Genomic DNA, 57364 nt, shown 5'->3' with positions numbered 1-57364 from the left:
CGACGACCGCAAGCTGAACCGCTCGGTGCGCGGAGCCGGGCCCGAGGGACTCCCGGTGACCTGAGCGACTGCCGTATGCTGCACCGCCGAGGCGTACCGGTCGGCCGGACGGCTCCGGACGACGGGGGAGGTCGGTCGGGATGCGGCGATGGTGGACGGCGGTCACCGTGGGCGCGGTGATGGCGCTGGCGCTCGGCGGCTGCGCCGCGCCGGCCGGGGTCGACAGGGACCTGACCGACGACTGGCCCGCGTTCGCCGCGCCCGTCGGTTTCGTGCCGCAGTCCGGCGCCTGCCATCCCACCGTCGCCGACGTCGGATACCTCAGCGGCTACCAGCCGGTCGACTGCGCCGCCCCGCACCGCACTGAGACGCTGCACGTGGGCACGATGACCGGGGCGGAGGCGGAGCGTTCCGCGCCGCCGCGCACCGGATCGGCCGGGATGCGCGCCGCGCACGCCGACTGCGGCCGGCAGGTCACCCGCGCCGTCGGCGCGGACTGGCGCTCCGGGCGGCTGCGGCTGGCGGTGGTCTTCCCGTCGACGCTGGCGTGGTCCGGCGGGGCCCGCTGGTACCGCTGCGACGTCGCCGAGGTGACCGATCTGGACGAGGGCGCCGTGGCCCAGCGCACCGGAAGCCTGCGCGGGGCGCTCAAGCCCGGCTCGAAGCTCGCGCTCGGCTGCTTCAACCCGAAGCTGCGCAAGGACGAGGTGGAGTCGATGCGGCCGGTGGCCTGCACCAGCAAGCACCACGCCGAGTTCGTCGGTGTCTACCAGGCGCCGGACATCAGCTACGCGGAGTTCGACCGCACGCCGCTGCGCACGCACAAGGCCTGCCGGGGCCTGATCGCCAAGTACGCCGGGCTGCCGAACGACGGCAACATGCAGTACCGGGCCGGGACCATCATCTACCACCCGTACGAGGAGCAGTGGCGCGACGGGGACCGGGGCGTGCAGTGCTTCCTGTGGGTCTCCGGGCGGACGCTGACCAAGTCGGTCAAGGGCGCGGGCGCCAAGGCGCTGCCGATCAACTGAGACCCGGGCGGGGCGGGCCGGCACCCACCCCGCCCGGGGCCGCTCAGCCGACCTGCAGCGTCACGTCGTCCACGACGAAGCTGGTCTGCAACGAGGAGTCCTCGACCCCGGTCCACTTCAGCGTGACCGTCTGACCGGCGTACGCGGCCAGGTTGAAGGTGCGCTGGGTGTAGCCGGTGGCCTTGTTCAGGTTCGAGTACGTGGCCAGCGTGGTCGAGCCGACCTGCACGGTGAGCTTGTCGTACGCGACCGAGCTGGTCGTCTCGGCCGTGTCGATGTGCAGCCAGAACGAGAACGTGTAGCTGCTGCACCCGGCCGGCAGCGTGACCGACTGGGACAGCGTGTCGGTCCGCGAGGAGCCGTACCCGTTCATCCACGCCTTGTACGACCCGGTGCGGGCCGCCTGGCTGGAGCTGTTGGTGATCACGCCGGAGCTGGCGGTCCACGGCGTGGTGCCGGACTCGAAGCTGCTGTTGCCGATGAGCTGCCCGCCGGTGCAGCCGCCGCTGCCGCCGGTCACGGTGATCGTGTAGCTGGCGGTGCGGGTGGCCGAACCGGTGCCGGTCACGGTGAGCGTGAACGTGCCGGTGGTGGCCGACGACGAGGCGCTGACCGTCATGGTGGACGAGCCGCCCGAGGTGACCGACGACGGGCTGAAGCTCACCGAGACCCCGCTCGGGGCGCCGCTGGCGGACAACGAGACGGTCTGCGCGCTGCCGGCGGTGGTGGCGGTGCTGACCGTGGCGGTGGTGGAGCCACCCCGGGCGACGCTGCCGGAGGTGGGGCTCACCGAGACGGAGAAGTCGTTGGTGGGCGTGCCGCCGCCGACCGCGAGCGCCCAGATCGCGTACGCCACGCCGTCCGCGGCCCGGTTCAGGATGGTCGTGTTGATGTTGCTGGTGTTGTCGCAGGAGCGGTGGTAGCAGCCGTCGTACGCCGCGCCCGCGGTGCCGCCCCACTTGCTGGCCTGCGCCGAGGACTTGGTGTAGCTGGCGCCCGCCGCGTAGCCGGAGGTCTGGATGCCGGCGTTGGCGAACGAGTAGTCGTCGGAGCGGCCCTGCCCCTCGGTGTTCTCCTCCGGCGAGATGCCGAACGAGTCCCAGTACGCCTTCAGCGGCGCGGCGGTGGCCGAGGTGATCCGGTTGATGAAGTAGCCGCCGTTGGGCGAACCCACCATGTCGAAGTTGTAGTAGCCCTTGATGTAGCCGCGCTGGGTGGAGCTGAGCTGGTTGACGTAGTGCTTGGAGCCCTGCAGCCCCTGCTCCTCGCCGTTCCACCAGGCGAACCGGACCCGCTTGGTCATGGTCGGGTTCTGCGCGGCCAGCACCAGCGCGTTCTCCAGCAGCACCGACGAACCGGAGGCGTTGTCGTTGATGCCGGGGCCGGCGGCGACGCCGTCCAGGTGCGCGCCGAACATGACGACCTGGTCCGAGGGGCCCTGCGGCCACTCGGCGATCAGGTTGTTGCCCGGGTAGGTGCAGGTGGAGCAGTTCTGCTCGGTGACCGTGTAGCCGGCGGCCTGGAGCTTGCCCTTGACGTAGTTGACCGACGCCGTGTAGCCGGCCGAGCCGGAGCGCCGGTTGCCACCGTTGCTGGTGGCGATGGAGTTGAACTGGCTGAGGTGGGCCTGGATGTTGCTGAGGGAGACGTCCGGCGCGGCGAGCGCGGCGACGGCCGGGGCGGGGGCGGAGGCCGGAGCGGGCGCGGCGGAGGCGGTGCCGGCCAGGCTCGCCGTCGTCAGGGTGGCGACGAGGGCGAGCGCGAGGCTCGTGGTCGGCGTTCTGCGTCTCATGGAGACTCCTCGTGGGGGTTCGGCGGGCGGGGTGCCGGGACCGGTGATCGGAACAGTTACATGTATCGATCGCACAGTCAACGGGCTGTCACATCCCACCGACCCCCTCCCCCCACCGGGATGCCGCACACGCTCCATCCCTCCCCATTTCGCCGCACGACGATCAAGGAGTTCGCGTCCGGGCACGACGGACCCGGAGGCACGAACTCCTCGATCGACTGCGGGAGGGGTGGGTCAGGTGCGGCGGAGAACCGCCAGGAACATGGCGTCGGTGCCGTGGCGGTGCGGCCACAGCTGCACCGTGGGCCCGTCACCCAGGCCCGGCATGCCCGCCGGCAGCAGCGGCCGCGCGTCGACGAAGTCGACGCCGAAACCGCACCGCCGGGCCGCCTCGGTCACCGTCACGTGCGTCTCCACCACGTGCGGCGAGCAGGTCACGTACGCGACCAGGCCACCCGGCCGGGCCGCCCGCAACGCGGCGGTGAGCAGTTCGCGCTGCAACCGGGTCAGCGGCGGCAGATCCGACGGCTGGCGGCGCCACCGCGCCTCCGGGCGGCGGCGCAGCGCGCCCAGCCCGGTGCACGGCGCGTCCACGAGCACCCGGTCGAAGTGCCCCTCCGGCAGCTTCGGGTCGCTGCCCACGCTGCGCCCGTCGGTGTGCAGCACCGTCACCGGCAGCCCACGGGTGGCCTGCTCCACCAGCCGAGCCCGGTGCTCGGCCACCTCGACCGCCGTCAGCCGCGCGCCACGGGTCGCGGCGAGCGCGCCGAGCAGGCCGGACTTGCCGCCCGGGCCGGCGCACAGGTCCAGCCACCGGCCGTCCGGGCCGTCCAGCGGGGCCGCCGCCAGCGCGTCCGCCACCAGCTGGGACCCCTCGTCCTGCACGTGCGCGCGGCCGTCGGCCACCGCCGCCAGGTCACCCGGCGCCCCGCCGGGCAGGTAGACCGCGTACGGCGAGAACGCGCCGGGCGCGCCGCCCACCTCGTCGGCCAGCGCCACCGGGTCGGCCCGGCCCGGCCGGGCGCACAGGTGCACCGGCGGGCGCTCGTTGTCCTCGATGAGCAGCCGGGTCGTCTCACCCATGTCGCCGCCCAGGGCCTCCGCGAACGACCGCACGATCCACTGGGGATGGCTGTACGCCAGCGCGAGGTGCCCGATCGGGTCGGTCTCCTCGGACGGGGCGAGCTTGGCCACCCAGGCGTCGGCGTCCCGGCTGGTGATCTCCCGCAGCACCGCGTTGGCGAACCCGGTGGCCCCCGGTCCCACCGACCGGACCAGGTCGACGGTGGACGACACCGCGGCGTGCGCGGGCACCCGGGTGTGCAGGATCTGGTACGCCCCGAGCCGCAGCGCGTCGCGCACCGGCGGGTCGATGCGCTGCACGTCCCGCCCGGCCGCGTCGGTGACGATCGCGTCGAGCGTGCCGGTGTGCCGCAGCGTGCCGTAGGTCAGCTCGGTGGCGAACGCGGCGTCCCGGCCGGTCAGCCCGGCCTCGCGCAGCATCGCCGGGAGCACCAGGTTGGCGTACGCGTCGTCGCGGTGCACCGCCGCGATCGCCTCGTACGCGACCTGCCGGGGCAGGTCGACGGCCGGACGGGCCGGACGCCCGCCCCGCCGGTCCCCGCCGAACCGGTCCCCGCCACGCCGCTCGCCGCGCTCACGGTCACCGCCGGACCGGTCGCCGGCACGCCGGTCCGCGGCGGGCCGGTCGGCGCGCTGCCGGGCACCGCGCTCACGGTCGCCGAACCGGTCCGGACGCGACGGCCCCGTCACGCGAACACCTCGCCGGCGGTGACCCGGGCGCCCCGCGCCCAGTCGCCGGCGGGCATGGCCTTCTTGCCGGCGGCGCGCACCTCGCCCAGGCGCACCGGCGTGGTGGCGGTGCCGACGAGCACGCCCGACTTCTCCACGTGCAGCTCCCCCGGCTTCAGCTCCGGGCCGTCGGCCACCGGTGTGACCGGGCCGAGCTTGACCCGGTCGTCGCGGAACGTGGTCCACGGGCCGGGCGCGGGCGTGCAGGCGCGGATGCGCCGGTCCACCGCGAACGCGGGGTCGCCCCAGCGGACCCGGGCGTCCTCCACCGTCAGCTTCGGGGCGAGCGAGACACCGTCGGCGGGCTGCGGCACGGCGCGGGCGGTGCCGGCGCCGATCGCGTCGAGGACGGCGACCAGCAGCCCGGCGCCGGAGTGCGCGAGCCGTTCCAGCAGGTCACCGGAGGTGTCGGCGGGGCGGATCTCGTCGGTGACGGTGCCGTAGACCGGGCCGGTGTCCAGCCCCGCCTCCAGCTCGAAGACGCTGGCCCCGGTCAGCTCGTCACCGTGCAGCACGGCGTGCTGGACCGGCGCGGCGCCACGCCAGGCGGGCAGCAGCGAGAAGTGCAGGTTGATCCAGCCGTGCCGGGGGATCTCCAGCGCCACCGGCGGCACCAGCGCGCCGTAGGCGACCACCGGTACGCAGTCCGGCGCCAGCTCGCGCAGCCGGTCGAGGAACTCCGGCTCGCGCGGGCGGGCCGGGGTGAGCACCTCGACGCCGTGCGCGTCGGCCCACGCGCCGACCGGTGAGCGGACCAGTCCCCGGCCACGACCGGCCGGGGCGTCGGGGCGGGTGACCACGGCGAGCAACTCGTGCCCGGAGGCGGCGATCGCGTCCAGGGCCGGTACGGCGACCGCCGGGGTGCCGGCGAAGACCAGGCGCATCCGGGTCACCGCCCCAGGCCGAACGGGTTGCCGGCGGCGTGCGGGCTCAGCTTGACGGTGGGCGGCGCGGCCTGGTCGTACCACTCGGCCTGGCGGATCGCCTTCATGGCCTCCTTGCGGCCGGCCGGGTCGAGCCGGTCGACGAAGAGGACCCCGTCGAGGTGGTCGGTCTCGTGCTGCACGCAGCGGGCCATCAGGCCGGTGCCGACGATCTGCAACGGGTCGCCGTAGCCGTTGAAGCCCTTGGCGATCACGTTCTGCCGGCGCTTGGTGTCGAAGTAGAGCCCGGGGATGGACAGGCAGCCCTCCGGGCCGTCCTGCTCCTCCTCGTCAGGGAACTCCAGCACCGGGTTGACCAGGTGGCCGAGGACGTCGTCGACGTCGAAGGTGAACACCCGCAGGCCCACCCCGAGCTGCGGCGCGGCCAGGCCGGCGCCGCTCTGCTCGCGCATCGTGTCGGTCAGGTCGGCGATCAGCTTGCGCAGCTCGACGTCGAAGTCGACGACCGGGTCGGCCGGCGTGCGCAGCACCGGATCGCCGAACAGACGGATGGGCTGGACGGTCACTCGGCGTGGCTCCTTGTCTGGGTCGAACGATGCGCGTCCAGTCTACGGAGTCGGCCCGGCCGCCCCGGGTCGCGTACCGGGAACGGTGACCGGGGCCGCCTCCCGCCCCACCCGCACCGGCAGCGTGGCGTGACCACGCAGGGTGAGCCGCACCCGCCGCTCGGGCCGGCCCGCGAGGGCCATCTCCGGCAGCCGGCGCAGCAGCAGCGGGAACGCCACCTGCGCCTCCAGCCGGGCCAGCGCCGCGCCGAGGCAGTAGTGCGGCCCGGCACCGAAGGACAGCGGCGCGATCTGCGCCCGCCACGGGTCGAAACGGGCCGGATCCGGGTAGCGGCGCGGATCGCGGTTGGCCGCGCCGAGCAGCACGATGACCCAGCTCGCCGGCGGCAGGTCGACCTCGCCGTACCGGGCGGGCGCCGTGCTCATCCGCGAGGTGAGCTGCACCGGCGAGTCGTAGCGCAGCAGCTCGTCGACGTAGGCGGGGGCGACGTCGGGCCGCTCGCGCAGCGCCGCCGCGGCGGGCGGATGCGCCAGCAGCGCCACCAGGCCGTTGCCGAGCAGATTCGTGGTGGTCTCGAAGCCGGCCACCAGCAGCACGATCAGGTTCGCCAGCAGCTCGTCGCCGGAGAGCCGGTCACCGCCGTCGTGGGCCTGGACCAGCGCGGTGGTGAGGTCGTCGGCCGGCGCCCGGCGGCGGGCCGCCACCAGCTCGGTGAAGTACGCGCGCAGCTCCGCCGCTCCCCGGTCGGCCACGGCGAGCTCGTCGGCGGTGATCTCCGGTTCGAGCGCGCCGGTCAGGTCGGCGGCCCAGCGCCGGAACAGCGGCCGGTCCGCCGCCGGGACGCCGAGCAGCGCGCAGATCACCCCGACCGGAAGCGGGTACGCGAACGCGCCCATGAAGTCGACCGGCTCGTCGGCGGTGAGCATCGCGTCGACCAGCTCGTCGGCCTGCGCCCGCACCACGTCGCGCATGGCGGCGATCCGGCGCGGGGTGAACGCGCCCGCGGCCAGCCGTCGCATCCGGCTGTGGTCGGGCGGGTTGGTGCGCAGCATCGACCGGGAGATCGACAGCATCGCCGGGCTGTCCCGCCAGCCGGGCAGGAACTGGTCGCGCAGCGCGTCGTCCATCACCCCGAACCGGGCGTCGCGCAGGATCGCGTCGGCCTCCGCGTACCCGGTGACCACGTAGAAGACCGGCCCGGCCTGGACCACCGGGCCGTGCGCGCGCAGCCGCTCGTACGTCGGGTAGGGGTCGAGGCGCCCCTCGGGGGACATCAGCAGCGCGAGCGCGTCGGTGGGATCCACGATTCCGCCTCCCCAGGCATCGGAGGCCTTCATCATGCTCCCGCCCGCCGGATCGGGTGAACCCGTGACGGCGAGGTGGCGGTGTCCCGCGCGGTCAGGCGCCGGCGCCCGGCTCCCCGGCGAGCACCGGGCCACCGCCGAGCAGCGCGTGCTCCGGCAGCGGCAGCGTGATGCCGTGCGCGTCCTCCCAGTCGTGGATCAGGCCCGGCCGGGCCTGCGCGGTGAAGAACTCGACGGCGCTGATCCCGCCGACCACCGGCTCCTCCACCTCGGCGACCAGCCGGGCCGCGACCATCGGCAGGCCGGCGCGCACGGCGGCGCTGAGCCGCCGGTGCCCGTCGACGACGAAGAAGTACTCGCCGGTGTAGCCGATGCTCAGCGGCTCCGGCTCCCCGTCGCCGCCGGCCACCTCGGCCGCGACGTCGGAGTCCCAGAGACCGCGCAGCGTCGACACGTCCTCGGTGGGGTACACCCGGGCCGGGTCGAGCAGCAGCAGCGGCTGGCCGGCGCGCAGCACGTCGGCGCCGAGACGGCCCTCGTAGACGTCGATGACGTGCGCGATGACCTGCTCCGGGTTGGCCCGGGTGGTGTCGCAGACCAGGTCGTAGTTGCGCAAGCGGGCCTTGTCGACGCCGTACCGCACGATGAACCGGCCGCGCTCGCTCTCGCTGCGCTCGCGCAGCTTGGCCCGCGCCTCCTCCAGCGAGGTGTAGCTCTCGGCCGGGCCGGACGGGCGGGCCAGCACGCGCCGGGCCGCCTCGGTCGGCTCGGTGATCATGTGCACCTTGAGCGCGTCGGTGAAGAAGTGCCACGCCAGGCGGGAGTCCATGACCAGGGACTCGCCGGAGGCGGCGATGTCGCGCTGGAGCTGGTCGACGTAGCCGTCGACGGCCTGGTCCAACTCGGCGTGCAGGTTGAGCTGGAGGGCGGTCATCTGCCGCTCCTGGGCCATCTGGCGGTAGAGGTCGCCGACGCTGACCCGGCGCAGCCCCAGCCGCTTGGCGATCTCGACCGAGACGGTGCTCTTGCCACTGCCGAGGTCACCGTTGAAGACGATCGACTGACGAACGGTCACGACTGGTCCACCCCTGCTCACCGGCTGACTGACGACATCGAGTGTCGGCCCGACGTGCTCTGGCACCCGCCGCGCCGCGTCCCGCGCGGGGAAACCGCGCGGCTGGGCATGACGGGCGATGCTATCACCGTGCGCTACCCGATTGCCGGACCAGGTGTGCGGCAAACCCCAGCTCACGACCGTCCGCGAAGGCCCGCGTGCGCAGTGTCACGCCGATCGGGTCCGGTCAGAACAGGGTGAGCGGATCGACCTGCAGCCGCACCGGATCGGCCGCCTTGCGGGCGCTGCGCTGCCCGGCGGCGGAGTGCAGCGCCTCGGCCATCGCGGCGGCCCGGGACCGGGGCACGCGGACCAGCATCCGCTCCCGGCCCTCGTCCGCCGGCACCGGGCCGAGCACCTCGGCGTCATCGGGTAGCCGGGCGCCGGCGAGCAGGTCGGCCACCGCCTCGGCCGCGCCGGTGACGCTCGCCATCCGTACCGCGGGCGGGAAGCCCAGCTCCCGCCGCTCGGCCAGCTCCCGGGCGGCGAACCAGGCGGAGTCCCAGCGCAGCAGCGCCTGCACCGGCGCGAGCGCGCCGTCGGCGACCACCACCACCCGGCCACCGGCCGGGCCGGGCCGGGCCAGCGCGGCGGCGGCCATCCAGCGCCGCAGCGCCTCCTCGCCGGCCCGCAGGTCGGCCCGGGTCAGCAGCGCCCACGAGTCGAGCAGCAGCACCGCGCCGTAGCCGCCGTCGGCGACCGGCTCGGCGCCCGGCGTGGCGATCACCAGCCCGGCACCGCCCGGCACCGTCGCCAGCACCTCCTCCCGCCCGGAGGTGCGCACCGGCACGCCGGGGAACGCCCGGCCCAGCTCCTCGGCGGTCCGCCGGGCGCCGGTCACCGAGGCGCGCAGCCGCCGCCCGCCGCACTCCGGGCAGGCGTACGCGGCGGCCACCCGGCCGCACCAGCGGCAGGCGGGCGTGCCCTGTGCCGAGGGCAGCGCGAGCGGTCCGGCGCAGTGCGGGCAGCGGGCCGGGGCGCGGCAGTCGGCGCAGGCCACCGACGGCACATAGCCCCGGCGCGGCACCTGCACCAGCACCGGCAGGTCCGCGCGCAGCGCGTCCCGGGCGGTGGTCCAGGCCAGGCTCGGCAGGCGCGCCGAGGCCGCGCCGGGATCGCGGGCCAGTTGCGGGTCGTCGCCGGTGGGCGCCATGGCCGGGGTACGCGCGCGCACCACCGCCCGGTCGGCCACCACCTCGCGCGCCCAGCCGGTCTCCACGAGCAACTGCGCCTCGGCGGTACGGGCGTACCCGCCGACCAGTGCGGCGACGTCGCCGAGCTGCGCCCGGGTGAGCAGCACGTCCCGGGCGTGCGGGTACGGCGCGCGAGGCTCGGCGTGCAGGTCGTCGCCGTCGTCCCAGATCGCCACCAGGCCGAGGCGGGCCACCGGGGCGAACATCGCCGCCCGGGTGCCGATCACCACGTCGGCGTCCCCCGTCCGGGCGGCGAGGAAGGCCCGGTAGCGGCGGGACGGGCCGTCGGCGGCGGTCAGCCGGACGTGCCGGCCCGCGCCGAGCACGGCGGTCACTGCCGCGTCGAGGCGGTCCAGGTCACGGGTGTCGGCCACCACGACCACGGCGCCCCGGCCGCCGGCCACGGTGGCGGCGACCGCGTCGGCGTACCGGTCGGCCCAGTCCTCCCCGGCAGCGCGGACCAGACCGCGCGGGCGGGCCTGCCGTCGGTGAGCGCGCGCAGCAGCGCCGGCCCGGCCGGGTAGTCCCGCCAGCCGCGCGGGTCCACCTCCGCCGGGCCGCCCGGCCGGGCGTCGGCGGCCTCGGCCGGCAGGCCGTGGGGCGCGGTGCCGTCGGCGGTGGCGATGCTGCCGTCGGGCGTGGCCGAGGCGGTGGGTGGCGCGTCCGCGGCGGTGGCGGCCTTCTCGGCGCGGGCGTGCCGGGGCGGCACGGCGAGGCGGAGCACGTCGGCGAGGCTGCCGGCGTACCGGTCGGCGACCGCGCGGGCCAGCCGGGCCACCTCCGGGGAGAGCACCGGCACCGGGGAGACGACCTTCTCCAGGTACGCCAGCTTCGGGTGCTCGGACGACTCGGCGCGCTCCAGCAGCCAGCCGTCGACGAGTTGCCCGGCGAACCGCACCTTCACCCGTACCCCGGGCCGGGCGTCGGCGTCGAGCGCCTCCGGCACCAGGTAGTCGAACGGGCGGTCGAGGTGCGGCAGCGGCACGTCCACGCAGACGCGCGCGACCGGCGACCCCGGTGCGGGTCGCCGGTCGCGGCGCGTGGTGGCGGTCAGGCTCCCGCGGCCGACTTGAGGTCGGCGGCCCGGTCGGTGCCCTCCCAGGTCAGCTCCGGCAGCTCCCGGCCGAAGTGGCCGTACGCGGCGGTCTGCTGGTAGATCGGGCGGAGCAGGTTCAGGTCCCGGATGATGGCGGCCGGGCGCAGGTCGAACACCTCGGCCACGGCCTTCTCGATCGAGGCGACCGGCACGGTCTCGGTGCCGAACGTCTCGATGAACAGGCTCACCGGATGTGCCTTGCCGATCGCGTACGCGACCTGCGCCTCGCACCGCTCGGCCAGACCGGCGGCGACGACGTTCTTCGCCACCCACCGCATCGCGTACGCCGCCGATCGGTCCACTTTGGATGGATCCTTGCCGGAGAACGCGCCGCCACCGTGCCGGGCGTACCCGCCGTAGGTGTCCACGATGATCTTCCGGCCGGTCAGACCGGCGTCACCCATCGGCCCACCGATCTCGAACCGGCCCGTCGGGTTCACCAGCAGCCGGTAACCCTCGGTCTGAAGGCCGAGGCCCTCCAGCTCCGGCGCGATCACGTGGTCGCGGATGTCCGGGGTGAGCAGCGACTCCAGCGAGATGTCCGCCGCGTGCTGGCTGGACACGACTACGGTGTCGAGCCGGACCGGCCGCAGCCCGTCGTACTCGATGGTCACCTGCGTCTTGCCGTCCGGCCGCAGGTACGGGATCGTGCCGTCCTTGCGCACCGCGGCGAGCCGGCGCGAGAGCCGGTGCGCCAGCGCGATCGGCAGCGGCATCAGCTCGGGCGTCTCGGAGCAGGCGAAGCCGAACATCATGCCCTGGTCACCGGCGCCCTGGGCGTCCAGCGCGCTCTCCGACCCGCCGGTACGCAGCTCGAAGGCGTTGTCGACGCCCTGGGCGATGTCCGGCGACTGGGCACCGATGGACACGCTGACGCCGCAGGACGCGCCGTCGAAGCCCTTCTTCGACGAGTCGTACCCGATCCCGAGGATGGTCTCCCGGACGATCGTCGGAATGTCGGCGTACGCCTTGGTGGTCACCTCGCCGGCCACGTGCACCTGGCCAGTGGTGATCAACGTCTCCACCGCGACCCGGCTGTGCGGGTCCTGGGCGAGCAGCGCGTCGAGAATGCCGTCACTGATCTGGTCGGCGATCTTGTCCGGGTGGCCCTCCGTGACCGATTCGGACGTGAAGAGACGTGTCACGGCACTCCTAAGCATGTGAAGACTTTTAAAGGTCGCTCGGCGGCAGTTTAGTCACCGTCGTTCCGCCGTGACCCGATGAACGCGGGTCGACCAACCGTCAGGAACGTGACGGCAACCGCGGACAGACGAGGTCCCAGACGGCGTCGGCCAGGGCCTCCTTGGGCTGCTCGGACAGCCGGTGCACGGCGCCGTCGGTTCCGATCACGGTGGCCGCGTTGGTGTCGGCGCCGAAGACCTTGTCCACGCCGACCTCGTTGATCACGATCATGTCGGCCCCCTTGCGGGCCAGTTTGGCCCGGCCGTTGGCCTCCGCGTCGTCGGTCTCGGCGGCGAAGATCACCAGCACCTGGCCGGGACGGCGGACGCGCCCCAGCTCGGCGGCGATGTCCGGGTTGGTGACCAGCTCGATGACCGGCGCGACGCCGTCGTCGGACTTCTTGATCTTCGTGGTGGCGTAGCCGGCCGGCCGGAAGTCCGCGGGCGCGGCGGCCATGACCACGGCGTCCGCGTCGGCGGCCGCCGTGAGCGTGGCGGCGCGCAGCTCCTCGGTGGTGCCCACCCGGACCAGATCCACCCCGGCCGGGTCGGGCAGCGCCACGTTCGCCGCGACGAGCGTGACCCGGGCGCCCCGGGCGACGGCGGCGCGGGCGAACGCGTACCCCTGCTTGCCGGACGACCTGTTGCCCAGGAACCGGACCGGGTCCAGCGGCTCCCGGGTGCCCCCGGCGGTGACCACCACGTGCCGGCCCGCCAGGTCGGCCTCGGCCTCGGCACCGCGGGCCAGCGCCCGGCGGGCCACCGCGAAGATCTCCGCCGGGTCGGGCAGCCGGCCCTTGCCGGTGTCCCGCCCGGTGAGCCGGCCCGCTGCGGGCTCGATCACGCGGACGCCCCGCGAGCGCAGCGTTGCCACGTTCGCGACGGTGGCCGGGTGCTCCCACATCTCGGTGTGCATGGCGGGCGCCAGCAGGACCGGGCAGCGTGCGGTCAGCAGCGTGTTGGTGAGCAGGTCGTCGGCGAGGCCGTGGGCGGCCTTGGCGAGCAGGTCGGCGGTGGCCGGTGCGACGACGACCAGGTCGGCGTGCTGCCCGAGCCGCACGTGCGGCACCTCGTGCACGTCGGACCAGACGTCGTCGGCGACCGGCTGACCGGACAGGGCCGCCCAGGTCGGCACCCCGACGAAGCGGAGCGCCGAGGCGGTCGGCACCACCCGGACCCGGTGACCCGACTCGGTGAAGAGCCGGAGCAGCTCACACGCCTTGTAGGCGGCGATGCCGCCGCCGACCCCGAGGACGATCTCGGCGGGCATCGGCGCGGGCGCGGTTACGGCTGGTCGGTCGGCTCGGCGGTGAGCAGGCCCGCGTTGATCTCGCGCATGGCGATGGAGAGCGGCTTCTCCTGCGGGGTGGTCTCCACCAGCGGGCCGACGTACTCCAGGAGGCCCTCACCGAGCTGGCTGTAGTAGGCGTTCACCTGACGGGCGCGCTTGGCGGCGAAGATGACCAGCGCGTACTTCGAGGTGGTCTTCTCGAGCAGCTCGTCGATCGGCGGGTTGGTGATGCCCTCGGGGTTGGTGGCGATGGATCCCACGAATTAAACCTCTGCGTCTCGTGCGCCGCCCGCGGGCGGTCGGGCCGGAGCCAGGAAGGACGAACCGAGCAATCCTACCAGCTCCGCCGCGGCGCGCTCGGTGTGGTCGTGTGCCACCGCGTGGGCGAAGACGGCCGCCACGTCCGGGTCGGCGCGGTACGCCGGCGGCGCGAGGAGCACCAGCCGGACGCCGGGCGCCGCCGCCCGTACCGCGAGCGCGCCGGCCAGGTCCAGCGGCAGCAGCACCGGCCGTCCCTCGGCGAGCCGCGTCCGCACCGGGGCGCGGGGCACCCCCCTGCGGTACGGCCCGATCCGGCACCACTCGAGCAGCTCCCCGGCGGCGATCAGCCGGTCGAAGCCGGGCGCGTCGAGGAAGACGCGGTCGACGCCGTCGCGCTCGTCCGGACGCGGTGGGCGGGTGGTGGCCACCACCGGCACCCAGACAGACGCAAGGCGCGCCCGGACCGCCTCGACGACACTGCTCCGGCCGGCCCCGGAGGGACCGGACAGAACAGTGAGCCGAGCCGCCGAGCGCGCCTCGTCATCCGTGCTCACCGCTTGTTTCTACACGGCGGGCCGTTCAGTTGGCGGCGAACTCTCCGAGCAGAGCCTTGCGCTGCTGCTCGCCGAGGCCGCGCAGGCGACGGCTGTCCGCGATCTTGAGCTTCTCCATGATCTGGGTGGCCCGGATCTTGCCGATGCCCGGCATCGCCTGGAGCACGGCCGAAACCTTCAGCTTGCCCACGACGTCGTCGGACTCGGCCCGCTCGAGGACGGTGGCGAGGGTGGTCTTGCCCTGCTTGAGCTGCTCCTTCAGCTCAGCGCGGGCCTTGCGGATCTCCGCGGCCTTCTCCAGCGCGGCAGCGCGCTGTTCGGGGGTCAGTGACGGGAGCGGCACCAGTTCTCCTCAGGTCCCTAGTACGGCGGGCGGAGCGCCCCACCGCATCTGTGAAACGTGGTGTCGCTGGCAACCAAAGGGGTCCGTGGTTCCCAGCGCGGGGAAAACTAGCGGTCAACGGAGATTTCGGCAACGTGGGCGCGCGATGATCAACGGAAAGTGACCGAGCCGTCAGTCAGTCCGCCGCGCCCAGGGCGGCCCGGCAGTCGGCCAGCACCCGCTCGGTGGCGGCCCGCAGGTCGGCCGGGTCGGGGCCCGCGCCGAGCACCTCCCGGGAGTACGACGGGAGCACCGACGGCAGCGCGGCGCCGAACACGGTACGCAACCCGGCGGGCGTTCCGCCCTGCGCGCCCAGCCCCGGCGCGAGCAGCGGACCGTTGACCGAGTCCAGATCGTGACCCGTCTCACCGACCGTCGCGCCGACCACCAGACCGAAGCTGCCGAGCGGCTCCGCACCCCGGTTGAGCTGGGAAATCTCGTCGATCACGGTCTGCGCGACAGTGCGCCCGTCGGCACCCACGGCGCGCTGCACGGAGGCACCCTCCGGGTTGGACGTGAGCGCCAGGACGAAGACCCCGCCGCCGTGCTCGGCGGCGGTGGAGAACATCGGGGCGAGCGAACCTACTCCCAGGTAGGGGCTCGCGGTGACCGCATCGACATACAGAGGGCTGGATGGATCGAGGTACGCCGACGCGTACGCGGCGACCGTCGAGCCGATGTCGCCACGCTTCACGTCAAGCAGAGTGAGCGCTCCCAAATCTCGCAACTGTCGGATAGTTGACTCAAGCACGCCGACGCCCCGGGCGCCGAAGCGCTCGAAGAACGCCGACTGCGGCTTGACCACGGCGACCCGGTCACCGATCGCCTCCACCACCGTCGCGCAGAACCGCTCCAGGCCCGCCACGTCGTCGGACAGGCCCCAGGCGGTCAGCAACCCGGGGTGTGGGTCGATCCCCACGCAGAGCGGCCCTCGTTCCGCCACGGCCCGGTGCAGACGGGTGCCGAACGTCTCCATCGCGTCTCTCCCTCTTCCGGCGGCTCCGGGCCGCCTGGCATGTCCGGCGACGGTCCTCCCGTCGCGCCCTGTCGAACCCGGCCGGGCTCAGCCGGCCTTGACCGCCGCGGCCACTCCGGCCGCGATCCGCGCCACGTCCGCGGCGTCGCAGACGTACGGCGGCATCGTGTAGACGAGATCCCGGAACGGGCGCAGCCACACCCCCTCGGCCACCGCGGCGGCCGTCGCCCGGGGCAGGTCCACCTCGTGGTCGAGCTGCACCACCCCGATGGCGCCGAGCACGCGGACGTCGGCCACGCCGGGGGCGTCCCGCAGCGGCTCCAGGCCGGCCCGCAGACCCTCGGCGATGCCCGCCACCCGTCCCGCCCAGTCCCCGGCGCGCAGCAGGTCCAGGGAGGCGTTGGCGACGGCGCAGGCGAGCGGGTTGCCCATGAACGTCGGCCCGTGCGCCAGCACCCCGTCGGCGGAGATGGCCGCCGCCACCTCGGTCGTGCACAGCGCCGCCGCCAGCGTCAGGTAGCCGCCGGTGAGCGCCTTGCCGACGCACAGCACGTCCGGGGCGACACCGGCGTGCTCGGCGGCGAACATCCGGCCGGTCCGGCCGAAGCCGGTGGCGATCTCGTCGAAGACCAGCAGGATGCCGTGCCGCCGGGTCACCTCGCGCAGCACGCGCAGGTAGTGCGGGTGGTGGAACCGCATCCCGCCGGCCCCCTGGACCACCGGCTCGACGATCACCGCGGCCAGCTCGTCCGCGTGCCGTTCCACCGCCTCCACCAGCGCCGCCTCGTACGCCGGATCCGGCGCCACGTCGAAGCCGGGCGGCGGCACCGGCGCGAACACCTGCCGGGGCAGCACGTCGCCCCAGAGGTGGTGCATGCCGCCCTCCGGGTCGCAGACGCTCATCGGGTGGAACGTGTCGCCGTGGTAGCCGCCCCGCCAGGTGCCCAGCCGGCGGCGCTGCGGGCGTCCCCGCGCCCGCTGGTACTGCAGGCACATCTTCACCGCGACCTCGACGCTGACCGAGCCGGAGTCGGCCAGGAAGACGTGTTCCAGGCCGTCCGGGGTCAGCTCGACGAGCGTGCGCGCCAGGCGTACCGCGGGCTCGTGGGTGAGCCCGCCGAACATCACGTGGCTCATCCGCCCGAGCTGGTCGGTCACCGCGGCGTCGAGCACCGGGTGCCGGTAGCCGTGGATCGCCGCCCACCACGACGACATGCCGTCGACCAGCTCCCGCCCGTCGACGAGCCGCAGCCGCACCCCTTCGGCGCTGTCCACCACGTACGGCGCGCTGGCGGGCGGGACGGCGGCGTACGGGTGCCACACGTGCCGCCGGTCGGCTTCCAGGATCTCCTCAGGCGTCACGTCTCCTCCTCCTCCTCGACCCCGCCCCTCCCCGCCTTCCCCGCCCCCTCCCCGCTCTCCCCGCCCTCCTCGCTGATCTTGCGGTTGCCGCCCCCGCCGCGCCCGCGATGAGGCGGTATGCCGGGGCCGGAAGTGCAAGATCGGCGGGGTGCAGGGGGCGGGGGGCGGGGTGGGTCGGGGTCAGGGTCGGGTGGTTCGGGTGATGGCTCGGGTCAGGGACGGGCCCCGGTAGATGAAGCCGGTGTAGAGCTGGAGCAGGGCGGCGCCGGCGTCGAACATGCGTGTCGCGTCGTCCGGGTCGAGGATGCCGCCCACGCCGATCACCGGTAGCCGCCCGCCGGTCTCGCGGTGCACGAAGGCGACCATCTCCCGGGCCCGGGCGGTCAGCGGCCGGCCGGACAGACCGCCGGCCTCGGCGGCCCGCGCCCGGTCGGCCGGGGCTAGTCCGTCGCGGGCGAGCGTGGTGTTCGTGGCGATGACCCCGGCCGCACCCCGGTCGAGGCACACCTCCAGCAGCTCGGCCACGGCCGGCTCGGTCAGGTCGGGGGCGATCTTCACCAGCACCGGCTTCTCCCCCACCAGCGCGGCGAGCAGCGCGTCCAGGTGGGACCGGTCCTGAAGCGACCGCAGTCCGGGGGTGTTCGGTGAGGACACGTTCACCGCGAAGTAGTCGCCGTGCTCCTTGAGCGCCCGGTAGGACGCGAGGTAGTCCTCGACCGCCTCGTCCAGCGGGGTGACCTTGGACTTGCCGAGCGAGATGCCCAGCGGCACGCCGAGCGGGCGCGGCAGGGCGGCCAGCCGGTCCGCGAGCGCCGCCGCGCCCGCGTTGTTGAAGCCCATCCGGTTGATCACGGCTTCGCTGTCGCGCAGCCGGAACAGCCGGGGCCGGGGATTGCCCGGCTGGGCGTGCGCGGTGACGGTCCCGACCTCGACGAAACCGAAGCCGAGCGCCGGCCAGGCGGGCAACGCGAGTCCGTTCTTGTCCATGCCGGCCGCCAGCCCGACCGGGTTGGGGAAGCGCACCCCGAACACCGTCCGCGGCGCCGCCCGGAAGTACGCCCGCCGCAGCGCCGCGAGGACCGCCGGCCGCCGCGACACCGCCGCGAGCCGTTCCAGCGTCCACTCGTGCGCGCCCTCGGCGTCCCCGCCCGCGAGCGAGAACAACCGGGGCCGCACCACCTTCTCGAAGATCACGCCCCGGCCCCCTGCCCGGCCAGCCCGTTGATCATGAGGTTGGCGGCGATGTGGATCTCGATATCCGCCGCCAACCTCATGATCGGCGCGTGGAGGGGCGCTGTCACTCGCCCGCCCGCAGGGCGGCGTGCAGGTCCTGCAGCGGACGGACCTTCAGGTCGCCGTTGATGCGGGCCTCGATGCCCATGACGGCCGCCGCCGCGCCCGGGACGGTGGTGATGCAGGGGATGTCCACGCTCACCGCCGCGCTGCGGATCTCGTACCCGTCGGACCGGGCGCTCGCCCCGGAGCCCTGCGGCGTGTTCACCACCAGCGCCACGTCGCCGCCGAGGATCAGCGAGACCGCGTCCGCGCCCTCCCCCGACTCGTAGTGCTTGCGGATCTGCTCGCAGGCGATGCCGTGCCGGCGCAGCACCTCGGCCGTACCGGTGGTGGCCACGATCTCGAAGCCCAGGTCGGCCAGGCGCTTGATCGGGAAGATCATGCCGCGCTTGTCCCGGTTGGCGACCGAGACGAAGATCTTCCCGGCGGTCGGCAGCGACCCGTACGCGGCCGCCTGCGACTTGGCGAACGCCTGCCCGAAGCCGGTGTCGATGCCCATCACCTCGCCGGTGGACTTCATCTCCGGGCCGAGCAGCACGTCGATGCCCTTGCCGGACGGGGTGCGGAACCGCTTGAACGGCAGCACCGCCTCCTTGACCGCGATCGGCGCGTCGGCCGGCATGGTGCCGCCGTCGCCGGTCGGCGGCAGCATCCCCTCGGCCCGCAGCTGCGCGACGGTGGCGCCGAGCGCGATCCGGGCCGCCGCCTTCGCCAGCGGCACCGCCGTGGCCTTCGAGACGAACGGTACGGTCCGGGAGGCGCGCGGGTTGGCCTCCAGCACGTAGAGCATGTCGCCCTGCAGCGCGTACTGGACGTTGAGCAGGCCGCGCACACCGATGCCGCGGGCGATCTGCTCGGTGTAGTGCCGCACCTGGGCCAGGTGCGAGCCGGCCAGGGTGATCGGCGGCAGCGCGCACGACGAGTCGCCGGAGTGGATGCCGGCCTCCTCGATGTGCTCCATCACGCCGCCCAGGTAGACGTCGCCGTCGGCGTCCACGAGCGCGTCCACGTCGATCTCGATGGCGTCGTCCAGGAACCGGTCCACCAGCACCGGACGGTCCGGCGAGATGGCGGTGGCCCGGCCGATGTAGTCGCGCAGCGTCGCGTCGTCGTAGACGATCTCCATGCCGCGCCCGCCGAGCACGTACGAGGGGCGGACCAGCACCGGGTACCCGATCTCGTCGGCGATCGTCTTCGCCTCGTCGTACGAGGTGGCCATGCCGTGCGCGGGCGCGCGCAGTCCGGCCCGGGCCAGCACCGCGCCGAACGCGCCGCGCTCCTCGGCCAGGTGGATCGACTCCGGGGAGGTGCCGACGATCGGCACCCCGGCGTTCTTGAGCCGCTGCGCCAGGCCGAGCGGGGTCTGCCCGCCGAGCTGCACGATCACCCCGATGACGCCGGGTCCGCCGGCCTCCCGGCCGGAGGAGTCCTCCGCGTGCCAGACCTCCAGCACGTCCTCGAACGTCAGCGGCTCGAAGTAGAGCCGGTCGGCGGTGTCGTAGTCGGTGGAGACGGTCTCCGGGTTGCAGTTGACCATGACGGTCTCGTAACCGACGCCTTCGGCGCCGGAACCGGACGCAGAGGCTGTGCCGATCGGCGCGCTTCGCAGCGCTTGTACGGCGTGCACGCACGAGTAGTCGAACTCGATGCCCTGCCCGATCCGGTTCGGCCCGGAGCCCAGGATGAGCACCTTGGGCCGGGCCGAGGGCGCCACCTCGGTCTCCGAGTCGTAGGTCGAGTAGTGGTACGGGGTGGTCGCCTCGAACTCGGCCGCGCAGGTGTCCACCGTCTTGTAGACCGGGCGGACGCCGAGCCGGTGCCGCAGCGTGCGGACGCCGTCCTCGGCGGCCAGCTCGGGACGCAGCGCGGCGAGCTGCCGGTCGGACAGCCCGGCCCGCTTGGCCCGGCGCAGCAGACCGGCGTCGAGCACCGGCGCGTCCACGATCTCGGCGCGCAGCTCGACCAGCGCGGCGATCTGGTCCAGGAACCACGGGTCGATGCCGCCGGACGCCTCGGACACCTCGGCGATCGACGCGCCCAGGCGCAGCGCCCGCTCGACGGTGTAGAGCCGGCCGTCGTGCGGCGTGCGCAGCGCGGCGAGGGTGTTCTCCTTCGTGGCGCCGTCCGGGTCCGGAGTGGTCCAGAAACCCGATGCCTTGGTTTCCATCGAGCGCATCGCCTTGTTCAGCGCCTCGGTGAAGTTGCGGCCCAGGCTCATCGCCTCGCCCACCGACTTCATGGTGGTGGTCAGCTCCGGGTCGGCGCCGGGGAACTTCTCGAACGCGAACCGGGGGATCTTCACCACCACGTAGTCGAGCGTCGGCTCGAACGCCGCCGGCGTCTTGAGCGTGATGTCGTTCGGGATCTCGTCGAGCGTGTAGCCGATGGCCAGCTTCGCGGCGATCTTCGCGATCGGGAAGCCGGTGGCCTTCGACGCCAGCGCCGAGGAACGCGACACGCGCGGGTTCATCTCGATCACGACGATCCGGCCGTCGGCGGGGTTGACCGCGAACTGGATGTTGCAGCCGCCGGTGTCCACCCCGACCTCGCGCAGCACGGCGATGCCAAGGTCACGCAGCCGCTGGTACTCCCGGTCGGTGAGCGTCATCGACGGCGCGACGGTGACGCTGTCGCCGGTGTGCACGCCCATCGGGTCGACGTTCTCGATCGAGCAGACCACCACCACGTTGTCGTGGCGGTCGCGCATCAGTTCGAGCTCGTACTCCTTCCAGCCGAGCACGCTCTCCTCGATGAGCACCTCGTGCACCGGGCTGGCCGCCAGGCCCGCCCCGGCGATGCGCTCCAGGTCCTCGTCGGTGTGCGCCATGCCGGAACCGAGGCCGCCCATGGTGAACGACGGCCGGATGACCACCGGCAGGCCCAGGTCGGCGACCGTCTCGCGGACCTCGTCCATCGAGTGGCAGACCCGCGAGCGCGGCACCAGCGCGGACGGATCCTCCAGGCCCAGCCGTACGCCGGCCTTCGCGACGATCTCCTTGAACAGCTGCCGGTCCTCGCCCCGGTTGATCGCCTCGATGTTCGCGCCGATCAGCTCGACACCGTACTTCTCCAGCACGCCGGCCTCGTGCAGGGCGACGGCGGTGTTCAGCGCGGTCTGCCCGCCGAGCGTCGGCAGCAGCGCGTCCGGGCGCTCCTTGGCGATGACCAGCTCGACGAACTCCGGGGTGATCGGCTCGACGTACGTGGCGTCGGCGAACTCCGGATCCGTCATGATCGTCGCCGGGTTGGAGTTGACCAGGCTGACCCGGATCCCCTCGCTGCGCAGCACCCGGCAGGCCTGGGTGCCGGAGTAGTCGAACTCGCAGGCCTGTCCGATCACGATCGGCCCGGAGCCGATCACCAGGACGTGCTTGAGGTCGGTCCGCTTAGGCATTGTCGCGCCCCTCAGTCTGCTTCCGGTCGGGGCCGCCGCCCTCGATCAGTTCGGCGAAACGGTCGAAGAGGTAGTCCGCGTCGTGCGGGCCGGCCGCCGCCTCGGGGTGGTACTGGACGGTGAAGGCGGGCACGTCCACGGCCCGCAGCCCCTCGACCACGTTGTCATTGAGGCAGACGTGGGACACCTGGACACCGCCGAACTCGGTCTGGATCACCTGATCCGGCACCACCGCGCCGTCCCCGGCGCCCGGCACCTGCACCGCGAAGCCGTGGTTGTGGCTCGTCACCTCGACCTTGCCGGTGGCCCGGTCGAGCACCGGCTGGTTGATGCCGCGGTGGCCGTACCCCAGCTTGTAGGTGCCGAAGCCGAGCGCCCGGCCGAGGATCTGGCTGCCGAAGCAGATGCCGAACAGCGGGATCCGCCGGGTCAGCACCTCCCGGGCCAGCGCCACCGGGCCGTCGGCGGTCGCCGGGTCGCCCGGGCCGGGCGAGAAGAAGACAGCGTCCGCGCCGGTGGCGAGGAGGTCCTCGATGGTCGACCCGGCGGGGAGCACGTGGGTGGTGACGCCGCGGGCGGCGAGCCGGCGGGGCACGTTGCGCTTGATGCCCAGGTCCACCGCGGCCACCGTGAACCGGTGCTCGCCCTGCGCCTCGACGACGTACGGCTTGGCGGTGGTCACCTCGTCGGACAGGTTCGCGCCGACCATCTGCGGCGAGCGGCGTACCCGCTCCAGCAGCGCGGCCGGGTCGTCCTCGACGCTGGAGATGCCGACCCGCATCGCGCCGCGCTCACGCAGGTGCCGGGTCAGCGCCCGGGTGTCCACGCCGCTGATGCCGACCACGCCCTCGGCGGCGAGCCGGTCCTCCAGGCCGCCGGTGGCCCGCCAGTTGGAGCTGATCCGGGCCGGGTCGCGCACCACGTACCCGGCCACCCAGATCCGGTCGGACTCGTCGTCCTCGCCGTTGACGCCGGTGTTGCCGATGTGCGGCGCGGTCTGCACCACCACCTGCCGGTGGTACGAGGGGTCGGTGAGCGTCTCCTGGTAGCCGGTCATGCCGGTGTTGAAGACCGCCTCGCCGAAGGTCTCCCCGACGCTGCCGTACGCCTCGCCGTGGAACGTGCGCCCGTCCTCGAGGACGAGAATTGCAGGCCGTCGCTTCACTGTGCCCGCCTTTCGTTCGCGACTGCGGGACTCCGCTCCGCTGCGTTCCTCGCGCTCACCGGGCCCGCCTTTCGTTCGCGACTGCGGGACTCCGCTCCGCTGCGTTCCTCGCGCTCACTTAACAGCCTTTCCGTCCAGGACCGTCGGCTCGCCGCGCAGGAAGGTCGCCACGATGCGACCCGGCAGCGTCATGCGGGCGTACGGGGTGTTGCGACTGCGACTGGCCAGCTCCGCCGGTTCGATGACGCGACGGACGGCCGGGTCGACCAGGGTCAGGTTGGCCGGTACGCCGGGCGCCGGGTCGAGGCCGTGCCCGGCCAGTCCGGCGATCCGGGCCGGGGTGCGGGACATCCGCTCGGCGATCAGGTCCCAGCGGGGGCCGAACACGTCGAGCGCGATGGACAGCGCGGTCTCCAGGCCGAGCATGCCCGGCCGGGCGTACGCCCACTCGCACTCCTTGTCCTCCACGGCGTGCGGCGCGTGGTCGGTGGCGATGATGTCGATCACGCCCTCGGCCAGCGCCTCCCGCAGCGCGGCGATGTCGGCGGCGGTACGCAGCGGCGGGTTGACCTTGAAGACCGGGTCGTAGCTCTCCGCCTTGGCATCGGTCAGCAGCAGGTGGTGCGGCGTCACCTCGGCGGTGACCCGTACCCCGCGGGCCTTGGCCTGGCGCAGCACCTCGACGCTGCCGGCGGTGGAGACGTGGCAGACGTGCAGGCGGCTGCCGACGTGCTCGGCCAGCAGCACGTCCCGGGCGATGATCGCCTCCTCGGCGACGGCCGGCCAGCCGGTCAGGCCGAGGCGGGTGGACACCTCACCCTCGTGCATCTGCGCGCCCTCGGTCAGCCGGGGCTCCTCGGCGTGCTGGGCGATCACGCCGTCGAACGCCTTGACGTACTCCAGCGCCCGGCGCATCAGCCGCGGGTCGGACACGCAGTGCCCGTCGTCGGAGAAGATCCGCACCCCGGCGGCCGAGTCGGCCATCGCGCCCAGCTCGGCCAGGCGTTCGCCGGCCAGCCCGACGGTGACCGCGCCGATCGGCTGCACGTCGACCAGGCCGGCCTCCCGGCCGAGTCGCCAGACCTGCTCGACCACGCCCGCGGTGTCCGCGACCGGCGAGGTGTTCGCCATCGCGCACACCGCCGTGTAGCCGCCGAGCGCCGCCGCCCGGGAACCGGACTCGACGGTCTCGGCGTCCTCCCGGCCGGGCTCGCGCAGGTGGGTGTGCAGGTCGACCAGGCCGGGCAGCGCGACCAGGCCGCTCCCGTCGATGACCGTGGCGTCGTCCGCGGCGAGCCCGCGGCCCGTCTCGGCCACCACTCCGTCGCGGATGAGCAGGTCGGTCGGCTCGCCGCCGACGATGCTGACGCTTCTGATGAGGTACGCGGTCACCGGTTGTTCCCTCCGAGCAGCAGGTAGAGCACGGCCATCCGCACGGAGACCCCGTTGGCGACCTGTTCGACGATGGTGGAGCGGGGCGAGTCGGCCACCTCGGGCGTGATCTCCATGCCCCGGTTCATCGGGCCGGGGTGCATGACGATCGCGTGCTCGGGCAGCCGGCGCATGCGCGGCCCGTCGAGCCCGTAGCGACGGGCGTACTCGCGGGCCGACGGGAAGAAGGAGTCGCCCATCCGCTCGCGCTGCACCCGCAGCATCATCACCACGTCCACATCTGGGAGAACGGCGTCGAGGTCGTAACAGACGTCGGTGCCGGGCGCCAGAGCGGCGGCGATGTCGACCGGGATGAGCGTGGGCGGGCCGACCAGTGTGACCTTCGCGCCGAGCGTGGACAGCAGCAGCACGTTCGAGCGGGCCACCCGGGAGTGCAGCACGTCGCCGACGATCGCCACGTGCAGGCCGTCGAGCCGGCCCAGCCGGGACCGCATCGTGTACGCGTCGAGCAGCGCCTGGGTGGGGTGCTCGTGGGTGCCGTCACCGGCGTTGACCACCGACCCGTCCACCCACTCGGCGAGCCGGTGCGGGGCGCCGGAGGCGGGGTGCCGGACGACCACCGCGTCCGCGCCCATGGCCTGGAGCGTGAGCGCCGTGTCCTTCAGGCTCTCCCCCTTGGCCACGCTGGAGCCCTTGGCAGAGAAGTTGATCACGTCGGCGCTGAGCCGCTTGGCGGCGGCCTCGAACGAGATCCGGGTCCGGGTGGAGTCCTCGTAGAAGAGGTTGACCACGGTGCGCCCGCGCAGCGCGGGCAGCTTCTTGACCTCGCGCCCGGCCACCGTCGCCATCTCCGCGGCGGTGTCCAGGACCAGGGTGGCGGTGCCGGCGTCCAGGTCGGCGCCGGAGAGCAGGTGCCGGATCATGCGGGTGCACCCCCGTACAACTTGACCTCGTCCGTGCCGTCGGTCTCGGCGAGGGTGACCTTGACGTTCTCGGCCAGCGCGGTGGGGATGTTCTTGCCGACGTAGTCGGCGCGGATCGGCAACTGGCGGTGGCCGCGGTCGACCAGGACCGCGAGCTGCACGGACGCTGGGCGGCCGACGTCGCTGAGCGCGTCCAGCGCGGCCCGCACGGTGCGGCCGGAGAACAGCACGTCGTCGACGAGGATCACCCGCTTGCCGTCGATCCCGCCGGGCGGCAGGTCGGTCGGGCCGACCGCGCGGGTGGCGTGCCGGCGCAGGTCGTCGCGGTAGAGCGTGATGTCGAGCACGCCGACCGGGACGGTGACGTCCTCGAAGGTGCTGATCCGGGCCGCCAGGCGGTGGGCCAGCGGCACGCCCCGGGTGGGGATGCCCAGCAGCACGGTGTCGGCGGCGCCCTGGGTCTTCTCCAGGATCTGGTGGGCGATGCGGTCGACCACCCGCGACACGTCCGCTGCGGCGAGGATCACCTTCACCGAGGGTTGTCGCGGCGGCGACGAGTGGGCAGCCGGTGGGTAGGCCACGGCGGACCTCCTTCCCCGCCTCACGGGACGGGTCGTTAAAGGACGTCTGGTCTGCTCCGGCAGGCCCGCGCGGGGCCCGGACCGGGGCTTCACGCCACGTTACCAGCGGTCACCGGGCCACCCGCCGCCGGTCCTGACCTGCTGGTCAGCCCGGCGAAATGGGGACAAGCCACACGTGGGCGCCGGACCTCGTGCACGGCAACACTTGACCACTTGTCGCAATCCCCGTACCGTCACGCTCCGTAGCGATAGCTCGGAGAACCCGAACAGCACTGGGAGTGTCCGAATGCCCTCTGAATACGCCAAGTCGCTGGGCGCCCGCCTGCGCTCCATCCGCCAGCAGCAGGGCCTGTCCCTGCAGGGGGTGGAGGAGAAGTCGAACGGGCGGTGGAAGGCCGTGGTGGTCGGCTCGTACGAGCGCGGCGACCGCGCCGTCACCGTGTCCCGCCTGGCGGAGCTGGCCGACTTCTACCGCGTTCCCGTCTCGGAGCTGCTGCCCGACGGCAGCGGGGTGCGTCACGAGCCCACCAGCAAGATCGTGCTGGACCTGGAGCGGCTCTACGACGAGGCCTCCGAGGACCTCGCGTACGTGGCCCGCTACGCGCGCGCCATCCAGCAGCAGCGCGGCGACTACAACGGCCGGGTGCTCTCCATCCGCGCCGACGACCTGCGCGCCCTCGCGATCGTCTACGACGCCTCGCCGTCGGGCCTGATCGAGCGGCTGACCGAGCACGGCGTGCTGGTCGCCGACCCGCGGGCGTTCTTCGCGTCCTGACACCCCGTACGACAGAAAGGGCCCGTGCCTACCGGCACGGGCCCTTCGTCGTCGCGGCGCGTCAGCGCGTGGCGTACTCGGCGATCCGGCCGAGGATGCCGTTGAGGAAGCGGGGCGAGTCGTCGGTCGACATCTGCCGGGCCAGCTCCACGGCCTCGCTGATCGCCACCGCGTCGTCGATCTCATCGACGTAGAGCAGCTCGTACACGGCGATCCGGGCCAGGTTGCGGTCGACCACGGGCATCCGCTCCAGCGTCCACCCCTCGGCGTAGCTGGCGATCGTCTCGTCGATCCGGTCGAGGTGCGCCGCCACGCCCTCGACCAGCCCGACCGCGTAGCCGAGGTGGTCGGGGCGCGGCTGCTCGATCCGTTCCAGGTAACCGGCGAGCACCTCGACCGGCGGGCGGTCCCGCAGGTCGGCCTCGAAGAGCACGTCCAGCGCCCGCTTGCGCGCCTTGCGGCGCGCCGGCATCTGCTGCTTGGGGCCCTCGGCCATCAGGCTCGGCCGAGGTAACGGCCGTCGCGGGTGTCGACCTTGATCTTCTCACCGGTGGTGATGAACAGCGGCACCTGCACTGTGGCGCCGGTCTCGACGGTAGCCGGCTTGTTGCCGCCGGTCGACCGGTCGCCCTGCAGGCCCGGCTCGGTGTAGGTGACCTCGAGCACGACCGAGGTCGGCAGCTCGATGTACAGCGGCACGCTCTCGTGGGTGGCGACTGTCGCCTCGGCCTCCGGGAGGAGGTAGTTGGCGGCCTCGCCGACGGTGCCGCCGGGGACGGTGATCTGGTCGAACGTCTCCAGATCCATGAAGACGTAGTCCTCGCCGTCGGCGTACAGGTACTGCATGGTGCGCTTGTCCACGGTCGCGGTCTCGACCTTGGTGCCCGCGTTGAAGGTCTTGTCGACCACCTTGCCGGACAGCACGTTCTTCAGCGTGGTGCGCACGAAGGCACCACCCTTACCGGGCTTGACGTGCTGGAACTCGACGACGGCCCACAGCTCGCCGTCCAGGTTGAGTACCAGGCCGTTCTTCAGGTCGTTGGTGGTGGCCATTTCCTGCCTTGATCATCAATTGGCGGACAGACCGTCCAAGTCTACTCGCTCTGTCGAATCGGACTCGCGCCGCGCGACGGACCGGCTCAGGCGCCCGCGGCGAGCCGGGCGGCCAGATGCTGCAGCGCCAGCCGGTAGCCGTCCACGCCCAGGCCGCAGATCACCCCGGTGGCCACCGCGGACACCGCCGAGTGGTGCCGGAACTCCTCCCGGGCGTGGATGTTCGAGATGTGCACCTCGACCAGCGGGCCGCGCAGCATCGCGCAGGCGTCCCGCACCGCGATCGAGTAGTGCGACCAGGCGGCCGGGTTCAGCACCACCGCCGCCGCCTCGTCGGCCGCCTCGTGCAGCCAGGCGAGCATCTCGTGCTCGGCGTCGGTCTGCCGGACCACCACGTCCAGGCCCAGCTCCCGGCCGTGCCGCTCGCAGTCGGCCACGAGCTGGGCGTAGCTGGTCACCCCGTACACGTCGACCTGGCGGGTGCCGAGGCGGCCCAGGTTCGGCCCGTTGAGCACGTACACCCTCACGAGCTGATCTCCGCGTACGCGGCGGCGAGCAGGTCGTCCGACGGCGCCTCCAGGATCGCCGGGCGGGCGAGCCCGTCGAGCACCACGAACCGCAGCCGGCTGCCACGGGCCTTCTTGTCCACCCGCATCGCGGCGAGCAGCTCCGGCCAGGCGTCGGCCCGGTAGCCGGTGGGCAGGTCGAGCGCGGTCAGCACCCGGCGGTGCCGCTCGGCGTCGGCCGCGTCGAGGCGGCCGGCGAGCCGGGCCAGCGTGGCCGCGTACACCAGGCCCACCGACACCGCGTGGCCGTGCCGCCAGCGGTAGCCCTCCACCTTCTCGACCGCGTGCGCCAGCGTGTGCCCGTAGTTGAGCACCTCGCGTACCCCGGATTCGCGCAGGTCCCCGGCGACCACGTCGGCCTTCACGCGGACCGCGCGCTCGACGAGTTCCCGCAGCACCGGCCCGGCCGGGTCGAGCGCGGCGGCCGGGTCCCGCTCGACCAGGTCGAGGATGACCGGGTCGGCGATGAACCCGCACTTGACCACCTCGGCCATCCCGGCGGCCAGGTCGGCCGGGGGCAGGCTGTCCAGCGTCGCCAGGTCGGCCAGCACGCCGGCCGGCGGGTGGAACGCGCCGACCAGGTTCTTGCCGGCGGCGGTGTTGATGCCGGTCTTGCCGCCCACGGCGGCGTCGACCATGCCGAGCAGCGACGTGGCGACCGGCACCCAGCGCACGCCGCGCAGCCAGGTGGCCGCGACGAAGCCGGCCAGGTCGGTGACCGCGCCGCCGCCCACCCCGACCACCGCGTCGGTACGGGTGAACCCGGCGTCGCCGAGCCGGTCCCAGCAGGCCGCCGCCACGTCGACGTGCTTGCCCGCCTCGGCGTCCGGCACCTCGATCAGCAGCGGCGTCACGCCGCCCTCGCGGACCGCGTCGGCGAGCCGGTCGGCGAGCGCCTTCAGCGGCGGCGCGTGCAGGAAGGCCACCTGCTCGGCGCCCGGCAGCAGCCGGGGCGGCGGGTCCAGCAGGTCACGTCCCACCAGCACGTCGTACGGCCGCTCGCCGCCGACCGGGATCCGGGTCACCTCGTCCATCGCGGGCAGCCTAGTCCAGCGCGCCGCCCTCGCGCGGCCACTGTCCACTCCCTGGGTGTTTGACCGGTCGCACCGCGGGTAGGGCGGCCGGAATGAGCGAGACGACGGCACACGCGACCCGACCGGAATCCGCGACGAGCATCCGGCTGCCCGCCACGATCCTCGGCGTCGGGCTCGGCGGCTTCGTCGACGGCATCGTCCTGCACCAGGTGCTCCAGTGGCACCACCTGCTCAGCAGCACCGGCAGCGACCGGGTCGGCATCCGTGAGTACCCGGTGGACACCGTGCCCGGGTTGCAGATGAACACGCTCTGGGACGGCCTGTTCCACGTGGTCACCTGGGTGGCGGTGCTGACCGGCCTGGCCCTGCTCTACTCCCGGGTGACCAGCTCCCGGGGCCGGCTGTGGCGCTCGCCGATGCTGTGGGGCTGGGCGCTCATCGGCTGGGGCCTGTTCAACCTGGTCGAGGGCGTCATCGACCACCACCTGCTCGGCATCCACCACGTGCGCAGCGGCCCGAACCAGCTCTGGTGGGACCTCGGGTTCCTCGCCCTCGGCGTGGTGCTGATCGCAGTCGGGTGGGCGATCCAGCGCCGGGCCAAGGGCGTCGACCTCTGCGCGCCGGAGCGCCGGTGACAGTGGCCCACGCCGGGCACGCCGACGGCGGCTTCCCGGCGACCGCGCTGGTCCCGGCGGCGCTGTTCTGGGCGTACCTGGCCGCCGCGCTGCGGCTGCGCGACCCGGGCGGGCCGGGCTGGCCGCACGCCCGGACGGCGAGCTTCGGGCTGGGCACCCTGCTGCTGGCGGCGGGGCTGCTGTGGCCCGCCGGCGACTTCGTCGGGCACATGTGGCAGCACCTGCTGATCGGCATGCTCGCGCCGCTCGCGCTGGTGCTCGGCGCCCCGGTCACGCTGCTGCTGCGCACGCTGGACCGGCGCACCGGCCGGGCCCTGGTCCACCTGCTGCGGCACCCGGTCGCGCGGGTGCTCGGCCACCCGGTGACCGGCCTGCTGCTCACCGCGGGCGGGCTGTGGCTGCTCTACCTCACCCCGCTGTACCGGGCCACCCTGGACAACCCGGCCCTGCACACGCTGGTGAACCTGCACTTCCTGCTCAGCGGCTGCCTGTTCGCCTGGTCGATCGCCGGTCCCGACCCGGGGCCGCACCGCCCGCGCGTACCGGTGCGGCTCGTGGTGATCGGGTTCGGGGTGGCCGCGCACGCCACCATCGCCCAGTTGCTCTACGCCGGGCTGTTCGTCGACGTGCCGGCCACCGCCGCCGAGCTGCGGGCCGGGGCCACGCTCATGTACTACCTGGGTGACCTGGCCGAGATCGCGCTGGCGCTCGCGCTGCTGGCCACCTGGCGACCGGAACCGGCCCGGCGCCGCCGCGCGGCCGGGACCGTCGCGGCCAACGCCTGACCGGCGCGCCTTCTCCCCGGCCCACCGCGTTCCACCCGCCGGCGTCATCCACGCCGAGTGGAACACCACGGGTGCCACAACACCCCGGAGACACCCACCGCGTTCCACCCACCCACGTCATCCACGCCGAGTGGAACACCACGGGTGCCACAACGCCCGCGAGACACCCACGGCGTTCCACCGAGGGAGCACGGAGCCGGCGGAGCGGGGCGGGCTCAGGGCTTGAGCAGGGCGGCGATCTCCGCGGCCAGATCCTCCGGCGTACGCCCGTCGGTGACCACCGTCGCGGTCGCCACCTCGGCGTAGAGCGGGCGGCGCTGGTCCATCAGGTGCTTGAGCGTGGCGCGCGGATTCAGCCCGAGCAGCGGCCGCCCGGCGCCGAGACCGACCCGCTTGACCGCGTCGGGCAGCTCCACCGACAGGTGCACCACCGTGTGGCCGATCAGTGCGGCCCGGTTCTCCTCGGCCAGGACCGCGCCGCCGCCGAGCGCGAGCACGCCCGCGTGTGACGCGAGCGCCGCCGCCACGGCGGCCCGTTCGAGGGTACGGAAGTGCTCCTCGCCCTCGTCCACGAAGATCTCCGGGATGGGCTTGCCGGCGAGGTTCTCGATGTCGGCGTCGGTGTCCCGGAAGTCGACGCCGAGCGCCTCGGCGAGCGCCGTACCGACAGTGGTCTTGCCGGAGCCGGGCGCACCGACCAGCACGCAGACCGGCCGGGTGCTCATCGTTGCCACCTTTCGTTCGCGACTGCGGGACTCCGCTGCGCTGCGTTCCTCGCGCTCACTGAACCACCAGGCTGTCGAGGTAACCGGTCAGGTTGCGGCGCATCTCGGCGACCGAGTCGCCACCGAACTTCTCCACCGCCGCCTCGGCCAGCACCAGCGCGACCATCGCCTCGGCCACCACGGCGGCGGCCGGGACCGCGCACACGTCGGAGCGCTGGTTGATCGCGGTGGCCGGCTCGCCGGTGGTCACGTCGATCGTCGCGAGAGCCCGGTTCAGCGACGAGATCGGCTTCATGGCCGCCTTCACCCGCAGCGGCTCACCGGTGGTGATACCGCCCTCCAGGCCGCCGGCCCGGTCGGTGATCCGCCGCACGCCGGTGGCGGTGGGCACGATCTCGTCGTGCGCCTCCGAGCCACGCGAGCGGGCCTGCTGCCAGCCGTCGCCGATCTCCACACCCTTGATCGCCTGAATCGACATGAGCGCGGTCGCGAGGCGGGCGTCGAGCTTGCGGTCCCACTGGACGTGGCTGCCCAGGCCCGGCGGCACCCCGTACGCGAGCACCTCGACCACGCCACCGAGCGTGTCGGCGGCCTTCTTCGCGGCGTCGACCTCGGCGACCATCCGGGCGCTGGCCTCGGCGTCGAGGCAGCGCAGCGGGTCGGCGTCGATGCGCGCGGCGTCCTCCGGCGTGGGCCGCAGGCCCGGCTTGACCGCCACCGGGCCCAGCTCGACCACGTGGGAGACGATCTCGACGCCGAGCGCCTGGCGGACGAGCGCCTTGGCGACGGTGCCCACCGCGACCCGGGCGGCGGTCTCCCGGGCGCTCGCGCGCTCCAGGATCGGCCGGGCGTCGGTGTGCCCGTACTTCTGCATGCCGGCCAGGTCGGCGTGGCCCGGGCGGGGACGGGTCAGCGGCGCGTTGCGGGCCTGGCTCGCCAGCTCCTCCGGGTCGACCGGGTCGGCGGCCATCACGGTGCGCCACTTGGGCCACTCGGAGTTGCCGACCCGGATCGCCACCGGGCTGCCCAGCGTCACCCCGTGCCGGAGCCCGCCGATGATCTCGACCTCGTCCTGCTCGAACGACATCCGGGCACCCCGGCCGTAGCCGAGCCGGCGCCGGGCCAGCTCGCCGGAGATCTCCCCGGTGGTCACCTCGATGCCGGCGGGTACGCCCTCCAGCATCGCGACGAGGGCGGGTCCGTGCGATTCACCTGCAGTCAGCCAGCGCAACACAACGGTCAGTGTGTCACGCCCGGTGGTCACCGGCGTACGCCGCCCGCCGCATCCCGCCCACCGGACAGGCCACCTCCGCGCGCTGGTCTGCCGCCCGGCGGGTGGGGTGTTAACAGGGGACCCTTCCTCTACCGGAGGAGTTAAGAAGGGGCCCTTCCTTACACCGGCAGCGCGGCGCGCATCGCGGCGCGCGGGGCGGCTACGCCGGTGAACTGCTCGAACTGGCCGAACGCCTGGGCCAGCAGCAGGTCCAGCCCGGAGACCACCCGGCACCCGGCGGCCAGCGCCGCCGCCGCCAACGGCGTGGGCCACGGGTCGTAGACCACGTCGAAGAAGACGGACTCGGGCCGCCAGTCGAAGTTGTCGGCGAGCGGGTCGGCGACGCCCTTCGGCACCGTGGAGATCACCAGGTCGGCGCGGGCATGCGCGGGTGCGCCGTCCCACTCGGCACCGGCCAGCGGCACCCCGGCCGCCGCCGCGGCCGGGCGCAACTCGTCGACCGCCTCGGGCCGGCGGGCCACCACAGTCACCTCGGCCGCACCGATCCGGGCCGCCGCCGCGATGGCCGCCCGCGCGGTGCCGCCCGCGCCGAGCACGGTGACCACCGCCCCGGCCACGCAGCCGGCGCCGGTGAGCACCTCGACCATGGCGGTGACGTCGGTGTTGTCCGCGTACCAGGTGCCGTCGGGCCGGCGTACCAGCGTGTTGGCGGCGCCGACCGCGGCGGCGACCGGCGAGACCTCGTCGGCCAGCGCGAGCGCCGCCTCCTTGCCCGGCATGGTCACCGACAGCCCGGCCCACTCGGGGCCGAGGCCCGCGACCAGACCGGGCAGCTCGTCGGCGCCGGCTTCGATCCGGGTGTACGACCAGCCGGTCAGCCCGGCCGCCGCGTAGCCGGCGGTGTGGATCACCGGGGAGAGCGAGTGGGCGATCGGCTTGCCGACCACCGCGGCGCGGCGGGGATCGGCCATCAGATGATCCCGGCCTCCTTGGCCTTCCGCTCGTTGCGCAGTTGCTCGTCGTAGGTCTCGGCGAACGCGGAACGGCCGTCCTTGCTGATCGCCACGAAGTAGAGCCACTTGCCCGGCGGCGGGGTCAGCGCGCCCTCCAGCGCCTCCTTGCCCGGGTTGTTGATCGGCGACGGGACCAGCCCGCGCAGCTTGCGGTTGTACGGGTTCTTCGGGTCGTCCAGTTCGGCGGCGGTCATGTCCTTGGACGCCTTGGTCTTCTGCCCGGTCAGCTCCAGGTAGTAGTTGACGGTGACGTCCATCTCCAGGCAGTTGCAGGGGAACTCGCCGTAGACCCGGTTGTAGGCCACCCGGGCGACCTTGCCCAGGTCGGCCTTGTTACCGGCCTCCGCCTGGGCCAGCGAGGCGACGATCAGCGCCTCGTACGGGGTGATGCCACCGCGTTCCTTCTGCACCTTCTCGGCGTACTGCATGCCGGAGGTGACGGTGAGGAAGTTGTCCACCATCAGCTTGAGCACCGTCTCGGCGGTGGCCTTCGGCGGGATCTCGTAGGTGTCCGGGAAGAGGAAGCCCTCGATCGACGGGTTGACCTTCTTGCCGTCGGAACGCTTGAACCACCAGTCCGGTACGCCGAGCGCCTCCGGGTCCTTCGCCGCGGCCTCGAAGTCCTTGACCGGGATGTCCGTCTTCTCGGAGAGCCGCTTGTAGACCGTCTTCGCGGTGAGGCCCTCGGGGATGGTGATCCCGTTGACGATCTTGTTCTTGAGGTCCAGCAGGGCCACGACCGCCGCGTCACCGCTCATCTGCTTGCGCAGCTTGTACGTGCCGGGCTGGATGTTCTTGCTGCGCGAGTTCTCCTCGGCGGCCTCGATGAACGCCTTGGTGCTCTTCACCACGTCGGCGGCGACGAGCGCGTCGGCCATGTCGGCGATCAACGCGCCCTGCTTGATCTCGACGGTCACCTCGCCGGTGCCGGAGCCGTCGTAGTCGGGCGTGACGAAGTAGTTCTGGACCCGGTCGAAGCCGTAGAAGGCACCGCCGCCGATGCCGCCGAGCAGGACCAGCGCGAGCGCGAGGGCGAGCAGGGTCTTGCCCCGGCCGCCGCCGGACTTGCCCTGGCGTCGGCGTACCGCGCCGCGCCGGTGCCGGCCCTTCTCCCCCCTGTCCTGCTCGTCGAAGCCCAGATCAAGGTCGTCGATCATTGCGTCCGCCTCCGCTGTGCGTCCAGCCAGCTCTGCAGAATCTCCACCGCGGCGGCCTGGTCGACCACCGCTCGTTGGCGCTTTCCCCGGACGCCCCGTTCAGCCAGCCTACGACTCGCGACGACGGTAGACATCCTCTCGTCCGTCAGCGTCACCGGAATCGGCCTCATTACATCAGCCAATCGGCTGGCATATGCTGACACTTTCGCCGCCGCGGGGCCGTGCTTTCCGGCGAGGTTGACCGGCAGCCCGACCACGATCCCCACCGCCTCGTGCTCGGCGGCGAGCCGGACCAGCTCGGCCATGTCGGCGGGGACCGCGTCCGGTTCGGCGGTCAGATCACGGGCCAGCGTCACCAGCGGCGTGGCGAGGATCCCGTGCGGGTCGCAGCGGGCCACCCCCACCCGGACCTGACCGACGTCGACGCCCAGCCGGACGCCACGGGACAGCTCGGTCACGAACGGACACCTCCCCGCCGGTACGGGCCAGGGCGGACCGGGTGGTCCGCCCTGGCGTCGATCGTTTCGCTCATGCCGTGCCGGCTGGGCATGCCCTCACGGCCCTCGCTCCGCTCGGTGCGTTCGCTCATGCCGTGCCGGCCGGGCATGCCCTCACGGCCCTCGCTCCGCTCGGTGCGTTCGCTCATGCCGCGTCGGCGACCGCCCGCTCGACGGTGACCAGCAGGTTCGGTGCCTCCGCCGCGGGCAGCCCGCCGCCCTGGGCCAGGTCGTCACTGCCGCCACCCCGGCCGGAGAACGCCGCCTTGACCAGGTCCTTCGCGCTCAGGTTCCGGCCCCGGGCGGCCTGGTTGACCGCCACCACGAGGGACGCCTTGCCGTTGGCCCGGGCGGCCACCGCGACCACCGCCGGGCGGGCCGCGTCGATCCGGCCCCGGATTTCCTGGGCGAGCGTCCGCACGTCGTTCGCCGCCGCGCCCTCCGGCGCCTCGGTGCCGACGTACGCGACGCCGCGCACGTCCTTCGCCTGCGCCGCCAGGGCTCCGGCCCCGCCGAGCACGAGCTGGGCGCGCAGCTTCTCCAGTTCCTTCTCCGCGTCGCGCAGCTGGGTGACTGTCTGTTCCACCCGGTCGGCGACCTGCTCGCCGGGCACCCGGAACAGCTCGGCCAGCCGGGACACCAGCAGGTGCTCGCGGGCCAGGAAGCCGAACGCGTCCATGCCGACGAGCGCCTCGATCCGGCGGACACCGGAACCCACCGACGCCTCGGAGAGGATCTTCACCAGGCCGAGCTGGGCCGAGCGGGCCACGTGCGTGCCGCCGCACAGCTCGCGGGCGTAGTCGCCGACCTCGACGACCCGGACCCGCTCGCCGTACTTCTCACCGAACAGAGCCATCGCCCCGATCCGGCGGGCCTCCTCCTGGCTGGTGACGAACGCGTGCACCTCCAGGTCGGCCAGCAGCACCTCGTTGACCTGCTGCTCGACGTCGTGCAGCACGCTCGGCGCCACACCCGTCGGGGTGTTGAAGTCGAACCGCAGCCGGCCCGGCGCGTTCAGCGAACCGGCCTGGGTCGCGGACTCGCCGAGGAAGTTGCGCATCGTCTGGTGCACCAGGTGCGTCGCGGTGTGCGAGCGGGAGATCGCCCGGCGGCGGGACACGTCGATCTCCGCGTACCCGGTCTCCCCGGAGCGCACCTCGCCGCGCACCACCTTGGCCCGGTGCACGATCAGGCCGGGCACCGGCTGCTGCACGTCGAAGACCTCGACCTGGCCGCCGCCCACGGTGATGAGGCCCTGGTCGGGCTGCTGCCCGCCGCCCTCGGCGTAGAACGGGGTGGTGTCGAGGACCAGCTCGATCGTGTCGCCCTCGACCGCCGCCGAGACGGCGGCGCCGCCGGACAGCAGCGCGCGGACCCGGGACTCGCGGCTCAGCTCGGTGTAGCCGGTGAACTCCACCGGCCCGCCGCCGTCGAGCACCGACCGGTACGCCGACACGTCGGTGTGCCCGGTCTTGCGCGCCTGCGCGTCGGCCTTGGCCCGGCTGCGCTGGTCGGCCATCAGCCGGCGGAAGCCCTCCGCGTCGACCTGCAACCCCTGCTCGGCGGCGATCTCCAGGGTCAGGTCGATCGGGAAGCCGTACGTGTCGTGCAGCTGGAACGCCTTGTCACCGGAGAGGGCCGCCTTGCCGGCCGACTTGGTCTCGGCGATGGCGGTGTCCAGGATCGTCGTGCCGGCGCGCAGCGTGGCGAGGAACGCGTCCTCCTCGGCGTACGCGTACTGGGAGATCCGGCCGAAGTCCTCGGCCAGCTCCGGGTACGACGGCGCCATGCAGTCGCGGGCCACCGGCAGCAGCTCCGGCAGCGCCCGGTCCTGGTAGCCGAGCAGCCGCACCGCCCGGATCGCCCGGCGCATGATCCGCCGCAGCACGTAGCCCCGGCCCTCGTTCGACGGGGTCACGCCGTCACCGATGAGCATCAGCGAGGTGCGCACGTGGTCGGCGATCACCCGCAGCCGCACGTCGTCCGGGTGCGACTCGTTCGCCGCGTGACCGGAGTGCACGCCGTAGCGCTTGCCGGTCAACTCGGCGGCCTTGTCCAGGATCGGGCGGACCTCGTCGATCTCGTAGAGGTTGTCCACGCCCTGCAGCAGCGAGGCCATCCGCTCCAGGCCCATGCCGGTGTCGATGTTCTTCGCCGGCAGGTCGCCGAGGATCGGGAAGTCCTCCTTGCCGACGCCCGGACCCCGCTCGAACTGCATGAAGACGAGGTTCCAGAACTCCAGGTAGCGGTCCTCGTCGACCTCCGGGCCGCCCTCGCGGCCGTAGGCCGGGCCGCGGTCGTAGTACAGCTCGGAGCACGGGCCGCACGGGCCGGGGATGCCCATCGACCAGAAGTTGTCGGCCTTGCCCCGGCGCACGATCCGCTCGGCCGGCACGCCGGTGGCACGCCAGATGTCGTACGCCTCGTCGTCGTCCAGGTAGACGGTCGCCCAGATCCGCTCCGGGTCCAGCCCGAAGCCGCCCGCCTCGACCGACTTCGTCGCCAGGTCCCAGGCGAGCGGGATCGCCCCGGACTTGAAGTAGTCACCGAAGGAGAAGTTGCCGTTCATCTGGAAGAACGTGCCGTGCCGGCTGGTCTTGCCGACCTCGTCGATGTCGGGCGTACGGATGCACTTCTGCACGCTCGTCGCCCGCGCGTACGGCGGGGTCTGCTGACCGAGGAAGTAGGGCACGAACTGCACCATGCCCGCGTTGATGAACAGCAGGTTCGGGTCGCTGATGGCGGGCAGCGGAGCGGACGGCACCACGGTGTGCCCGTTCGCCTCGAAGTGGGCGAGGAACCGCCGCTTGATCTCCGCCGTCTTCATCGCTGGTGGTCCTCCGGGAAAATCTCTCGATCACCGATGCGCGGGTCCTCCCGCAGCTCGGCGAACTGGTCGTCGTACACCTCGCCGCGGGCGAAGGCCTCGTGGATCTCCTGCTCACGCTCGGCCATGCCGACCCGGACGTCGTCCACGAACGCCCGGAGCGACTCGACCAGACCGCCGGCGGACTCGGACAGCCCGCTGGCGATGCCGGCCGGGGTGTACGCCTGCGCGGTCCGGGTAGCCTTGCGCACCACCAGGACGCCCACGGCCAGCCCGATGCCCAGCCAGAACAACCGCCTCATGCTCTCATCCTTCCCGCGTACGCCGGCCGGGGTCAGCGGTTGCCGCGCTTGGCGGCGCGACGCTGCTGCTTGATCGTGTCGCGCACCTCGCGCTCGGTCTCGGCGTGCCGGCGGGCGGAGGCGGCCCGGCGCACGCCGTACCCGAACGCGGCCACCTTGACCAGGGGGTTCGCGGCGGCGGCGGAGACCACGGTGGCCAGGTTCGCCACGTTCGCGGTGACGTTCTGCGCGTGGCTGGTCATGGTGTCCACCTTGGCGAGCTGGAGGTTCACCCCGTCCAGCGAGGTCTGCACCTGCTCCAGCGCCACGTTGACGTTCTTCACCGTGGTGTTCACGTCGCCGAGCAGCGGCGCGGTGCGCTCGTTCACGTCGGTGATCATGCGGGTCGTCGCGTCCACGGTGTGCCGCAGCCGCAGGATCGGCACCGCCAGCACGAGCACCAGCATCAGGAACGCGCCGGCCGCGATCAGCGCAGCGATCTCTCCACCACTCACGCGAAAGTCCTCCTCAAGCAGTGTCCCGGAACCCGACGCCCCGGAACGCGCGACCGTACCTACCCATTCGCGCCACGCCGACCCGGTCACCGGGCACGGACGGGCGTGCCAGCCCCAGACCCTACCGTCCGTGATGAAAGTCGGCTCACGACGGTGAGGGGGTCGCCTCGCCCAACGGGTCGTCGGTCAGGGTCGGGTACGGATCCTCACCGGTGAGTGACGGATCGGTGGTCGGTGTCGGTCCGGTGCGCTCGTCGTCGATCGCGTTGCGCACCTTCACCGAAATCAACGAGCCGGTGCAGTCCGCCGCTGCGGGCGCGGCCGGCGCGGTCGGTGCGGGCGCCCCGTCCACCGGCGGAGGGGTGCAGGTGCGGTCGCGTACCCACAGGTCGAGCGTGAGTTCGTCCCGTCGCCAGCAGGTGTAGCTACCGGGGACCTTCTCGTCCGGGCAGCGGTCGACCTTCCAGCGCTGCCACCCGTCCCCGGCCAGCGCCGTCTCGTAGACCTCGACGGTCTTCTCCCACCCCTGCTCCGACTCGACGGAACGTTCGCGCAGCCGGCAGTCCTGCAGGCACCAGCGGCTGCCGCTGACGTTGTCGACGGTGTTGCTCTGCGCCCAGGCGGGCACCTTGAGCTCGTCGAGGCTGTCGAAGACCGGGTCGCGGCTGAGCGTCCGCATGCCGAAGTAGAGCGGCACCGCCCCCAGCAGCACGAGGCTGACCAGAGCGAGGATGCCCAGCCGCAGCCGGGTGCGCTCGCGCATCTGCCGGCGCAGCTCGGACCGGGCACCGCGCAGGCCCCCGGCCTCCGCGCCGCTGTCGGCCGGTCCGGGACCGCCGGGCCGTGGCCCCGCGGGCTCCCCCGGGGGTACGACCACAGCCGCCCGGGCCCGCCGCCGGAGCACCCGGTCCGGGCCGGTCCGCCTCCGGTCCGGGTGGTGTCGCCCGGCCGGCGGTCCGCTCGTCCGGCGCGACCGGGCGGGCCACACCGGCCGCCGCGCGGGCGGTCACCGGCGCGCCCGGCGGCACCGGACCGTCGCCTGCCGGTCCCCGGACGCCGGGCGCTACCGGCGGGCGAGGCCCGGCACCGGGCCGGGCCGTGTCGTCGGGGCGTGCCACGCGTCCGTCGCCACCGGGTCCGGCCGGGCCGCCACCGGGGCGGCCGGCGCCCGCCGGAATCCCGCCCGTGCGGTCGAGGTCGCCGCGCGGCCCCGGGCCGGCCGGCCCACCACCGGGGCGTGCACCACCGGCCGGCATCCCGCCGGTGCGCTCGGCATCGCCCCGCGAACCGGGGCCGGCCGGAGCACCACCGGGTCGTGCGCCACCGGCCGGCATCCCGCCGGTGCGCTCGACGTCGCCGCGCGGGCCGGGTCCGGCCGGGCCGCCGCCGGGAACGGGCGCGACACCGGGCCGGGCCGCGCCGCGGGCCGGACCGGGCGCCGGGTCGGACGGCTGGGACCGGGCCGGGGGCACGACCGGGCCGGTCTGGTCGGGGCGGACCGGCGGGCCCGGCGGTTCGGCACGCGCCGGCACGTCGGGGCCGGGCTGTCCGGGGCGCCGGGGCGGCGTACCCGGCTCGGAACGCGTCGGCGGGACGGCGACACCGGCCCGGCCCGCGGCGCCACCGGAGCGGCCGGGCGGCTCGTCGGCCGGAGGACCGGCCGGGCGGCGGGTGACCGGCATGGCCGGATCGGTGTGCGGCGAGCGACCGGCCTGCCGCAACCAGTCGGCGGGCCGCTCGGGCCGTTGCGGCCGCGGCTCGGCGGCGTCGTCACGGGCGGCTCGGCGACCGGGCGTCTCGGCGGCGACGCCGGGACCCGGTTCGCCGGGCGCGGCCCGCCTGCCGCCGGCTACGTCGGCACTCCGGTCGCCGGGCGCACCACGACGGCCGGCCTGCTGGCCGGTCGCCGGCCCGCCGGACACGGGCGCACCGGGCAGGTCCGGCGCGTTTCCGCTGCGCGGTACGGCAGGGGCACCGTCCGGCGCGGCGCGACGGCCGGCGCCGGAGACCGGCCGGGTGCCGGGCGGAACGTCGTCGGCACGGGCCCGGCGGCCCGCCCCCGAGACCGGCCGGGTGCCGGGTGCCACGTCGTCGGGCCGCGCCCGGCGCGCTCCCCGGGCATCGGCACCACGGCGCCGGTGTCGTCGGTACGGGCCCGGCGAGCGCCGCCGGACACCGGCTGGATGCCGGCGGTGTCGTCCGGCCGGGCTCGTCGGCCGCCGGGCTGCGGCGGGACCGTCGGGTCGACCGGGTGCGGGCCCTCGGGTCCGGCGGCTCCGTGCCGGCCGCGAGGCGTCGGCGGTACGCGGGTGTCACCGTCGACGGCCGGGCGGCCCGGGTCGACGGCTGCCCGGCCGGGCGACGGCGGGCCGGACGGGACGCGGGTGCCGGTGACGGGTGGCTGCTGACCGGTGGGGCCGTCCGTGCGGCGGCGGTACGGCGCGTCCGGCGGCCGGGGCGCCTCGGGCACGCCGGGCCAGGGACCGTCGACGGGGCGGCGCGGAGCACCGGCTTCGGGGCCGCCCGGCCAGGGACCGTCGGCGCCCCGGTGCGGGGCACCGGTCTCGGGACCGCCGGGGCGCACCGGCGGCGCGGCCGGACCCGGCGCGCCGGGGCGGCGCATGACCGGAGGATGCGGACCGGGCCGGCCGCCGGGCGGCGTCTCCGGGGCGGGCCGGCCACGGCCGGCGGGCGTGTCCGCCACCGGCGGGCGGACCCCCGGCGGAATGTCAGCGGCCGGACGCCCGGGCGACGGGGGCATGCCCACGCCGGGCCGGCCGGACGGCGGGGCGGTGTCCACGCCGGACCGTCCCGGTGGCGCAGGTGTGTCCACGCCCGGGCGACCGGGGCCCGGGGGCAGGTCGGCACCGGGGCGGCCGGCAACCGGTCCGCCGGGACGACCGGCAGCGGAGGGCGTCGCCGGGCCGGGACGGCCGGTCGCGGGCGGCAACGTCGGGTCGGTGCGGCCACCCGGAGCGGGCGCGCCCGGATGAGCCCGGCCGGGCCCCTGCGGCGCGGCGGCCGGCCCGTACCGCCGGCCGGGAGCCTGCGGCCCGGCGGCCGAGGGGGGCACGGACCGGCCCGGAGCCTGCGGCGCGGTGGGCGAAGGCGGCACGGGGCGGCCCGGAGCCTGCGGCGCGGTGGCCGACGGCGGCACGGGCCGGCCCGGAGCCTGCGGCGCGCCCGCTGCCGGAGTACCGGGCCGGCCGGTGGGCGGAGGCGGCGGTTGAGCGGCCGGGGGTGCTGCGGGCCCGGTGCCGGGTTCCGCGGATCCTGGCGACCGGCGGGCGGCGGCATCCCGGGACCCGGACCCGGCGCGCCGGCCGGGCGGGGCGCCCGGGACGGGTCGGCACCCGGCCGGGACGGGCCGGCGTCGGAGCGCGGTACCGGGAGGTCCCCGTCCGGTCCGAGTTCACCGCCCTGCTGCTTGGCGGTCCGCAGGTCGTCGATCCAGCCGAGGTCCTCGCCGCCGGCTGTCGGATCCGGCTCGGGCTCGGCCCGGCCGCGTCCCCACCGGCGGCCCTTGGCCCGCGGGTCGCGCCGCTCGTCGGGGCCGTCGGCCGGCCGCTCCGGACCACGCGCCATCACTCCTGACCCCCCTCGGCGGCGTCGCTGCCGCCCTCACTCGCCCCGCTGGCCTGATCTCCGCCCCCCACCCGGGCCCCGTTCGCGGTGGCCGGGGCGCCGGCCTCCGCCCGGGTCGCCGGAGCCGGCAGTCCGCGGACGATCCGGCGCAGCAGCGGCAGCCGGGTGGCCACCGCCCGCTCCGCGCCGTGCCCGCTGGGCTGGTAGTAGTCGGTGCCGACGAGGTCGTCCGGAGCGTACTGCTGGGTGACCACCCCCCGGTGGTCGTCGTGCGGGTAGCGGTAGCCGCGGCCGTGACCGAGGCCCCGCGCGCCGGAGTAGTGGGCGTCACGCAAACCGCGCGGCACCGGGCCGCCGCGACCGGCGCGGACGTCGGCGACGGCGGCGCCGATGGCTGTGGTGGCCGAGTTCGACTTCGGCGCGGTGGCCAGGTGGATGACCGCCTGGGCCAGGTTGAGCTGTGCCTCCGGCAGGCCCACGTACTCGACCGCGTGCGCGGCGGCGGTGGCCACTGTCAGCGCGGTCGGATCGGCCATGCCGACGTCCTCGCTGGCGAAGATCACCAGCCGGCGGGCGATGAACCGGGCGTCCTCCCCGGCCACCAGCATCCGGGCCAGCCAGTGCAGTGCCGCGTCCACGTCCGAGCCGCGCATGCTCTTGATGAACGCGCTCGTCACGTCGTAGTGGGCGTCGCCGTCCCGGTCGTAGCGCACCGCCGCCACGTCGACCGCCTGCTCGGCCACGGCCAGGTCGATGCGGCCGGTGCCCAGCGCGGTCGCGGTGGCGGCTGCCGCCTCCAGCGCGGTGAGCGCCTTGCGCACGTCGCCCCCGGCCAGGCGGACCAGGTGGTCCTCCGCCTCCTCGGCCAGCACCAGCGCACCGCCGAGCCCGCGTTCGTCGGCCACCGCGCGGCGCAGCAGGCCGCGTACGTCGTCGTCGTCCAAGGCCTGGAGGGTGAGCAGCACGCAGCGCGACAGCAGGGGCGAGATGACCGAGAAGTACGGGTTCTCGGTGGTCGCCGCGAGCAGCGTGACCGTCCGGTCCTCGACGGCGGCGAGAAGCGAATCCTGCTGGGTCTTGCTGAACCGGTGCACCTCGTCGATGAACAGCACCGTCGGCGGGCCGCCGGACCGGCGTTGCCGCCGGGCGGTGTCGATCACCGCGCGGACGTCCTTGACGCCCGCGGTCAGCGCGGACATCGCGACGAACCGCCGGTCGGTGGCCCGGGCCACGAGGTGGGCGATGGTGGTCTTGCCGCTGCCGGGCGGGCCCCAGAGGATCACCGACATCGGCGCCGCGCCCTCGACCAGCTGACGCAGCGGCGCTCCCGGTGCGAGCAGGTGCTCCTGCCCGACCAGCTCGTCGATGCCCGCCGGTCGCATCCGCACCGGCAGGGGCGAGTCCGCCCGAGCGTCGGTGAAGCCGTCGGCGCCGCCCGCGCCCGCGGGTGCGCCGGCCGGCTCGCCGAGGGTGAAGAGGGCGTCCGATTCCATCACGAGAACAGTACCGGGCCGGGCCGACGACGCCGGAATCGCGCCGCCGCCCCGGCCCGGGTGGTCTTTTCCGGTCAGCCGCGACCCGGCCGCCGGCCCCGGTACCACCGGCCGCCACCGCCGCCGCGCGGGCCGGAGCCGACGCCGGCCAGGTAGAGCGAGAGCAGCAGGAAACCGATGAGCATGAGGGTCGTGGTGCTGAACAGATCGGGCGCGCCGAGGTCGGTGTTCATGAAGTCGAGCAGCAGCGCGAAGCCGAACACGATGGCCGCGAGAATGGCGAGCATGTCGTTCCTCCGGTGGGGGTTCCCAGCAGGTCGGCGACGGATGTACCCAATCGGTCTGTTCGTCAATCTCCACCGTGGAACAGGCGGTGGTCCGGCCCTCGGTGCCGGCCGGGATGCTCGTAGGCTGGCGGAATGATCACGGTCGACGAGGCACTGTCCGGGCGGGACGGGCTGCTCGAGGCGACCGGTGGTCACCCGTACGCCCGGCACGCGCTGCGGCACGACCAGGCCGTACGGGGGTGGCGGCGCGGCGGCGCGGTCGGGTGGCTGCTGCCGCCGGGTGAGTGGTCGGCCGGCGGGGCGGTCGGCGCCCCCGGCCCGGCACTCGACGTCTTCGCCGCCCAGCGCGCGGACGGCTCGCTGCGGCCGAACCAGTCGATCAACCTGCCCCACGCCGATCCGGAGGAGGTGGCCGCGCGGCTGCCGGTGGCCCGGCTGGTCGAGTGGGACCTCCTCTGGACGAGCGGCCCGCCGCCGCGCCGGCCGGAGCAGGAGCGGGTGGTCCGGCTCACCGAGGCCGACCACCCCGCGCTGGCCGCGCTGATCGAGGAGGCGTTCCCGAGCACCACCTCCCGGCCGGGCGAACCGGGCATCGTCGACTGGTACGGCATCCGCGACGGTGACCGCCTGCTCGCCTGCGGCGCCGACCGCAGCCGGGGCGACATCGGCTTCCTGGCCGGGTTGACGGTCCTGCCCGGGCAGCGCGGCCGAGGGCTGGGCGCGGCACTGACCGCCGGGATGACGGAGGCCCTGTTCGGCCGGTACGACACCGTGGCGCTGGGCGTCTACCCGGACAACGTGGGCGCGGTCGGCTCTACCGCCGGCTCGGTTTCACCGCCACCGAACGCCGCACCTCGATCAAGCTGGCCTGACGGCGCCGGCACCGGCCAAGGCTCCGACCGGACGGCCGCCACCCCGCCACCCGAGGCACGCCGCACGCGATCTTGGTACGGAACGGCCCATTCCGGGGCGCCCGCCGTAGCCGGCGCGTCGAACCGGTGAGCGGAACGTCATGGGTGTCAAACGGGAGCCGAGACACCCATGCCGTTCCACCCGCGGCGGGAGCGGGCAACACTCAGGTCGCCGGGCGACGTCGGCAACACCGCCGCCCGGGCAACATCCCGCAGAACTCAGTTCCGGCCGGGTGACACCGGAACGACCACCGGCCCGGGCCCGCCCGTGGCGGCAGCCGCGCCCGTGTCGAGGGGCGGCTCGGACGCCAAACCGGCGCCGCCCGTCACCTCCGGTGCCACCTCGGTCGCCGAGGGGGTACGGCGGGCGGCGCGCCAGGCCGGCAGGTAGAGCGGCGCGGCCACGGCGAGCACCACCCCGCCGACGATCATGGCGACGCTGACGCTCGTGGCGTCGGCCAGCGCGGTGAGCGCGACCGCGCCGAGCGCGCCGGCCGGCTGGGCGGCCATCGAGTTCAGCGAGAGCACGCTGGTCCGGTACGGGCCGTCGACCTGCCGATGCAGCAGCCCCATGTGCAGCGGGTTCGACGCGCCGTGCACGGCGTAGCAGGCGAGGTACGCGATGAGGATGCCGACCGGGCCGGCCAGCAGGCCCATGCCGACCACAGTCACGCCCTGGAGGATCCGCATCAGCGCGGCGGCCGGTGCGGCGCCGAGGCGGCGCAGCAGGAACGGGGTGAGCGCGGCGCCGGCGGCGTTGGCGAGCCAGGCCGCCGTGCCGGCGGGGCCGAGCAGCGCCGCGGCGCGGGCCGGGTCGTCGAGCACCTCGGCGAGGCGTACCGGGAGCAGCGACTCGAAGGTGACCATGCCGAAGCCCCAGAACAGCTCGACGGCGACCAGGGCCGCCAGCACCCGGTTGCGGCGCAGCAGCCCGACGGCCTGCCCGACCATGCGGGGCGCGTCGATGACCGAGGCGCGCAGCGCGGCCGGGCCGGATGCCGGCCGCCGCTCCGCCATCAGCGCGAGCAGCGCCACGATGGAGACGGCCTGGAGCACGGCGGCGACGATCACCGGCAGGGCCAGTGCGCTGACCGGGCCGACCGGGCCGAGCGCGACCAGGCCGCCGCTGATCAGCGCGCCCGCACCGATCGCGACACCGATCACGGTGCCGGCCCAGCCGAGGCCGCGCTCGTACTCGGCCTTCGGGTCGGCGGCGAGCGTGGCGTCGACGTACCAGGACTCCATCGGGCCGCTGTCGAGCGCCCGGTAGATGCCCTGCAACGCCCAGACCAGGAAGAACATCCAGAACGAGTCGGCCACCGCCATCAGCGCCAGCGAGCCGAGGCCGATGGCCCAGGCGACGACCAGCACCGGTTTGCGGCCGAGCGCGTCGGCGAAGCCGCCGGTGGGCAGTTCCAGCGCCAGCACCACGAGGCCCTGGGCGGTGGCGACCAGGCCGATCTGGGACAGCGTGAGCCCGCGCTCCTGCATCAGCAGGATCATCACCGGCATGAGCAGGCCGCTGGGTAGCCAGCGCAGGCCGTACAGCGTGAGGTAGCGGATCCGGATCTGGCGTACGGACAGCGCGGTCACGGCTTCTCCTCGGCGGGTGGCGGGGTGGACCGCGGGTAGGCCGCGTCCATCGGGAGGGCGGCGAGGTAGAGCTGGACGGTCTCGGCGTCGGGGTCGTCGGGGTCGGTGGCGTCGCGATGCCGCTCGAAGACCGCGAAGACCTCCTCCTGGATCGCCTTGAGGCGGTCGACCGGGATCCGCATGAAGAAGTCACCCATGCCGAACGCGTCACGCCAGGCCGGCGACCACTGGTGCCGCTGGGCGAACCAGCGTTCGGCGTGCTGGGCGAAGAAGCGGACGTAGTCCGCCTCGATCCATTCGATGGCTGCCCGCGCGTCGGGGTCGTCGTCGAAGTCGCTGGATTCCCAGTTGGTGACGTCGTGCGCGGCCCGCCAGTAGCGCTGGCGGCCGGTGCCCAGGTTCGGGTCCTCCACCACGAGGCCCACCTCGGCGAGTTGGCGCAGGTGGTAACTGGTCGCGCCGCTGTTGGTGCCGAGCGCCTCGGCGAGGGCGGTGGCGGTGGCCGGGCCGCCCACGCGCAGCGCCCCGACCAGCCGCATGCGCAGCGGTTGGGCCAGGGCACGAACCTGGCGGTGGTCGATGTGTACGGTGCGCTCGGTCTTCTCCTCCATGCGATGCACAATATCTGTGCACACTTACTGTGCACAAGCTCTTTGCAAAGGATCTGTGCGTCTAGCCGTACAGCTCGGTGATCCCCCGCAGGCGGGTCCGCAGCAGCCCGGCGGCCCGGGTGGAGTCCAGCACCACCTCGCCCGGCCGGTGCAGCCCAGCGGCGGCGATGGTGGTCGTCCGCAGCCCGCCCGCGTCCACCCCGTCGTGCCGGGCCACCAGCAGCCCCAGCTCGGCCCGGCTCACCGCGTCCGGCCCGGCCACGTTGAGCAGCCCGGCGTAGTCGCCCGGCACCAGCTCCAGCACCGCGGCGGCGAGGTCGGCGACGTGCACCGGGCAGCGCAGCTCGTCGGTGAACAGCGTCGCCCGCCCGGCCAGCGCGTCCCGGCAGAGCTGGATCTGCTTACTGCCCTCCCCCACGATCAGCGAGGTGCGCACCAGCGCCGCGCCCGGATCGACCGCCCGCACTGCCGTCTCCGCCGCCGCCTTCGCCGCCCCGTACGGGTGCAGCGGTGTGGGCACGTCCTCGTCCGCGTACGCCTTCGGACGGCCGGCGTGCAGCGCGTCGCTGGACAGGTGCACCAGCCGGGCACCCACCTCGGCGGCGGCCACCGCGATGTGGGCCGCCCCGTCCGCGGTGACCGCCCAGTCGTCGTACCGGTAGGGGGTGGCGACGACGGCGTCGGGGCGTACCCGGGTCAGCAGCTCACGCACGGCGGCGCGGTCGGTCACGTCGAGCCGGTGCGGCGCGACGCCGGGCACCGCGACGGCGGTCGAGTGGTACGTGCCGGCGACCCGGTGCCCGGCGGCGACCGCCTGCCGGCACACCTCGGCGCCGAGGAACCCGCTGGCTCCCACCACGAGCAGACGCATCAGTCCCCCTGGAGATCGAAAAGGCCCGCGTCATCATGACGCGGGCCTTTCGACGAGGCGAGGATCAGGTGGGGTCGGCCACCGGGGCGGCCGGGCCGGCGGTGCCGGCGTGCGCACCGGCCGGAGCCTTCGGCTTGGCGTCGATGCCGGCCTCGGCGCGCTGCTGCCCGGTGATCGGGGTGGGCGCGCCGGTCAGCGGGTCGAAGCCGCCCCGGGTCTTCGGGAACGCGATCACCTCGCGGATCGAGTCCGCGCCGGCCAGCAGCATGCAGACCCGGTCCCAGCCGAACGCGATGCCGCCGTGCGGCGGGGCGCCGTACTTGAACGCCTCCAGCAGGAAGCCGAACTTGTCCTGCGCCTCGTCGGCGGTGATGCCGAGCAGGTCGAACACCCGCTGCTGCACGTCGCCGCGGTGGATACGGATCGAGCCGCCACCGATCTCATTGCCGTTGCAGACGATGTCGTACGCGTAGGCCAGCGCCCGGTCCGGCGCGGACTCGAACCGGTCCACCCACTCGGCGTTCGGCGAGGTGAAGGGGTGGTGCACGGCGGTCCAGCCACCGTCGTCCGTGCGCTCGAACATCGGCGCGTCGACCACCCAGCAGAACGCCCAGGCGCTCTCGTCGACCAGGTTCGACCGCTTGGCGATCTCGATCCGGGCCGCGCCGAGCAGCTCCTGCGCCTCGCGGGTGTTCGTGCTCGCGGCGAAGAAGATCGCGTCGCCGGGCTTCGCGCCGACCGCGTCGGCCAGGCCGGACAGGTGCGCCTCGGACAGGTTCTTCGCCACCGGGCCGCGCGGCTCGCCGGTCTCGGCGTCCAGCACCACGTACGCCAGGCCGCGCGCGCCGCGCGCCTTGGCCCAGTCCTGCCAGCCGTCCAGCTCCTTGCGGGTCTGGGACGCGCCACCGGGCATGACCACCGCGCCGACGTAGCCGCCCGCGTCGATCGCGCCGGCGAACACCCGGAACTCGGTGCCGCGCAGGTAGTCGGTCAGCTCGGTCAGCTCCACGCCGTAGCGCAGGTCCGGCTTGTCCGAGCCGTACCGGGACATGGCGTCGTGCCAGGTGATGCGCGGGATCGGCCGGGCGATCTCGTAGCCGGCGAGGTCCTTCCACAGCGCCGAGACGATCGCCTCGCCGAGGTCGATCACGTCGTCCTCGGTGACGAACGACATCTCGATGTCGAGCTGGGTGAACTCCGGCTGCCGGTCGGCGCGGAAGTCCTCGTCGCGGTAGCAGCGGGCGATCTGGTAGTACCGCTCCATGCCGCCGACCATCAGCAGCTGCTTGAACAGCTGCGGCGACTGCGGCAGCGCGTACCAGCTGCCCGGCTGCAGCCGCACCGGCACCAGGAAGTCGCGGGCGCCCTCCGGGGTGGAGCGGGTCAGCGTCGGCGTCTCGATCTCCAGGAAGTCCCGCTCGTGCAGCACGCCGCGGGCGATCTGGTTGGCCCGCGAGCGCAACCGCATGGCCTTCGCCGGGCCGCCCCGGCGCAGGTCCAGGTAGCGGTACTTGAGCCGGATGTCGTCGCCGGCCTCGATCTGGTCGTCCACCGGCAGCGGCAGCGGCGCGGCCTCGGACAGCACCTCCAGTTCGGACGCGGTCACCTCGACCTCACCGGTCGGCAGGTCCGGGTTCTCGTTGCCCTCCGGGCGGCGGGTCACCTCGCCGGTGACCTTGACACAGAACTCGTTGCGCAGCGCGTGCGCGTCCTCCTCGCGGAAGACCACCTGCACGACACCGGAGGCGTCGCGCAGGTCGACGAAGATGACACCGCCGTGGTCGCGCCGGCGGGCCACCCACCCGGCGAGCGTCACCGTCGAGCCGGCGTCCGCGGCGCGCAGGCTTCCGGCATTGTGGGTACGGATCACGGCTGGCGTCTCCTCAATCTGGTCCACTCACTGCTCCCCCGCATTCTGTCAGGACGGGCGGGCCCGCTCCCGGGCACCCGTCGAGCCGGTCCGCCCCGGTGGCGGCGAAACGCCGTGCGGGCCGGGTCCGGCGGTCTACCGTGACCGGGTGCGTGCCGTACCGAGCTGGGCCGTGGCCACCGCGGCCGCCGCGCCCGCGCTGCTGGTGGCGGGCTGGACGGTGGCGGGCGCCCGCCAGGGCCCGGGGTACGACCCGGTGCGGGACACGATCAGCGAGCTGGCCGGCGAGGGTGCCACCGATCCGTGGCTGATGGCCGGCGCGCTGGTGCTGCTCGGCTGCTGCTACTGCGCCACCGCCGCCGCGCTGCACGCCGCCGGGCTGCCCAGCCGCTTCCTGCTCGCGGTCGGCGGGCTGGCCACCGTCGCGCTCATCGCGTTCCCCCGCCCGCAGGTGGGGGGCTCCCCGGCGCACGGCGTGGTGGCCACGGTGGCGGTGCTCGCGCTGTCGCTCTGGCCGGCCGGGACGGCGCTGCGCCTGCCCCGCAGGGTGCCGCGCGAGGTGGCCGCCTCCCCGGCGGGCCGGCCGCCGTGGGCGTTCCGCCGGCCGGTGGCGCTGGCCGTCACGGCCGTGTTGCTGGCGTTGTTCGGCTGGTCGGTGGCCGAGGTGACCGGCGGCTCCCGGACCGGGCTGGCCGAGCGGGTGGCAGCGCTCGCGGTGACGCTCTGGCCGCTGGCCGCGGTGCTGTCCGCCCGGCGGGCCCACCGGCACTGGACGGCCCGGCCGGCGGAGCCGCCGCGCCCGGACGGGCCGCCGGTCGGTCCGGGCCGCCTCGGGGCAGGCACCTGAGACGGGTACGCGGAACGGGCCGCCGGTCACCCGGCGGCCCGTTCGTGGGAGTGCGTGGATCAGAAGACGCTCACGCCGTAGCGGCTGAGGGCCTCGGTGACCGGCTGGAAGAAGGTGGTGCCACCGGTGCGGCAGTTGCCGCTACCACCGGAGGTGAGGCCGAGCGCGGTGGTGCCGGCGAACAGCGAGCCGCCGCTGTCGCCCGGCTCGGCGCAGACGTTGGTGCGGATGAGGCCGGAGACGCTGCCCTCGGCGTAGTTCACGGTCGCGTTCAGCGCGGTGACGCTGCCGCTGCGCAGGCCGGTGGTGCTGCCGGAACGACGCACGGACTGGCCGACGTAGGCGTTGCCGGCCGAGGTGATGTCCTGGAAGCTGCCGTTGTACAGCGACACGTTGCCGGCCGCGTTGGCCGAGTTGTTGTGCCGGACGATGCCGTAGTCGTTGCCCGGGAAGCTGGTGCCGGTCCGGGTGCCGAGCAGGTTGGACTGCGCGGAGTTGCTGTACCAGCTCGACGAGATGTTGGTGCAGTGGCCCGCGGTGAGGAAGTAGTAGGTCGAGCCGCTACGGACGTTGAACCCGAGCGAGCAGCGGCCACCGCCGCCGGCGTAGATCGCCTGGCCGCCGGAGATCCGGGTGCTCAGTACGCCGGCCTCGGCCTCGATACGGATCGCGCCGTTGTGCCGGGCGGCGGCGGCCTTGACCCGCTCCAGCTTGGCGCCGGTGACGGTGCTGTCGACGGAGACGACGACCTGGTTCGTGGCCGGGTCGGTCCACCAGGCGGTGCCGGGGATCTTGGCGGAGCGCTCCAGCTCGCCGGTGGCGGCGTTGAGCTTGTCCGCGCCGCGGGCCACGATCTTCGGGATGGCGCCGGCGTCGCGCACCTGGCGGGCGGTCGCGGTGTCGGTCACCGTGACGATCATCTTGCCGCTGGCGTCGGCGTACGTGCCGGCCGCGCGGGCGCCGAGCTTCTCGACGAGGGTGGCGGCGGCGTCCGGCGAGAGGGCCGTGGGGGCGGCCTGCGCGGGTGCGCCGAGCAGCGAGCCGGTGACCAGGGTGCCGGCGACGGCGACTGCGGCGGCGCGGCGGAGCGTGGACCTCGTGGGTCGCATGTAACAACCTCCGGATGGGGGTGAACGGGCGCTGTCATGGGGGCGCGCCCGAGGGCAACCCGGGCGACCTGGGGAAACCGCCCGGGTGCCCAAAGTATTCACACATTTAAGATCGTAAGCAAGACATGGCTTTGCCCTAATTCGCACCCGCGCCCGATGTAACGCTCCAGCAACAACATCGACTCAAGGTGTCAGAGCCGGGGATCGACCCGCGTCGACGTGCCGGGCAGTCGGGCGCGCGGGGCGGTCAGGCGCGGCGGCGGGCGCCGGAGCCCGGGCGGGGCAGCACGTCGCGCGCCTCGGTGATCTCGTGCCCCTCGGCGCAGCGCAACGCGACCCGGACCTCGGCGCCGCAGTCGCGGTGCGCCACGCTCAGCGGTGAGCCCTCCGGGTCGGCCAGGTAGCGGTCACCCCAGCCGAGCACCGCGACGAGCACCGGCCACAGGTCCAGCCCCATCTCGGTGAGCCGGTACTCGTGGCGGGGCCGACTGCCCGGTTCCCGGTACGGCTCCCGGCGCAGCACGCCGCGCTCGACGAGCATGGCGAGCCGGTTGGTGAGCACCTGGCGGGGGATGCCGGTGCGCACCCGCATGTCGTCGAATCGGCGTACGCCGTTGAAGACCTCGCGCAGCACGACCAGGGTCCACCGCTCGCCGAGGATCTCCATGGCGCGCGCGATGGTGCAGTTCTCCACCGACCAGTCCAGTGCCGCGGGTCTCATGCCGCCAGGCTAGGTCTGATTGACAGACTCAGCAACGCGCTGCGAGGCTGAGTCCATGACACAGACGCAGGAGCGCACCCGCACGTTCACCTGGTCCGACCCGGCCGCCGGCGCCGCGCACCTGGGCCGGCGCAGCGGCCTGGAGCTGATGCGGGCGATGATCGCCGGCGAGCTGGCCGCGCCGCCGATCATGCACCTCGTCGACATGTCCCGGATGGAGGCCGAGGAGGGCCGCGTCGCCGTCGAGCTGCTGCCGCAGGAGTTCCACTACAACCCGCTCGGCACCGTGCACGGCGGCGTCCTGTCCACCCTGCTGGACACCGCCGCGGCGTGCGCCGTGCACACCACGCTGCCGGCCGGGGTCGGCTACACGTCGCTCGACCTCAACGTGAAGTTCCTGCGCCCGGTCACCGTCGACACCGGCCTGCTGCGCTGCGAGGGCACCGTGCTGCAGCGGGGCCGCCGTACCGCCCTGGCCGAGGCCCGCCTCACGGACCCGGCCAACCGCCTGGTAGCCCACGCCACCTCGACCTGCCTGATCTTCCCCCTCCCCTAACCCTCTCCCCCGCCCCCTGAGCTCGGCGACGCTTCTATAGGTGGGCCGGTTCCGGGAGGGGTTGGTATCGGTAGGGTTCGACGTCGGTGATCGACGAGTGACTCATGCAAGATCTGGCCACCGCAGAAGGGTGTGCCGTGAAGCGCGACCTGTCCTCGTGGGTTGCCGGCGTCGGCCCGGCCCACCTTGCTGGCCTGATCAGAAGCCTGTCCGCGATTGGTGTCGCGTGACTCATCACAGATGTGCCGCCGGGTGATCGTCTCCCGGGCCGACGCCGTCCGAACGTCGTCCCGTGCAAGGGAGAACCGTCCGTGCCTTCCATCCTGGCAGATCGTCTGGCCGGCCGTGTTGACGCGGTCATCGGTGTGGATACCCATACCGATACGCACACCGCCGCGGTGACCACCCCGGTCGGGACAGTGCTGGCCGAGATCACCGTGCCGGCCACCGCCGACGGCGCCGCTGTTCTGCTGGCCTGGGCCGGGCGGCAGACGACCGGGCTGGGAACGGGCCGGCGGGCCTGGGCCCTGGACGGCGCCCGGTGTCACGGGGTCGGCCTGCTGCGTGTCCTGCGCGCCGCGGGTGAGGACGTCCTGGAAGCACCCAAACCCGCTGCCGGACGCCGTCGGCGAGGCGGCAAGTCCGACGCGTTGGACGCCGTGCACGCCGCTCGCGCGGTGCTGGCCGCCGACCACGTCGCCACGCCCCGCGCCGACGGCGACCGGGAAGCCCTGCGCCTGCTGCACGTCTGCCGCCGCCACTACAGCGACACCCGCACCGCCACCATCAACCTGTTCAAATCGCTGATCCTCACCGCCGACGACGATCTACGCACACAGATGCGCGGACTGAACACCCTGCGGCAGGTCCAACACGCCACCACCCTCACCACCGGCACCGGCACCGGCACCGGCAGCGGCAGCGGCACCGGCAGCGGACTTGACCGACTGCGCCGCACTCAACTGGCAGCCCTGGCCGAGCAGATCCTGACCCTCGAGAAGCTCCTGAAAGCCAACCTCACCGAAATCCGCACCCTGGTCGACAAGCTCTGCCCCACCCTGCTCGACCAACCCGGGATCGGCCCCGTCACCGCCGCGATCGCACTGACCGCCTGGTCACACCCCGGCCGGTTCCGCAACGAAGCCGCCTTCGCCTCACTCGCCGGCGCCAGCCCCGTCCCCGCCAACTCCGGACGCACCATCCGCCACCGCCTCAACCGAGGCGGCGACCGCACCCTCAACGCCGCCCTACACACCATCGCGAAAACCCGCCAACGATGCCACCAACCCACCAAGGACTACGTCGAACGCCGCACCACCGAAGGCCGCACCCCAGCCGAAATCACCCGCAGCCTCAAACGCTACATAGCCCGCCAAATCTGGCGCACCCTCGAAACCAACGCTTGACAAACACCTTCACAGATCTTGCAGTTACGGCCCCCGCAGTGCCGGTTTCGCGGCATTCGCGGGGGCCGTAAGTGCAAGATCGCGCGGGAGAGGGAGCGGTCTGTCAGGCCTTGGCGGCGGTGCGGGCGGCTCGGGCGGCGCGGCGCTCCTCGAAGCGGGACGCCTGGGTCTCCAGCGTGTCCAGGTGGGCGGCGATCTGGTCGCGGGCGGCCTCGCCGTCGGCGTTCAGGCCGGTCACGTCGAACAGGTTCCACTGGCGCAGCACCGGCATCACCACCTCGTCGCGGTGCTGGCGCAGGTCGTAGATGCCGGCCAGCGCGATCGCCACCGACTTGCGGGCGAAGCCCTCGATGCCAACGCCCGGCATCTGGAAGTTGGCGAGCACGTCGGCGACGGCCCGCATCGCCTGCGACGGCGCCAGCTCGAACGCCGCGCCGAGCAGGTTGCGGTAGAAGACCATGTGCAGGTTCTCGTCCGCGGCCACCCGGGCCAGCAGCGCCTCGCACGTCGGGTCGCCGGTGGCCCGGCCGGTGTTGCGGTGCGAGATGCGGGTGGCCAGTTCCTGGAACGACACGTACGCCAGCGAGTGCAGCATCTCCTGGTCGTGCACGTTCTGGTAGCCCGCCGACATGTGCACCATCCGGGCCCGCTCCAGCGCCACCGGGTCCACCGCCCGGGTCACCGTGAGGTAGTCGCGGATCGCCGTGCCGTGCCGGCCCTCCTCGGCGGTCCACCGGTGCACCCAGGTGCCCCACGCGCCGTCGCGCCCGAACAGCGTGGCGATCTCGTGGTGGTACGAGGGCAGGTTGTCCTCGGTGAGCAGGTTGACGATCAGCGCGGTCCGCGCCACCTCGGGCAGCGTCGAGTCCTCCGGCGACCACGCCTCGCCACCCAGCGGGCCGTCGAAGGTGCGGCCCTCGCTCCACGGCACGTACTCGTGCGGGAACCACTCCTTGGCCAGCGACAGATGGCGGTCGAGGTTCTTCTCGACCACCGGCTCGAGTTCGGTGAGCAGAGCGGTCTGGCTGAGCACGGTCACGACGTTCTCCCTACGGTGGCGTAACTTACGCCACCGTAGGTCGAAACGTCTTCAGACGCCAGTGCCGGCCGCGCCGACCAGCGGCTTCAGGTCCGCCCGGGCCGGCATCCACTCGCCCGCCGCGGCCGGCACCTGCTCGCCGGAACGGATGTCCTTGACCTCGTCGCCGTCGGCGCCGGGGAACCAGACGTACGGGATGCCGCGCCGCTCGGCGTACCGGATCTGCTTGCCGAACTTGGCCGCCGACGGGGACACCTCGGTCGGCACACCCCGCGAGCGCAGCGCCGCCGCGACCGCGTCGCTGGCCGCCCGGTCCTCCTCGGCGGTGACCGCCACCAGCACGCAGGTCGGCACCGAACGGGACACCGACAGCGCCTCGGCGCCGAACAGCAGGCCGAGCAGCCGGGTCACCCCGATCGAGATGCCCACCCCGGGGAACCGCATGGCCCCCGAGCTGGCCAGGTTGTCGTACCGGCCGCCGGAGCAGATCGAGCCGAACCGCTCGTAGCCGATCATCTGCGTCTCGTAGACCGTGCCCGTGTAGTAGTCCAGGCCCCGCGCGATGCGCAGGTCGGCCACGCAGAGGCCGGGCGCGTGCGCGGCGGCGGTCTCCACCACGGCGGTCAGTTCCGCGACGCCCTCGTCCAGCAGCGGGTCGCTCACCCCGAGGCCGCGCACCGCGTCGGCGAACGAGGCGTCCGGCGCGGAGATCTCGGCCAGCGCGAGCACGGCCTTGGCCTGCGCGTCGCTCGCGCCGGCGGTGCTCGCCAGCAGCTCCGTCACACCGGCCGGGCCGATCTTGTCGAGCTTGTCGACGGCGCGCAGCGCCGCCTCCACGTCGGTCAGCCCGATGCCCCGGTAGAACCCCTCGCAGATCTTGCGGTTGTTGACCTGGATGCGCACCGGCGGGATCGGCAGGGACCGCAGCGCGTCGCCGATGACCAGCGGCATCTCGGCCTCGTAGTGCGCCGGCAGCGTGTCCCGGTCGACGATGTCGATGTCGGCCTGGAGGAACTCGCGGTAGCGGCCCTCCTGCGGGCGCTCGCCCCGCCACACCTTCTGGATCTGGTAGCGGCGGAACGGGAACTGCAGCTTGCCGGCGTTCTCCAGCACGTAGCGGGCGAACGGCACGGTCAGGTCGAAGTGCAGGCCGAGCGCGTCGTCACCGGCCGGGCCGTCGGTGTCGGCCTGCAACCGGCGCAGCAGGTAGACCTCCTTTGCGGTATCCCCCTTCCGCAGCAACTGATCCAGCGGCTCCACCGAGCGGGTCTCCAGTGGCGCGAAGCCGTACAGCTCGAACGTGGTGCGAATGCGATCGAGAACGAACTGTTCGATCATCCGCTGGGCGGTGGTCCACTCCGGGAAGCCGGAGATGGGCGTGGGCTTGCTCATGGCGTACTCCTCGATCCCGCGCGTCCGGCGCGGGCGATGTCGTGGGTCGCGGCCGTCAGAGGCCGCGGGTGGGCGCGGCCGGGCGCGCGCCGCCGGTGCCCGCCACCTCGAGGAGGTACGGGTTGGTCGCGCGCTCGCGGCCGATCGTGGTCCGGGGGCCGTGGCCGGGCAGGACGACGGTGTCGTCGGCCAGCGGGAGAACCTTGTCCCGCAGGCTGGACAGCATGCGGGGCATGCTGCCGCCCGGCAGGTCGGTGCGGCCGATCGAGCCGACGAACAGCACGTCACCGGAGAGGCAGATCTGGTCCGCCTCCCAGGGCGAGCCGGCGCCGGGCAACCGGAACAGCACCGACCCGCCGGTATGGCCGGGAGCGTGGTCGACGGTGATCTCCAACCCGGCCAGCGACAGCGTCGCGCCGTCGGTC

Annotated in this window: 53 protein-coding genes and 1 pseudogene (2 of these 54 only partly in view); 9 read left to right on the top strand and 45 right to left on the bottom strand. The window is 73.8% G+C overall.

The window, feature by feature from the left end:
• Together ACQP26_RS11940 and ACQP26_RS11935 are read left to right on the top strand one after the other, a co-directional pair.
• Window positions 1-64: the final stretch of a septum formation family protein gene (locus ACQP26_RS11940; RefSeq protein ID WP_281578312.1), read on the top strand. The gene continues 824 nt to the left of window position 1, outside the view; 64 of the gene's 888 nt are visible here — the last part of the coding sequence; the start codon falls outside the window, past its left edge; its stop codon occupies window positions 62-64.
• Window positions 65-140: 76 nt separating this feature from the next.
• On the top strand, window positions 141-1031 hold the full coding sequence (locus ACQP26_RS11935; RefSeq protein ID WP_269700465.1) for a septum formation family protein: 891 nt from the start codon (window positions 141-143) through the stop codon (window positions 1029-1031).
• A gap of 43 nt (window positions 1032-1074) precedes the next feature.
• Here the strand turns inward: ACQP26_RS11935 and ACQP26_RS11930 are convergent, their stop codons facing one another.
• The 20 genes and pseudogenes from ACQP26_RS11930 to pyrR all read right to left on the bottom strand — a co-directional run bounded on the left by ACQP26_RS11930 (window position 1075) and on the right by pyrR (window position 25551).
• Window positions 1075-2823: a M28 family peptidase gene (locus tag ACQP26_RS11930; protein ID WP_281578314.1), complete on the bottom strand. Its 1749-nt coding sequence runs from the start codon at window positions 2821-2823 to the stop codon at window positions 1075-1077.
• A gap of 234 nt (window positions 2824-3057) precedes the next feature.
• Window positions 3058-4596, bottom strand: coding sequence for an RsmB/NOP family class I SAM-dependent RNA methyltransferase (locus ACQP26_RS11925; protein ID WP_433495736.1), 1539 nt, complete (start codon window positions 4594-4596; stop codon window positions 3058-3060).
• A complete protein-coding gene (fmt, locus tag ACQP26_RS11920; RefSeq protein WP_269700468.1) occupies window positions 4593-5519 on the bottom strand; it encodes a methionyl-tRNA formyltransferase in 927 nt (308 codons plus the stop codon). Before fmt ends, ACQP26_RS11925 begins: the two co-directional genes overlap by 4 nt.
• Window positions 5520-5524: 5 nt before the next feature.
• On the bottom strand, window positions 5525-6085 hold the full coding sequence (def, locus tag ACQP26_RS11915) for a peptide deformylase (RefSeq protein WP_269700469.1): 561 nt from the start codon (window positions 6083-6085) through the stop codon (window positions 5525-5527).
• A 42-nt stretch (window positions 6086-6127) separates the two neighbouring features.
• A complete protein-coding gene (locus tag ACQP26_RS11910) occupies window positions 6128-7390 on the bottom strand; it encodes a cytochrome P450 (protein ID WP_433495735.1) in 1263 nt (420 codons plus the stop codon).
• A 94-nt stretch (window positions 7391-7484) separates the two neighbouring features.
• On the bottom strand, window positions 7485-8465 hold the full coding sequence (locus tag ACQP26_RS11905; RefSeq protein ID WP_433495734.1) for an AAA family ATPase: 981 nt from the start codon (window positions 8463-8465) through the stop codon (window positions 7485-7487).
• Window positions 8466-8691: 226 nt separating this feature from the next.
• Window positions 8692-10688 (bottom strand): annotated as a pseudogene (locus tag ACQP26_RS11900) (primosomal protein N').
• A 59-nt stretch (window positions 10689-10747) separates the two neighbouring features.
• Window positions 10748-11953: a methionine adenosyltransferase gene (metK, locus tag ACQP26_RS11895; protein WP_433495733.1), complete on the bottom strand. Its 1206-nt coding sequence runs from the start codon at window positions 11951-11953 to the stop codon at window positions 10748-10750.
• A gap of 82 nt (window positions 11954-12035) precedes the next feature.
• Window positions 12036-13244: a bifunctional phosphopantothenoylcysteine decarboxylase/phosphopantothenate--cysteine ligase CoaBC gene (coaBC, locus tag ACQP26_RS11890; RefSeq protein WP_433495732.1), complete on the bottom strand. Its 1209-nt coding sequence runs from the start codon at window positions 13242-13244 to the stop codon at window positions 12036-12038.
• 14 nt (window positions 13245-13258) lie between these two features.
• Window positions 13259-13525, bottom strand: a complete 267-nt coding sequence (gene rpoZ, locus ACQP26_RS11885) for a DNA-directed RNA polymerase subunit omega (RefSeq protein WP_013285517.1) — start codon at window positions 13523-13525, stop codon at window positions 13259-13261.
• Between the two features lie 3 nt (window positions 13526-13528).
• Window positions 13529-14080: a guanylate kinase gene (locus ACQP26_RS11880; RefSeq protein WP_269700475.1), complete on the bottom strand. Its 552-nt coding sequence runs from the start codon at window positions 14078-14080 to the stop codon at window positions 13529-13531.
• Between the two features lie 25 nt (window positions 14081-14105).
• Entirely contained in the window at window positions 14106-14423 is a 318-nt protein-coding gene (gene mihF / locus ACQP26_RS11875) for an integration host factor, actinobacterial type (RefSeq protein ID WP_013285515.1), read from the bottom strand.
• Window positions 14424-14598: 175 nt separating this feature from the next.
• Window positions 14599-15438 carry an orotidine-5'-phosphate decarboxylase gene (gene pyrF / locus ACQP26_RS11870; RefSeq protein WP_269700476.1) on the bottom strand — a complete coding sequence of 280 codons (840 nt, stop codon included), beginning with the start codon at window positions 15436-15438 and terminating at the stop codon, window positions 14599-14601.
• An 87-nt stretch (window positions 15439-15525) separates the two neighbouring features.
• Window positions 15526-16800 carry an adenosylmethionine--8-amino-7-oxononanoate transaminase gene (locus ACQP26_RS11865; protein ID WP_433495731.1) on the bottom strand — a complete coding sequence of 425 codons (1275 nt, stop codon included), beginning with the start codon at window positions 16798-16800 and terminating at the stop codon, window positions 15526-15528.
• A 180-nt stretch (window positions 16801-16980) separates the two neighbouring features.
• Window positions 16981-17994, bottom strand: a complete 1014-nt coding sequence (locus tag ACQP26_RS11860; protein WP_433495730.1) for a quinone-dependent dihydroorotate dehydrogenase — start codon at window positions 17992-17994, stop codon at window positions 16981-16983.
• A 103-nt stretch (window positions 17995-18097) separates the two neighbouring features.
• A complete protein-coding gene (gene carB / locus ACQP26_RS11855; protein ID WP_433495729.1) occupies window positions 18098-21490 on the bottom strand; it encodes a carbamoyl-phosphate synthase large subunit in 3393 nt (1130 codons plus the stop codon).
• On the bottom strand, window positions 21483-22655 hold the full coding sequence (carA, locus tag ACQP26_RS11850; RefSeq protein WP_433495728.1) for a glutamine-hydrolyzing carbamoyl-phosphate synthase small subunit: 1173 nt from the start codon (window positions 22653-22655) through the stop codon (window positions 21483-21485). The genes carB and carA overlap by 8 nt, the downstream gene beginning before the upstream one ends.
• A 114-nt stretch (window positions 22656-22769) precedes the next feature.
• A complete protein-coding gene (locus ACQP26_RS11845) occupies window positions 22770-24047 on the bottom strand; it encodes a dihydroorotase (RefSeq protein ID WP_433495727.1) in 1278 nt (425 codons plus the stop codon).
• Window positions 24044-24970: an aspartate carbamoyltransferase catalytic subunit gene (locus tag ACQP26_RS11840; protein ID WP_433495726.1), complete on the bottom strand. Its 927-nt coding sequence runs from the start codon at window positions 24968-24970 to the stop codon at window positions 24044-24046. The genes ACQP26_RS11845 and ACQP26_RS11840 overlap by 4 nt, the downstream gene beginning before the upstream one ends.
• Window positions 24967-25551 carry a bifunctional pyr operon transcriptional regulator/uracil phosphoribosyltransferase PyrR gene (pyrR, locus tag ACQP26_RS11835; protein WP_433495725.1) on the bottom strand — a complete coding sequence of 195 codons (585 nt, stop codon included), beginning with the start codon at window positions 25549-25551 and terminating at the stop codon, window positions 24967-24969. The genes ACQP26_RS11840 and pyrR overlap by 4 nt, the downstream gene beginning before the upstream one ends.
• A 286-nt stretch (window positions 25552-25837) precedes the next feature.
• Between pyrR and bldD the strand changes: the two genes are divergently transcribed.
• On the top strand, window positions 25838-26326 hold the full coding sequence (gene bldD, locus ACQP26_RS11830; RefSeq protein WP_013285505.1) for a transcriptional regulator BldD: 489 nt from the start codon (window positions 25838-25840) through the stop codon (window positions 26324-26326).
• 61 nt (window positions 26327-26387) lie between these two features.
• On the opposite strand, the gene nusB is transcribed toward bldD, so the two are convergent.
• The 4 genes from nusB to aroB form a co-directional block, all read right to left on the bottom strand.
• Window positions 26388-26798 (bottom strand): transcription antitermination factor NusB, encoded by a 411-nt coding sequence (gene nusB, locus ACQP26_RS11825; protein ID WP_174361785.1) that lies wholly within the window; start codon window positions 26796-26798, stop codon window positions 26388-26390.
• A 23-nt stretch (window positions 26799-26821) separates the two neighbouring features.
• Window positions 26822-27379 (bottom strand): elongation factor P, encoded by a 558-nt coding sequence (gene efp, locus ACQP26_RS11820; protein WP_013285503.1) that lies wholly within the window; start codon window positions 27377-27379, stop codon window positions 26822-26824.
• An 86-nt stretch (window positions 27380-27465) separates the two neighbouring features.
• The gene (gene aroQ / locus ACQP26_RS11815) at window positions 27466-27906 is read right to left on the bottom strand and encodes a type II 3-dehydroquinate dehydratase (RefSeq protein ID WP_433495724.1); all 441 of its coding nucleotides are present in this window, start codon (window positions 27904-27906) and stop codon (window positions 27466-27468) included.
• Window positions 27903-28979, bottom strand: coding sequence for a 3-dehydroquinate synthase (aroB, locus tag ACQP26_RS11810; RefSeq protein ID WP_433495723.1), 1077 nt, complete (start codon window positions 28977-28979; stop codon window positions 27903-27905). The genes aroQ and aroB overlap by 4 nt, the downstream gene beginning before the upstream one ends.
• 92 nt (window positions 28980-29071) lie before the next feature.
• Here aroB and ACQP26_RS11805 point away from each other — a divergent pair, with 92 nt between their 5' ends.
• Together ACQP26_RS11805 and ACQP26_RS11800 are read left to right on the top strand one after the other, a co-directional pair.
• On the top strand, window positions 29072-29614 hold the full coding sequence (locus ACQP26_RS11805) for a DUF2243 domain-containing protein (RefSeq protein ID WP_433495722.1): 543 nt from the start codon (window positions 29072-29074) through the stop codon (window positions 29612-29614).
• Complete coding sequence (locus tag ACQP26_RS11800) at window positions 29611-30399, top strand: cytochrome c oxidase assembly protein (RefSeq protein WP_433495721.1); 789 nt, start codon at window positions 29611-29613, stop codon at window positions 30397-30399. Before ACQP26_RS11805 ends, ACQP26_RS11800 begins: the two co-directional genes overlap by 4 nt.
• A 215-nt stretch (window positions 30400-30614) precedes the next feature.
• On the opposite strand, the gene ACQP26_RS11795 is transcribed toward ACQP26_RS11800, so the two are convergent.
• The 12 genes from ACQP26_RS11795 to ACQP26_RS11740 form a co-directional block, all read right to left on the bottom strand.
• On the bottom strand, window positions 30615-31124 hold the full coding sequence (locus ACQP26_RS11795; RefSeq protein ID WP_433495720.1) for a shikimate kinase: 510 nt from the start codon (window positions 31122-31124) through the stop codon (window positions 30615-30617).
• Between the two features lie 55 nt (window positions 31125-31179).
• A complete protein-coding gene (gene aroC / locus ACQP26_RS11790; protein ID WP_433495719.1) occupies window positions 31180-32358 on the bottom strand; it encodes a chorismate synthase in 1179 nt (392 codons plus the stop codon).
• A 158-nt stretch (window positions 32359-32516) separates the two neighbouring features.
• Window positions 32517-33329, bottom strand: a complete 813-nt coding sequence (locus ACQP26_RS11785) for a shikimate dehydrogenase (RefSeq protein WP_433495718.1) — start codon at window positions 33327-33329, stop codon at window positions 32517-32519.
• Window positions 33329-34528 carry an endolytic transglycosylase MltG gene (gene mltG / locus ACQP26_RS11780; RefSeq protein ID WP_269700494.1) on the bottom strand — a complete coding sequence of 400 codons (1200 nt, stop codon included), beginning with the start codon at window positions 34526-34528 and terminating at the stop codon, window positions 33329-33331. Before mltG ends, ACQP26_RS11785 begins: the two co-directional genes overlap by 1 nt.
• Window positions 34525-34986, bottom strand: coding sequence for a Holliday junction resolvase RuvX (gene ruvX / locus ACQP26_RS11775; protein WP_433495717.1), 462 nt, complete (start codon window positions 34984-34986; stop codon window positions 34525-34527). Before ruvX ends, mltG begins: the two co-directional genes overlap by 4 nt.
• A gap of 184 nt (window positions 34987-35170) precedes the next feature.
• On the bottom strand, window positions 35171-37852 hold the full coding sequence (alaS, locus tag ACQP26_RS11770) for an alanine--tRNA ligase (RefSeq protein ID WP_433495716.1): 2682 nt from the start codon (window positions 37850-37852) through the stop codon (window positions 35171-35173).
• A complete protein-coding gene (locus tag ACQP26_RS11765) occupies window positions 37849-38154 on the bottom strand; it encodes a hypothetical protein (RefSeq protein ID WP_013285491.1) in 306 nt (101 codons plus the stop codon). Before ACQP26_RS11765 ends, alaS begins: the two co-directional genes overlap by 4 nt.
• A gap of 32 nt (window positions 38155-38186) precedes the next feature.
• Complete coding sequence (locus ACQP26_RS11760; RefSeq protein ID WP_013285490.1) at window positions 38187-38648, bottom strand: DUF948 domain-containing protein; 462 nt, start codon at window positions 38646-38648, stop codon at window positions 38187-38189.
• Between the two features lie 145 nt (window positions 38649-38793).
• On the bottom strand, window positions 38794-39411 hold the full coding sequence (locus tag ACQP26_RS11755) for a hypothetical protein (protein WP_269706865.1): 618 nt from the start codon (window positions 39409-39411) through the stop codon (window positions 38794-38796).
• Between the two features lie 1086 nt (window positions 39412-40497).
• Window positions 40498-41271, bottom strand: coding sequence for a hypothetical protein (locus ACQP26_RS11750; RefSeq protein ID WP_433495715.1), 774 nt, complete (start codon window positions 41269-41271; stop codon window positions 40498-40500).
• Between the two features lie 961 nt (window positions 41272-42232).
• Window positions 42233-43726 (bottom strand): replication-associated recombination protein A, encoded by a 1494-nt coding sequence (locus ACQP26_RS11745; protein ID WP_269700497.1) that lies wholly within the window; start codon window positions 43724-43726, stop codon window positions 42233-42235.
• Between the two features lie 74 nt (window positions 43727-43800).
• Entirely contained in the window at window positions 43801-44013 is a 213-nt protein-coding gene (locus tag ACQP26_RS11740; RefSeq protein WP_013285485.1) for a hypothetical protein, read from the bottom strand.
• Between the two features lie 132 nt (window positions 44014-44145).
• On the opposite strand from ACQP26_RS11740, the gene ACQP26_RS11735 reads away from it, so the two are divergent.
• A complete protein-coding gene (locus tag ACQP26_RS11735) occupies window positions 44146-45015 on the top strand; it encodes a GNAT family N-acetyltransferase (protein WP_433495714.1) in 870 nt (289 codons plus the stop codon).
• Window positions 45016-45143: 128 nt separating this feature from the next.
• Here ACQP26_RS11735 and ACQP26_RS11730 read toward each other — a convergent pair whose 3' ends face one another.
• The 4 genes from ACQP26_RS11730 to aspS all read right to left on the bottom strand — a co-directional run bounded on the left by ACQP26_RS11730 (window position 45144) and on the right by aspS (window position 49869).
• Entirely contained in the window at window positions 45144-46517 is a 1374-nt protein-coding gene (locus tag ACQP26_RS11730; RefSeq protein ID WP_433495713.1) for an MFS transporter, read from the bottom strand.
• Window positions 46514-47128 (bottom strand): winged helix-turn-helix domain-containing protein, encoded by a 615-nt coding sequence (locus ACQP26_RS11725; protein WP_269700500.1) that lies wholly within the window; start codon window positions 47126-47128, stop codon window positions 46514-46516. The genes ACQP26_RS11730 and ACQP26_RS11725 overlap by 4 nt, the downstream gene beginning before the upstream one ends.
• A 61-nt stretch (window positions 47129-47189) precedes the next feature.
• Entirely contained in the window at window positions 47190-47999 is an 810-nt protein-coding gene (locus ACQP26_RS11720) for an SDR family oxidoreductase (protein ID WP_433495712.1), read from the bottom strand.
• A gap of 64 nt (window positions 48000-48063) precedes the next feature.
• The gene (gene aspS / locus ACQP26_RS11715) at window positions 48064-49869 is read right to left on the bottom strand and encodes an aspartate--tRNA ligase (protein ID WP_433496129.1); all 1806 of its coding nucleotides are present in this window, start codon (window positions 49867-49869) and stop codon (window positions 48064-48066) included.
• 148 nt (window positions 49870-50017) lie between these two features.
• On the opposite strand from aspS, the gene ACQP26_RS11710 reads away from it, so the two are divergent.
• The gene (locus tag ACQP26_RS11710; RefSeq protein ID WP_269700502.1) at window positions 50018-50716 is read left to right on the top strand and encodes a DUF998 domain-containing protein; all 699 of its coding nucleotides are present in this window, start codon (window positions 50018-50020) and stop codon (window positions 50714-50716) included.
• A gap of 59 nt (window positions 50717-50775) precedes the next feature.
• Here ACQP26_RS11710 and ACQP26_RS11705 read toward each other — a convergent pair whose 3' ends face one another.
• A complete protein-coding gene (locus ACQP26_RS11705; RefSeq protein ID WP_269700503.1) occupies window positions 50776-51825 on the bottom strand; it encodes a S1 family peptidase in 1050 nt (349 codons plus the stop codon).
• A 247-nt stretch (window positions 51826-52072) separates the two neighbouring features.
• A complete protein-coding gene (locus ACQP26_RS11700) occupies window positions 52073-52546 on the bottom strand; it encodes a winged helix-turn-helix transcriptional regulator (protein ID WP_433495711.1) in 474 nt (157 codons plus the stop codon).
• A 55-nt stretch (window positions 52547-52601) separates the two neighbouring features.
• On the opposite strand from ACQP26_RS11700, the gene ACQP26_RS11695 reads away from it, so the two are divergent.
• On the top strand, window positions 52602-53102 hold the full coding sequence (locus ACQP26_RS11695) for a PaaI family thioesterase (RefSeq protein WP_433495710.1): 501 nt from the start codon (window positions 52602-52604) through the stop codon (window positions 53100-53102).
• Window positions 53103-53413: 311 nt separating this feature from the next.
• Entirely contained in the window at window positions 53414-54508 is a 1095-nt protein-coding gene (locus ACQP26_RS11690; RefSeq protein ID WP_433495709.1) for an IS110 family transposase, read from the top strand.
• A gap of 103 nt (window positions 54509-54611) precedes the next feature.
• Here the strand turns inward: ACQP26_RS11690 and ACQP26_RS11685 are convergent, their stop codons facing one another.
• The 3 genes in view from ACQP26_RS11685 to ACQP26_RS11675 are tightly spaced (at most 55 nt apart) and all read right to left on the bottom strand, a layout consistent with a single transcriptional unit that may run on beyond the window.
• The gene (locus ACQP26_RS11685) at window positions 54612-55547 is read right to left on the bottom strand and encodes an acyl-ACP desaturase (protein ID WP_269700505.1); all 936 of its coding nucleotides are present in this window, start codon (window positions 55545-55547) and stop codon (window positions 54612-54614) included.
• A gap of 51 nt (window positions 55548-55598) precedes the next feature.
• Window positions 55599-56939, bottom strand: coding sequence for a histidine--tRNA ligase (gene hisS, locus ACQP26_RS11680; protein ID WP_433495708.1), 1341 nt, complete (start codon window positions 56937-56939; stop codon window positions 55599-55601).
• 55 nt (window positions 56940-56994) lie between these two features.
• On the bottom strand, window positions 56995-57364 hold the 3' portion of the coding sequence (locus ACQP26_RS11675) for an MBL fold metallo-hydrolase (protein WP_433495707.1). The gene runs 350 nt beyond the window's last position; 370 of the gene's 720 nt are visible here — the last part of the coding sequence; the start codon falls outside the window, past its right edge; the stop codon is at window positions 56995-56997.

It is taken from the genome of Micromonospora sp. CA-248089 (assembly GCF_050948515.1).
In the GTDB taxonomy this organism is placed as follows: Bacteria; Actinomycetota; Actinomycetes; order Mycobacteriales; family Micromonosporaceae; genus Micromonospora.
The sequence above is the reverse complement of the archived record's forward strand: the minus strand, read 5'-3'. Positions and strand labels throughout refer to the sequence as shown.

Coding starts and splice junctions, on each gene's coding strand:
- ACQP26_RS11935 (WP_269700465.1), top strand. CDS start 141: ATGCGGCGATGGTGGACGGCGGTCACCGTGGGCGCGGTGATGGCGCTG.
- ACQP26_RS11930 (WP_281578314.1), bottom strand. CDS start 2,823: ATGAGACGCAGAACGCCGACCACGAGCCTCGCGCTCGCCCTCGTCGCC.
- fmt (WP_269700468.1), bottom strand. CDS start 5,519: ATGCGCCTGGTCTTCGCCGGCACCCCGGCGGTCGCCGTACCGGCCCTG.
- metK (WP_433495733.1), bottom strand. CDS start 11,953: ATGCTTAGGAGTGCCGTGACACGTCTCTTCACGTCCGAATCGGTCACG.
- coaBC (WP_433495732.1), bottom strand. CDS start 13,244: ATGCCCGCCGAGATCGTCCTCGGGGTCGGCGGCGGCATCGCCGCCTAC.
- pyrF (WP_269700476.1), bottom strand. CDS start 15,438: ATGGAGACGTTCGGCACCCGTCTGCACCGGGCCGTGGCGGAACGAGGG.
- carB (WP_433495729.1), bottom strand. CDS start 21,490: ATGCCTAAGCGGACCGACCTCAAGCACGTCCTGGTGATCGGCTCCGGG.
- ACQP26_RS11840 (WP_433495726.1), bottom strand. CDS start 24,970: ATGATCCGGCACCTGCTCTCCGGCGCCGACCTGGACGCCGGCACCGCC.
- bldD (WP_013285505.1), top strand. CDS start 25,838: ATGCCCTCTGAATACGCCAAGTCGCTGGGCGCCCGCCTGCGCTCCATC.
- nusB (WP_174361785.1), bottom strand. CDS start 26,798: ATGCCGGCGCGCCGCAAGGCGCGCAAGCGGGCGCTGGACGTGCTCTTC.
- efp (WP_013285503.1), bottom strand. CDS start 27,379: ATGGCCACCACCAACGACCTGAAGAACGGCCTGGTACTCAACCTGGAC.
- aroB (WP_433495723.1), bottom strand. CDS start 28,979: ATGGACGAGGTGACCCGGATCCCGGTCGGCGGCGAGCGGCCGTACGAC.
- ACQP26_RS11805 (WP_433495722.1), top strand. CDS start 29,072: ATGAGCGAGACGACGGCACACGCGACCCGACCGGAATCCGCGACGAGC.
- ACQP26_RS11795 (WP_433495720.1), bottom strand. CDS start 31,124: ATGAGCACCCGGCCGGTCTGCGTGCTGGTCGGTGCGCCCGGCTCCGGC.
- ACQP26_RS11785 (WP_433495718.1), bottom strand. CDS start 33,329: ATGGCCGATCCCCGCCGCGCCGCGGTGGTCGGCAAGCCGATCGCCCAC.
- mltG (WP_269700494.1), bottom strand. CDS start 34,528: ATGATCGACGACCTTGATCTGGGCTTCGACGAGCAGGACAGGGGGGAG.
- alaS (WP_433495716.1), bottom strand. CDS start 37,852: ATGAAGACGGCGGAGATCAAGCGGCGGTTCCTCGCCCACTTCGAGGCG.
- ACQP26_RS11765 (WP_013285491.1), bottom strand. CDS start 38,154: ATGAGGCGGTTGTTCTGGCTGGGCATCGGGCTGGCCGTGGGCGTCCTG.
- ACQP26_RS11755 (WP_269706865.1), bottom strand. CDS start 39,411: ATGCGCGAGCGCACCCGGCTGCGGCTGGGCATCCTCGCTCTGGTCAGC.
- ACQP26_RS11750 (WP_433495715.1), bottom strand. CDS start 41,271: ATGCGCCGCCCCGGCGCGCCGGGTCCGGCCGCGCCGCCGGTGCGCCCC.
- ACQP26_RS11745 (WP_269700497.1), bottom strand. CDS start 43,726: ATGGAATCGGACGCCCTCTTCACCCTCGGCGAGCCGGCCGGCGCACCC.
- ACQP26_RS11740 (WP_013285485.1), bottom strand. CDS start 44,013: ATGCTCGCCATTCTCGCGGCCATCGTGTTCGGCTTCGCGCTGCTGCTC.
- ACQP26_RS11735 (WP_433495714.1), top strand. CDS start 44,146: ATGATCACGGTCGACGAGGCACTGTCCGGGCGGGACGGGCTGCTCGAG.
- ACQP26_RS11725 (WP_269700500.1), bottom strand. CDS start 47,128: ATGGAGGAGAAGACCGAGCGCACCGTACACATCGACCACCGCCAGGTT.
- ACQP26_RS11720 (WP_433495712.1), bottom strand. CDS start 47,999: ATGCGTCTGCTCGTGGTGGGAGCCAGCGGGTTCCTCGGCGCCGAGGTG.
- ACQP26_RS11705 (WP_269700503.1), bottom strand. CDS start 51,825: ATGCGACCCACGAGGTCCACGCTCCGCCGCGCCGCCGCAGTCGCCGTC.
- ACQP26_RS11700 (WP_433495711.1), bottom strand. CDS start 52,546: ATGAGACCCGCGGCACTGGACTGGTCGGTGGAGAACTGCACCATCGCG.
- ACQP26_RS11695 (WP_433495710.1), top strand. CDS start 52,602: ATGACACAGACGCAGGAGCGCACCCGCACGTTCACCTGGTCCGACCCG.
- hisS (WP_433495708.1), bottom strand. CDS start 56,939: ATGAGCAAGCCCACGCCCATCTCCGGCTTCCCGGAGTGGACCACCGCC.